The sequence below is a fragment of the Chitinophaga horti genome (genome assembly GCF_022867795.2).
GTDB lineage: Bacteria > Bacteroidota > Bacteroidia > Chitinophagales > Chitinophagaceae > Chitinophaga > Chitinophaga horti.
Window position 1 is genome coordinate 4,728,259 of the sequence record NZ_CP107006.1, and the last position, 57,671, is coordinate 4,785,929.

The 57,671-nt window shown below is 44.2% G+C and carries 54 protein-coding genes and 2 tRNA genes (1 of these 56 running past the window's edge); 36 read left to right on the forward strand and 20 right to left on the reverse strand.

Translation table 11 applies throughout. The features are described from left to right. The 13 genes from MKQ68_RS18965 to MKQ68_RS19020 all read left to right on the forward strand — a co-directional run. A protein-coding gene (locus tag MKQ68_RS18965; RefSeq protein WP_264280478.1) for an IS110 family RNA-guided transposase crosses the window boundary here: on the forward strand, window positions 1-631 show its 3' portion. Its footprint begins 551 nt before the window's first position; 631 of the gene's 1,182 nt are visible here — the last part of the coding sequence; its start codon lies beyond the left edge, outside the window; it ends in the stop codon at window positions 629-631. A 508-nt stretch (window positions 632-1,139) separates the two neighbouring features. Further along, window positions 1,140-1,418 (forward strand): hypothetical protein, encoded by a 279-nt coding sequence (locus tag MKQ68_RS25960; RefSeq protein ID WP_432803749.1) that lies wholly within the window; start codon window positions 1,140-1,142, stop codon window positions 1,416-1,418. Between the two features lie 55 nt (window positions 1,419-1,473). Beyond that, entirely contained in the window at window positions 1,474-3,654 is a 2,181-nt protein-coding gene (locus tag MKQ68_RS18970; RefSeq protein WP_264280479.1) for a TonB-dependent receptor, read from the forward strand. An 18-nt stretch (window positions 3,655-3,672) separates the two neighbouring features. Next, window positions 3,673-5,616, forward strand: coding sequence for a heavy metal translocating P-type ATPase (locus MKQ68_RS18975; protein ID WP_264280480.1), 1,944 nt, complete (start codon window positions 3,673-3,675; stop codon window positions 5,614-5,616). A 260-nt stretch (window positions 5,617-5,876) separates the two neighbouring features. Then, window positions 5,877-6,209: an ArsR/SmtB family transcription factor gene (locus MKQ68_RS18980; protein ID WP_244844137.1), complete on the forward strand. Its 333-nt coding sequence runs from the start codon at window positions 5,877-5,879 to the stop codon at window positions 6,207-6,209. 60 nt (window positions 6,210-6,269) lie between these two features. After that, on the forward strand, window positions 6,270-7,109 hold the full coding sequence (locus tag MKQ68_RS18985) for an arsenite methyltransferase (RefSeq protein WP_264280481.1): 840 nt from the start codon (window positions 6,270-6,272) through the stop codon (window positions 7,107-7,109). Further along, window positions 7,060-8,211 carry an ACR3 family arsenite efflux transporter gene (gene arsB, locus MKQ68_RS18990; protein WP_285892318.1) on the forward strand — a complete coding sequence of 384 codons (1,152 nt, stop codon included), beginning with the start codon at window positions 7,060-7,062 and terminating at the stop codon, window positions 8,209-8,211. Before MKQ68_RS18985 ends, arsB begins: the two co-directional genes overlap by 50 nt. 2 nt (window positions 8,212-8,213) lie before the next feature. Further along, window positions 8,214-8,987, forward strand: coding sequence for a metallophosphoesterase family protein (locus MKQ68_RS18995; RefSeq protein WP_264280482.1), 774 nt, complete (start codon window positions 8,214-8,216; stop codon window positions 8,985-8,987). A 12-nt stretch (window positions 8,988-8,999) separates the two neighbouring features. Then, window positions 9,000-9,374 carry a glycine cleavage system protein GcvH gene (gene gcvH, locus MKQ68_RS19000; protein ID WP_244844143.1) on the forward strand — a complete coding sequence of 125 codons (375 nt, stop codon included), beginning with the start codon at window positions 9,000-9,002 and terminating at the stop codon, window positions 9,372-9,374. A 572-nt stretch (window positions 9,375-9,946) separates the two neighbouring features. After that, window positions 9,947-10,342: a single-stranded DNA-binding protein gene (locus MKQ68_RS19005; RefSeq protein ID WP_244844145.1), complete on the forward strand. Its 396-nt coding sequence runs from the start codon at window positions 9,947-9,949 to the stop codon at window positions 10,340-10,342. A 69-nt stretch (window positions 10,343-10,411) separates the two neighbouring features. Beyond that, window positions 10,412-11,470 (forward strand): DUF932 domain-containing protein, encoded by a 1,059-nt coding sequence (locus MKQ68_RS19010; protein WP_264280483.1) that lies wholly within the window; start codon window positions 10,412-10,414, stop codon window positions 11,468-11,470. Window positions 11,471-11,492: 22 nt separating this feature from the next. Next, window positions 11,493-11,813, forward strand: coding sequence for a hypothetical protein (locus MKQ68_RS19015; RefSeq protein ID WP_264280484.1), 321 nt, complete (start codon window positions 11,493-11,495; stop codon window positions 11,811-11,813). A gap of 938 nt (window positions 11,814-12,751) precedes the next feature. Next, complete coding sequence (locus tag MKQ68_RS19020) at window positions 12,752-13,342, forward strand: hypothetical protein (protein WP_264280485.1); 591 nt, start codon at window positions 12,752-12,754, stop codon at window positions 13,340-13,342. A 114-nt stretch (window positions 13,343-13,456) separates the two neighbouring features. Here MKQ68_RS19020 and MKQ68_RS19025 read toward each other — a convergent pair whose 3' ends face one another. The 3 genes from MKQ68_RS19025 to MKQ68_RS19035 all read right to left on the reverse strand — a co-directional run bounded on the left by MKQ68_RS19025 (window position 13,457) and on the right by MKQ68_RS19035 (window position 16,580). Continuing rightward, a complete protein-coding gene (locus tag MKQ68_RS19025) occupies window positions 13,457-13,732 on the reverse strand; it encodes a hypothetical protein (RefSeq protein WP_244844158.1) in 276 nt (91 codons plus the stop codon). A gap of 161 nt (window positions 13,733-13,893) precedes the next feature. Further along, a complete protein-coding gene (locus MKQ68_RS19030; RefSeq protein ID WP_264280486.1) occupies window positions 13,894-14,433 on the reverse strand; it encodes a hypothetical protein in 540 nt (179 codons plus the stop codon). Between the two features lie 158 nt (window positions 14,434-14,591). Beyond that, window positions 14,592-16,580 (reverse strand): metallophosphoesterase, encoded by a 1,989-nt coding sequence (locus MKQ68_RS19035; RefSeq protein ID WP_264280487.1) that lies wholly within the window; start codon window positions 16,578-16,580, stop codon window positions 14,592-14,594. Window positions 16,581-16,747: 167 nt separating this feature from the next. On the opposite strand from MKQ68_RS19035, the gene MKQ68_RS19040 reads away from it, so the two are divergent. From MKQ68_RS19040 to MKQ68_RS19065, 6 genes are all read left to right on the forward strand, one after another. Then, window positions 16,748-17,653 (forward strand): DUF8464 domain-containing protein, encoded by a 906-nt coding sequence (locus MKQ68_RS19040; RefSeq protein WP_264280488.1) that lies wholly within the window; start codon window positions 16,748-16,750, stop codon window positions 17,651-17,653. A gap of 223 nt (window positions 17,654-17,876) precedes the next feature. Beyond that, window positions 17,877-18,263 carry a plasmid mobilization protein gene (locus tag MKQ68_RS19045; protein ID WP_264280489.1) on the forward strand — a complete coding sequence of 129 codons (387 nt, stop codon included), beginning with the start codon at window positions 17,877-17,879 and terminating at the stop codon, window positions 18,261-18,263. Further along, window positions 18,251-19,540, forward strand: coding sequence for a relaxase/mobilization nuclease domain-containing protein (locus tag MKQ68_RS19050; protein WP_264280490.1), 1,290 nt, complete (start codon window positions 18,251-18,253; stop codon window positions 19,538-19,540). The genes MKQ68_RS19045 and MKQ68_RS19050 overlap by 13 nt, the downstream gene beginning before the upstream one ends. A 12-nt stretch (window positions 19,541-19,552) precedes the next feature. Next, the gene (gene mobC, locus MKQ68_RS19055) at window positions 19,553-21,556 is read left to right on the forward strand and encodes a conjugal transfer protein MobC (RefSeq protein WP_264280491.1); all 2,004 of its coding nucleotides are present in this window, start codon (window positions 19,553-19,555) and stop codon (window positions 21,554-21,556) included. Window positions 21,557-21,566: 10 nt separating this feature from the next. Then, window positions 21,567-21,845 (forward strand): hypothetical protein, encoded by a 279-nt coding sequence (locus MKQ68_RS19060; RefSeq protein ID WP_264280492.1) that lies wholly within the window; start codon window positions 21,567-21,569, stop codon window positions 21,843-21,845. A 4-nt stretch (window positions 21,846-21,849) separates the two neighbouring features. Next, window positions 21,850-22,752: a zeta toxin family protein gene (locus MKQ68_RS19065; RefSeq protein ID WP_264280493.1), complete on the forward strand. Its 903-nt coding sequence runs from the start codon at window positions 21,850-21,852 to the stop codon at window positions 22,750-22,752. 47 nt (window positions 22,753-22,799) lie between these two features. Here the strand turns inward: MKQ68_RS19065 and MKQ68_RS19070 are convergent, their stop codons facing one another. Then, the gene (locus tag MKQ68_RS19070; protein ID WP_244844192.1) at window positions 22,800-23,147 is read right to left on the reverse strand and encodes a DUF2511 domain-containing protein; all 348 of its coding nucleotides are present in this window, start codon (window positions 23,145-23,147) and stop codon (window positions 22,800-22,802) included. Window positions 23,148-23,447: 300 nt separating this feature from the next. Next, a complete protein-coding gene (locus MKQ68_RS19075) occupies window positions 23,448-23,969 on the reverse strand; it encodes a hypothetical protein (protein ID WP_264280494.1) in 522 nt (173 codons plus the stop codon). Between the two features lie 206 nt (window positions 23,970-24,175). Here MKQ68_RS19075 and MKQ68_RS19080 point away from each other — a divergent pair, with 206 nt between their 5' ends. Then, on the forward strand, window positions 24,176-24,457 hold the full coding sequence (locus MKQ68_RS19080; protein ID WP_264280495.1) for an AraC family transcriptional regulator: 282 nt from the start codon (window positions 24,176-24,178) through the stop codon (window positions 24,455-24,457). Between the two features lie 332 nt (window positions 24,458-24,789). Next, window positions 24,790-25,926 (forward strand): hypothetical protein, encoded by a 1,137-nt coding sequence (locus tag MKQ68_RS19085; protein WP_264280496.1) that lies wholly within the window; start codon window positions 24,790-24,792, stop codon window positions 25,924-25,926. A 49-nt stretch (window positions 25,927-25,975) separates the two neighbouring features. Here the strand turns inward: MKQ68_RS19085 and MKQ68_RS19090 are convergent, their stop codons facing one another. The 6 genes from MKQ68_RS19090 to MKQ68_RS19115 all read right to left on the reverse strand — a co-directional run bounded on the left by MKQ68_RS19090 (window position 25,976) and on the right by MKQ68_RS19115 (window position 30,199). After that, entirely contained in the window at window positions 25,976-26,536 is a 561-nt protein-coding gene (locus tag MKQ68_RS19090; protein WP_264280497.1) for an HNH endonuclease family protein, read from the reverse strand. A gap of 180 nt (window positions 26,537-26,716) precedes the next feature. After that, window positions 26,717-27,895, reverse strand: coding sequence for an AAA family ATPase (locus tag MKQ68_RS19095; RefSeq protein ID WP_264280498.1), 1,179 nt, complete (start codon window positions 27,893-27,895; stop codon window positions 26,717-26,719). A gap of 77 nt (window positions 27,896-27,972) precedes the next feature. Continuing rightward, a complete protein-coding gene (locus tag MKQ68_RS19100; protein WP_264280499.1) occupies window positions 27,973-28,320 on the reverse strand; it encodes a YebY family protein in 348 nt (115 codons plus the stop codon). Window positions 28,321-28,387: 67 nt separating this feature from the next. Further along, a complete protein-coding gene (locus MKQ68_RS19105; RefSeq protein ID WP_244844231.1) occupies window positions 28,388-29,497 on the reverse strand; it encodes an HNH endonuclease in 1,110 nt (369 codons plus the stop codon). 42 nt (window positions 29,498-29,539) lie between these two features. Further along, the gene (locus tag MKQ68_RS19110) at window positions 29,540-29,968 is read right to left on the reverse strand and encodes a hypothetical protein (RefSeq protein WP_244844233.1); all 429 of its coding nucleotides are present in this window, start codon (window positions 29,966-29,968) and stop codon (window positions 29,540-29,542) included. Between the two features lie 9 nt (window positions 29,969-29,977). Then, window positions 29,978-30,199, reverse strand: coding sequence for a hypothetical protein (locus tag MKQ68_RS19115; RefSeq protein WP_264280500.1), 222 nt, complete (start codon window positions 30,197-30,199; stop codon window positions 29,978-29,980). Between the two features lie 235 nt (window positions 30,200-30,434). On the opposite strand from MKQ68_RS19115, the gene MKQ68_RS19120 reads away from it, so the two are divergent. The 6 genes from MKQ68_RS19120 to MKQ68_RS19135 all read left to right on the forward strand — a co-directional run bounded on the left by MKQ68_RS19120 (window position 30,435) and on the right by MKQ68_RS19135 (window position 35,114). Continuing rightward, window positions 30,435-30,779, forward strand: a complete 345-nt coding sequence (locus MKQ68_RS19120; protein WP_264280501.1) for a helix-turn-helix domain-containing protein — start codon at window positions 30,435-30,437, stop codon at window positions 30,777-30,779. A 163-nt stretch (window positions 30,780-30,942) separates the two neighbouring features. Next, window positions 30,943-31,284: a helix-turn-helix domain-containing protein gene (locus MKQ68_RS25965; protein ID WP_432803727.1), complete on the forward strand. Its 342-nt coding sequence runs from the start codon at window positions 30,943-30,945 to the stop codon at window positions 31,282-31,284. Window positions 31,285-31,816: 532 nt separating this feature from the next. Further along, complete coding sequence (locus tag MKQ68_RS25970) at window positions 31,817-32,272, forward strand: MauE/DoxX family redox-associated membrane protein (protein ID WP_432803728.1); 456 nt, start codon at window positions 31,817-31,819, stop codon at window positions 32,270-32,272. Between the two features lie 12 nt (window positions 32,273-32,284). Then, window positions 32,285-32,590 (forward strand): hypothetical protein, encoded by a 306-nt coding sequence (locus MKQ68_RS19125; protein WP_264280502.1) that lies wholly within the window; start codon window positions 32,285-32,287, stop codon window positions 32,588-32,590. Window positions 32,591-34,068: 1,478 nt separating this feature from the next. Further along, window positions 34,069-34,359, forward strand: a complete 291-nt coding sequence (locus MKQ68_RS19130) for a hypothetical protein (RefSeq protein ID WP_264280503.1) — start codon at window positions 34,069-34,071, stop codon at window positions 34,357-34,359. A 389-nt stretch (window positions 34,360-34,748) separates the two neighbouring features. Continuing rightward, window positions 34,749-35,114 (forward strand): hypothetical protein, encoded by a 366-nt coding sequence (locus MKQ68_RS19135; RefSeq protein ID WP_264280504.1) that lies wholly within the window; start codon window positions 34,749-34,751, stop codon window positions 35,112-35,114. A gap of 23 nt (window positions 35,115-35,137) precedes the next feature. Here the strand turns inward: MKQ68_RS19135 and MKQ68_RS19140 are convergent, their stop codons facing one another. From MKQ68_RS19140 to MKQ68_RS19160, 5 genes are all read right to left on the reverse strand, one after another. Then, window positions 35,138-36,652: a TlpA family protein disulfide reductase gene (locus tag MKQ68_RS19140; protein WP_264280505.1), complete on the reverse strand. Its 1,515-nt coding sequence runs from the start codon at window positions 36,650-36,652 to the stop codon at window positions 35,138-35,140. Between the two features lie 2 nt (window positions 36,653-36,654). Next, the gene (locus MKQ68_RS19145) at window positions 36,655-38,049 is read right to left on the reverse strand and encodes a RagB/SusD family nutrient uptake outer membrane protein (RefSeq protein WP_244844237.1); all 1,395 of its coding nucleotides are present in this window, start codon (window positions 38,047-38,049) and stop codon (window positions 36,655-36,657) included. Between the two features lie 10 nt (window positions 38,050-38,059). Beyond that, window positions 38,060-41,515 carry a SusC/RagA family TonB-linked outer membrane protein gene (locus MKQ68_RS19150; RefSeq protein ID WP_244844246.1) on the reverse strand — a complete coding sequence of 1,152 codons (3,456 nt, stop codon included), beginning with the start codon at window positions 41,513-41,515 and terminating at the stop codon, window positions 38,060-38,062. A gap of 285 nt (window positions 41,516-41,800) precedes the next feature. After that, window positions 41,801-42,931, reverse strand: a complete 1,131-nt coding sequence (locus MKQ68_RS19155) for a FecR family protein (protein ID WP_244844248.1) — start codon at window positions 42,929-42,931, stop codon at window positions 41,801-41,803. A gap of 176 nt (window positions 42,932-43,107) precedes the next feature. Further along, on the reverse strand, window positions 43,108-43,677 hold the full coding sequence (locus MKQ68_RS19160; RefSeq protein ID WP_264280506.1) for an RNA polymerase sigma factor: 570 nt from the start codon (window positions 43,675-43,677) through the stop codon (window positions 43,108-43,110). 519 nt (window positions 43,678-44,196) lie between these two features. Here MKQ68_RS19160 and MKQ68_RS25975 point away from each other — a divergent pair. Next, on the forward strand, window positions 44,197-44,691 hold the full coding sequence (locus MKQ68_RS25975; protein ID WP_432803729.1) for an SH3 domain-containing protein: 495 nt from the start codon (window positions 44,197-44,199) through the stop codon (window positions 44,689-44,691). 102 nt (window positions 44,692-44,793) lie between these two features. Next, entirely contained in the window at window positions 44,794-46,251 is a 1,458-nt protein-coding gene (locus MKQ68_RS19165; protein WP_264280507.1) for a KAP family NTPase, read from the forward strand. Between the two features lie 37 nt (window positions 46,252-46,288). On the opposite strand, the gene MKQ68_RS19170 is transcribed toward MKQ68_RS19165, so the two are convergent. The 4 genes from MKQ68_RS19170 to dnaA form a co-directional block, all read right to left on the reverse strand. Next, window positions 46,289-47,545: a site-specific integrase gene (locus MKQ68_RS19170; protein ID WP_264280508.1), complete on the reverse strand. Its 1,257-nt coding sequence runs from the start codon at window positions 47,543-47,545 to the stop codon at window positions 46,289-46,291. A 300-nt stretch (window positions 47,546-47,845) separates the two neighbouring features. After that, window positions 47,846-47,920 (reverse strand) — tRNA-Pro (locus MKQ68_RS19175). Window positions 47,921-47,940: 20 nt separating this feature from the next. Beyond that, a tRNA-Ser gene (locus MKQ68_RS19180) sits at window positions 47,941-48,029 on the reverse strand. A 134-nt stretch (window positions 48,030-48,163) separates the two neighbouring features. After that, window positions 48,164-49,597: a chromosomal replication initiator protein DnaA gene (gene dnaA / locus MKQ68_RS19185; protein ID WP_264280509.1), complete on the reverse strand. Its 1,434-nt coding sequence runs from the start codon at window positions 49,595-49,597 to the stop codon at window positions 48,164-48,166. A gap of 555 nt (window positions 49,598-50,152) precedes the next feature. On the opposite strand from dnaA, the gene MKQ68_RS19190 reads away from it, so the two are divergent. From MKQ68_RS19190 to MKQ68_RS19220, 7 genes are all read left to right on the forward strand, one after another. Beyond that, window positions 50,153-50,545, forward strand: a complete 393-nt coding sequence (locus MKQ68_RS19190) for a DUF3127 domain-containing protein (protein ID WP_255861663.1) — start codon at window positions 50,153-50,155, stop codon at window positions 50,543-50,545. A gap of 152 nt (window positions 50,546-50,697) precedes the next feature. Continuing rightward, window positions 50,698-52,269 carry an NAD(P)/FAD-dependent oxidoreductase gene (locus MKQ68_RS19195; protein ID WP_264280510.1) on the forward strand — a complete coding sequence of 524 codons (1,572 nt, stop codon included), beginning with the start codon at window positions 50,698-50,700 and terminating at the stop codon, window positions 52,267-52,269. 81 nt (window positions 52,270-52,350) lie between these two features. After that, window positions 52,351-53,274, forward strand: coding sequence for an ABC transporter ATP-binding protein (locus tag MKQ68_RS19200; protein ID WP_264280511.1), 924 nt, complete (start codon window positions 52,351-52,353; stop codon window positions 53,272-53,274). A 12-nt stretch (window positions 53,275-53,286) separates the two neighbouring features. After that, entirely contained in the window at window positions 53,287-54,585 is a 1,299-nt protein-coding gene (locus MKQ68_RS19205; RefSeq protein ID WP_264280512.1) for an ABC transporter permease, read from the forward strand. A gap of 214 nt (window positions 54,586-54,799) precedes the next feature. Continuing rightward, window positions 54,800-55,639 carry a hypothetical protein gene (locus MKQ68_RS19210; protein ID WP_244844270.1) on the forward strand — a complete coding sequence of 280 codons (840 nt, stop codon included), beginning with the start codon at window positions 54,800-54,802 and terminating at the stop codon, window positions 55,637-55,639. A gap of 215 nt (window positions 55,640-55,854) precedes the next feature. Then, window positions 55,855-56,718, forward strand: a complete 864-nt coding sequence (locus tag MKQ68_RS19215) for a hypothetical protein (RefSeq protein ID WP_264280513.1) — start codon at window positions 55,855-55,857, stop codon at window positions 56,716-56,718. 28 nt (window positions 56,719-56,746) lie between these two features. Further along, a complete protein-coding gene (locus MKQ68_RS19220; protein WP_264280514.1) occupies window positions 56,747-57,589 on the forward strand; it encodes a hypothetical protein in 843 nt (280 codons plus the stop codon). Window positions 57,590-57,671 lie beyond the last annotated feature (82 nt).

The window sequence follows — 57,671 nt, forward strand, 5'->3', positions numbered from 1 at the left end:
CTGTACCAGGAGGCACCAGGCATTAAACGAATTGCATACGATCACCAACAACCAGCTTCATGCCATACAACACAGCCAGTTTCAAAGCCCGCTTGTAGTCAAACAACTCAAAGGAACCCTAGCGCTGATTAAAAAGCAGCTCAAAGAAATGGAGAAGGCAATGACAGATCTTATATCATCAGATCCCATCCTGGATCAGCACCACAAAAACATCACCCGTATCAAAGGACTGAGCACACTTTCTTTTGCCGTGATTGTAGCAGAAACCAATGGTTTTGCATTGTTCAAAAAGGTAGGTGCCTTGATCAGCTATGCCGGATATGATGTGATAGAGAACCAATCAGGCGCACATATCGGAAAAACGAAGATTTCTAAAAAGGGTAATTCCAGGATTCGTAGAGTGCTGCACATGCCTGCTCTTTGTGCTGTCCGTGAAGATCAGCCGCAATTCCGAAACCTATACATCAGGGTTTATGAACGTACCCGGATTAAAATGAAAGGATACGTGGCTGTACAGAAGAAACTATTAAGCATGGTATACTTTCTTTGGAAGAAGCATTGTGCGTACGATCCGATATTTATGGTTGCAGATTGCTACACGCAGGACAGTCAACGCGTTCAAATAACTTAAAAGGTATTCTGAGCGTATTTTTCAGAAAAATTTGGATGCCCCAAATCACTATCGCAATATAAGTAACGATTACAATGGGCGCAACCCAGACAACATTATTTACCAAAAAGCAGAACGATATGGTAACGATGGCTACGCTATAGCCCATCCGCCCGCATTACCATACTGCAATACTTGGTGAAGAAGAAAGCCTGTGTCTGTGGTAATCTGGCAGAAAAGATGAGATTGCTTCAGGCCACTAAATTCTGCATTGAAGGGAAGTCTTGGGCTACTCAGCGATGATCCTTGTGGAGTCGGGTGGCTCAAAAAATGCAGTTTAGAAGGTAACTTGAACAGGAATGATTGGAAAGCCTAACTGTACATAATCCCGCGGACACTCCTTAAGCTGATTGCCCTACTGAATAGCACGGACTAATATCTGTTGGCAAATGATTCATGAAATGATTAACTTTGTGATGTGAGATTTTTTGCACTTATACTTTCCATCATGGTACTGACACTTTCAGTAATGCCATGCTGTGCAATAGAATCAGCGTTTACAACCGAGCACCAACAAAATCAAGGTGTTTCTGAAAAATCCGGACATCATGAGCAGGGGGACGACTGTTGCGGTCATTGTTCTCCTTTCTATACTTGTGGGACCTGTGTGGGCTTTGTATTGGCTGCGCCCCTGGTGTATCCTTCCGGTTACCTCGCCTGTGAGCCATCTGAACAATTTAGCCTTTATCTTCAGTCTGCACTTCAGGGACTTCCTGCATCAATCTGGCAACCGCCCAGGATAGGTTAAACACTTTACGGCCATACGTGGCCTATTTTATGTTTAACTTAAATTAATCTTTATAATGAAAAAATTGACTGTGCTGCTGGCAGCACTGCTTTATACTGCTATTGCATATTCCCAGAACAATACTTTTAAGGCCACCATTAAAGATGGCAAAACAAACAGCCCTTTACCCGGCGCTTCAGTTCAGGTATTGGGAACGGCCATCGGGGCCTCTGCTGATACTACCGGAACTGTTGTCCTCAATAATATACCATCCGGGAAACAGGTCATCGAATTCCGTTTTATGGGTTATGCCAGTCGCAGGGATACCCTCGTTTTTCCACTTAGCCTAGTAAGCCCGCTAGCGGTTACTCTTGAAGCCGAAGAGGATGAGGACCTGGAGGAAGTGGTTATTTCTTCCACCCGAAGCAGCCGAACCATTGCCAATATTCCAACTCGTGTGGAAGTAATCGCCGGTGAAGAACTTGACGAGAAGGGCAACATGAAGCCGGGGGACATCCGCATGATGCTCGCTGAAAGTACGGGCATCCAGACCCAGCAGACCTCTGCCACCAGCGGAAACTCTGCTATCCGTATCCAGGGCCTTGACGGTAAATACACCCAGGTGATCCGGGACGGCTTCCCCTTATATTCCGGTTTCTCCGGTGGGTTGGGCCTTTTACAAATCGCTCCATTGGACTTACAGCAGGTGGAGGTAATCAAAGGTTCTTCTTCCACCCTCTATGGTGGTGGAGCCATCGCTGGCCTGGTGAATCTGGTATCTAAAAAACCTACTGAGCAGCGTCAGCTAAACTTCCTGCTCAATGGTACTTCTGCTTTGGGACTGGACGCCAGCGGCTTCTATGCCCAGAAATTTAAAAGGGTAGGAACCACCGTCTATGCTGCCTACAATCACGGTACTGCCTACGATCCGGCAGACATTGGCCTGACCGCTATTCCTAAGTTTGACCGTTTCACGCTGAACCCTAAGCTGTTCCTGTATTTCAATGACAACACCACACTGATCGCCGGTATCAACGCAACCGTAGAAAAACGTATCGGGGGTGACCTGGAATACATCAAAGGCAACGGAAGCTCAGATCATTCTTATTTTGAGGAAAACAAAACTGGCCGTTACAGTAGCCAGCTAGACCTAGAGCACAAGCTCGGTGATCAGTCAAAACTGGTGTTTAAGAATAGTGTCAGCTATTATGACCGTACCATCGCCCTGCCTTCCTATCAGTTTGCAGGTAAGCAGGTATCCACTTACACCGAAGCCAACTACTCCCGCAACGGAGAAAAGGCCGACTGGGTAATTGGTGCCAATTTGCTGACCGATAAATTTACAGAGGACAAGTTAACGGGTACTGCTGCACGGGATTACAATTACACGACTGTCGGTGCCTTTGCATTAAGCACCTGGAATGCCACAGAGAAAATCAGCATTGAATCGGGCATCAGGGGAGATTACCACAATGAGTTCGGGTTCTTCTTTCTGCCCAGGATCTCTGCCTTATGGAAGATCAACCAGCATTTTTCTACCCGCCTGGGTGGCGGCCTGGGTTATAAAGCACCTACTGTATTTACCGAAGATGCTGAACGTATTCAGTTCCGTGGTGTGTTGCCACTGGATGTAGCAGGTACCAGGGCAGAACGGTCTTATGGTGCAAATTATGACATCAATTACCGCACCTCCCTGTTTGACGATAAGGTTGGCTTTAGTATCAACCATATGTTCTTTTATACCCGGATCAACAATCCGGTACTGCTTACTCAGGCTCCGGGTGGCAATTACCAATACCTCCAGCCAAATGGGAATTTCGACACTAAAGGGATGGAAACCAATGTCAAGCTGACCTATGGTGATTTCAAGTTGTTTGTGGGTTATACCTATGCGGATGTTAACCAGCATACCGGCAGTACGACAACGACTTATCCGCTAGTGTCCAAACACAGGCTCAACAATGTGCTTATGTATGAGATCGAAGAACAATGGAAAGTGGGTGCCGAAGCCTATTATTTCAGCCCTCAGCAACTCAACGATGGCAGCACCGGTAAAAGCTATTGGACAGCTGGTTTGATGGCAGAGCGCATATGGGAAAGGTTCTCTGTTTTCGTCAACTTTGAAAACTATACCAATACCCGTCAGACCAAATTCAGCCCGATCTATTCGGGACCCATTACCAGCCCCGTATTTAGGGATATTTATGCCCCTGTGGATGGTTTTGTAGTGAATGGCGGAATCAAGCTAAAGTTTTAACCTTTTAAACTGTAAATGATGAGTGAGGCATGTTGCGGTCCAGACAGCGGAAACAAAGTTCCTGCTGCCCCGCAGAAAGATAAGCAAGAGGATCAGGATAACAATGAAGGCTGGCTCAGTCATTGGCCGCTGCTTTCAGCATTGCTGATCTTACTTGGAATGCTGGTACTTGAATTTGGTTTCAGTTACCAGCCGCCATTCCCATTTAACCTGACAATTTATGCCATTGCCTATCTGCTGGCCGGATACAATGTGCTCGCTATGGCCTTTCGCAAAGCAATGCGGCTGGATTTCTTCAATGAATTCTTCCTAATGAGCGTAGCTACTATTGGTGCTTTTTGTATCGGCTCCTACAGCGAAGGCGTGGCGGTAATGGTCTTCTATTCAATAGGCGAATGGTTCCAGGATGCAGCGGTAAACAGGGCCAAACGAAGTATCAAGGCACTGCTGGACATCAGGCCGGACGAGGTGACCATATTACGGGAAGGCGTTACACAGGTGATCGATCCAAGGCAGGCCGCCATCGGTGATGTAATTCGGTTAAAGGCCGGGGAGAAAGTGGCCCTCGATGGGAAGTTGCTGTCCGAAACCTCGGTATTCAATACTGCCGCGCTTACCGGGGAAAGCAAGCCGGATACCAAAAGAAAAGGTGAAATTGTATTGGCCGGCATGATCAACCTGGATCACGTGTCGGAAATAGAGGTGAGATCATTGTTTACCGACAGTAAGCTGAGTAAAATACTGGAAATGGTACAGGATGCGACCGCACGTAAATCCCAGACACAGCTTTTCATCAGCCGATTTGCGAAAGTCTATACCCCGATTGTCTTTGCTCTTGCTGTACTGGTCTGCTTCGCTCCCTATTTCTTTACAGTGGATTATAACTTTCAGCAATGGTTCTACCGTGCCCTGGTCTTTCTGGTGATCAGTTGCCCCTGCGCCCTGGTGGTGTCTATTCCCTTGGGTTATTTTGGCGGCATTGGTTTGGCTTCCCGAAATGGCATCCTGTTTAAAGGTTCCAATTTTCTGGACGTGATGACTGGCATCGATACGGTGGTAATGGACAAAACAGGCACCTTAACAAAGGGCGTTTTTAAGGTGCAGCAGATTGTGACCGCTGGTTTAGAGCAGCGGGAACTGATCAGGTTTGCAGCAGCAATGGAAACAAATTCCAGCCATCCCATCGCCAAAGCAATAGTAGCATACGCCGGGGATCAGGCTCAGGAACTGAAAGCAACCGATGTGCAGGAAATTGCAGGTAATGGGCTAAAAGGGACCGTAGAAGGCAAAACAATGCTGGCAGGAAATGTAAAGCTGCTGAATAAGTTCGGTATCACCTATCCCGCTGAAATTGATGAGCTGGTGGATACCGTTGTGCTGATCGCTATACAAGGCAAATATGCCGGATATATCACGATTGCCGATGAGCTTAAGGAAGATGCGAAACAGGCAATACAGCAACTGCATCAGCAGCACATTCAGACCGTCATGCTTTCCGGCGATAAAAGTGCTGTAGTGAATAAAGTAGCAGGGCTGTTGGGCATCGATAAAGCCTTCGGTGATTTGTTGCCTGAAGGCAAGGTAGAACAGGTGCAAAAGCTGAAAGATGAAGGCCGCCGTATCGCCTTTGTTGGTGATGGTGTAAATGATGCCCCAGTGATTGCGCTGGCCGATGTCGGTATCGCAATGGGTGGACTGGGAAGTGATGCGACCATTGAAACGGCTGAAGTGGTCATTCAGAATGACCAGCCCTCTAAGATCACAACAGCTATACGGGTGGGCAGGATTACCAAACAGATAGTCTGGCAGAACATCATACTGGCAATGGTCGTAAAGGTAATTGTACTTTCCCTTGGTGCTGGTGGTATTGCCAACCTTTGGGAAGCGGTGATTGCAGACGTGGGTGTTGCACTACTGGCAATACTCAATGCGGTGCGCATACAAAGAATGAAATGGAGTTAATACGGGAGCCGGGTTTTATGCCCGGCTTTTTTTACATCATGGCGTGTTCCGGCTGGACCGCCTATTGGTGCAGACGTTTCAAAAAAAGAGATCGTCTGCTGTTTATCTACCAAGCAATGCCTGTATGATCCGGCTTTCTTGTTACCGGATTGCTATACACAAGCCCATGATCGCCTTAAGGCCGTTCCATTTGCTTTTTTCTCAAAAATTTGGATACCCCAAATCATTATCGTAATATTGCGATATAAATAACAGCAACGATGGGCGCAACCAAGACTACATTATTTACCAAAGAACAGAACGATATGGCAGCGATGGCTAAAGCAATAGCGCATCCAGCACGTATCGCCATCCTGCAATATTTGGTGAAGAAGAACGCCTGTGTCTGTGGTGATCTGGTAGAAGAGCTGGGATTGGCTCAGGCCACTACCTCACAACACTTAAAGGAACTAAAGAATGCAGGCATCATTCAGGGTAACATTGAAGGGGTGAGTGTATGTTACTGCATTGATCCTAAAGTCTGGAACCAATACCACAGCCTGTTCAGCAGCTTCTTTAAAGAAGTAGACCTGGAAGGGGCTAAATGCTGCTGATCTATTTTTTTGCCATAATCAATCGCAATATTGCAAAAGTACGATAAAACAACAAACGTTATGCAAACCGAAGAACAACTCAAAGAACTGGTAAAACAGAAGTACAGCGAGATCGCTTTACAGGACAAGGATACCAATGCGGCCTCTTGTTGTGGCGCTGGTGGATGTTCCACCGAAGTATATAACATCATGAGTGATGATTATACAAAGATGGAAGGTTACAACGCAGATGCTGATTTAGGCTTAGGTTGCGGCCTGCCTACTCAATTTGCGGCTATCAAAAAAGGCGATGTAGTGATTGACCTGGGCAGCGGTGCCGGTAATGATGCCTTTATTGCCCGCGCAGAAACCGGGGAAACGGGTAAGGTGATCGGTATTGACTTTACTCCGGCCATGATCGAGAAAGCCCGTATGAATGCGGAAAAGCTGGCTTTTCACAATGTAGAGTTTCGCCAGGGAGATATTGAACACATGCCCGTTACCGCGAATGTGGCCGATGTGATCGTTAGCAATTGTGTATTGAACCTGGTGCCCAATAAGGATGCGGTCATTAAAGAAATATTCCGTGTATTGAAGCCCGGCGGTCATTTCAGTATTTCTGATGTGGTATTGGTTGGCGAATTGCCGGAGGCGCTGCGTTCAGCCGCTGAAATGTATGCCGGTTGCGTAGCTGGTGCGATTCAGAAAGACGAGTACCTGCGCCTGATCGAAGCCAATGGTTTTAATGGGATGATGGTACAGAAGGAAAAAGCCATCATCATACCTGACGATATTTTAAAGAACTATTTGAATGAGCAGGGTATTGCTGATTTCAAAACTGGAAGTACGGGTATATTCAGCGTGACAGTTTATGCTGAAAAGCCTGCGGAGTCTTGTTGCCCTCCGGGATGTTGCAGTTAATCCTCATTTACAGAAAGAATATATGTCAGCAAACAACTGCGCTCCGGCGCACGAGCGAAAAAAGCTCAGCTTTTTAGACCGTTACCTCACCCTATGGATCTTCCTGGCGATGGCTATCGGGGTCGGTATCGGTTATTTCGTCCCTTCATCCGCTGGTTTTATCAATAGTTTTTCCAGCGGCACGACCAACGTGCCACTAGCAGTCGGTCTGATCCTGATGATGTACCCACCACTGGCGAAAGTCAGGTATGAGAAAATGGGCGAGGTATTCCGCAACACAAAAGTGTTGGGTACTTCATTGTTTTTAAACTGGATTGTTGGCCCGATACTGATGTTTGCCCTGGCCATCATTTTCATGAAGGGCTATCCTGAATACATGGTGGGCCTGATCCTTATTGGCCTTGCGCGCTGTATTGCAATGGTGGTCGTATGGAACGAACTGGCAGAAGGCAACCGGGAGTATGCAGCCGGGCTGATCGCCCTGAACAGCATTTTTCAGGTATTGCTGTATAGTGTCTACGCTTACGTTTTCATCACCGTGCTGCCGCCGCTCTTTGGCGTACAGGGACTGGATGTAAATATCACCATCGGGGAGATCGCCAAAAGTGTCGGCATCTACCTGGGCATTCCCTTCGCTGCCGGCGTGATTAGCCGCTACGCACTGACCCGCATTATGGGTGAAGATTGGTTCCAGCAGAAGTACGTTCCCTTTATTTCTCCCATTACCCTGATTGCTTTGTTATTCACCATCGTGGTCATGTTCAGCCTGAAGGGTGAACTGATCGTGCAAATACCTTTGGACGTGCTGCGCATTGCACTGCCGCTGGTCATCTACTTTGCCATCATGTTCCTGGTCAGCTTCTTTGCTGGTAAGCGCATGGGAGCCGATTATTCCAAAAGCGCATCCATTGCCTTTACAGCTGCCGGAAACAACTTTGAGCTGGCCATTGCAGTTGCCATAGGCGTGTTTGGTATCAACTCCGGGCAGGCATTCGTTGGAGTGATCGGGCCACTTGTAGAAGTACCTGCACTTATCGCCCTGGTCAACCTTGCTTTCTGGCTCCGTAAAAAATATTATCCTACAACCATAGCACAATCTTAAACATGAAAATTGCATTATTCTCTGACATTCACGCCAACCTCCCGGCCCTGGAAGCTTTCTTTGCCGATGTAGATGCACGTAAGCCCGACATGATCTATTGCCTGGGCGACCTGGTGGGTTACAACAGCTGGCCCAACGAGGTGATTGATGAAGTCCGCAGGCGTAACATTCCAACCATTGCAGGTAACTATGATTTTGGCATTGGCCGCATGAGCGATGAATGCGGTTGCGCTTACAAGACCGATACCGAGAAGGACATGGGCAAAATATCCATCTCCTATACCAACAGTTTGATGAAACCGGAGCAGCGCGCTTACCTGCGTACCCTGCCTGCGCACATTAAGGTGGAGTTCCAGCTGAACGAGGACAAGCTGAACCTGCTGCTGGTGCATGGAAGCCCGCGCAAGATCAACGAGTACCTGTTTGAAGACCGGGAGGAAAAGAGCATGATCCGTATCATGGAGCAGGCAGATGCCGACATCATGTGCTTTGGTCATACCCATAAACCTTATCATCGGGTGCTTAATTCCGGTGTAGATGGTCAGGATCATTACCGTCATGCCATCAATATCGGCTCTGTCGGTAAGCCCAAAGACGGCAATCCGCAGGGTGGTTATGTCATGCTCAGCATTAATGACAATAGCAGCATCACCGATCAAAGTAGCATTCAGGTTGAGTTCATTCGCTTTGAGTATGATGTGGAACGTGCTGCCAAAGGTGTTGAAGATAGCCCGCTTCCTAATGAGTATGCCGATATGTTACGTCGTGGTTTCTAAAATTCCATTGTTATGAACTTTCCAGATCATCTGAAATATTCCGCTGAACACACCTGGCTTTCTGTAGCCGTTAATATAGGTATCGTTGGCATAACCGACTTTGCACAAAATGAATTAGGTGAGATTGTTTTTGTTGACCTGCCCGCTGTTGGCGAGACATTCGATGCAGATGAGGTATTCGGATCTGTGGAGGCCATTAAGACCGTAAGCGATCTTTTCATGCCTGTAGCCGTTACTGTAACAGAGATCAATCCTGCATTGAAGGATAACCCTGGGCTGCTCAATGATGATCCCTTCGGTGAGGGCTGGCTCATTAAAGTACAGATAACTGGTAATACGGACTCTCTTCTTTCCTCTGGTGAATACCAAGTAAGAACAGGTTCATAAAAATACATACCCTTAGATAATCAAAGCCATGCGATCAGCGTGGCTTTTTTTATTTTATGGCGTGTGCCCTATGGCACCGCGCTTTCCATTCCAAGTCCTCGTTCCTGTGGGCTTTCCATTGCAATCGCTCACGCAGCGGGCATTTCAGCTTCTCGGCTCTTTATCGGGTTCCAGCAACTCCAATACATCGCTGCAAAAAAAGTGTAAAAATTCCTTGCATTTCAAGACAGTACCTTTCCGCTGTATCTCTCTGCGGCAGAGAGGATGCCGCTGCAATCGCTATCGCAATTAGTTAAGAGCAGTTTTTTTTCAGCCGTGTCGGGGCTTCTATACCGGTAGGGAAAAGAACACTCGAATGTACTGCACGGGCAGGACAGATGGCTCCTTAATGGCTTCTTCATTTTTGATTTTTTTTGGCGAAGCCCCCTAAAGGGACTTACCGCCACTAGTCCTGCTTCCCTGCAGTTTTCATTGAATGTCTTTTCTACCCACCAGCATACAATCCTTCCGAAAGCGGCTGATGAAGAAAAAAAGGAAAAAAATGAAACGTAAACAATTAAAACAAAAAAATCATGGACACAAGAATTGGAAGAGTAACCGCAGATGCTAAAGTAAAGCACTTCGAAAGCGGCAAAGCAGTAGTAAACTTTAGCCTCGCCGTAGATACCTCATACAGCGACAAAGAGGGCAAACAGATTAAGCGCACGCAGTTCGTAGAATGCGCCCTATGGCAACGCGAAATCATGGCGCAGTACCTCACCAAAGGCAAGCTGATTTTCATTGAAGGAGACCTGGATGTACGTGCCTACATTAAAAACGGTGAAGCCATCGGCGTAAACACCATGAACGTAACCGGAAGAATCAAATTCCTTTCCGGTTCATCTACCAGCGCATCCGACCAGCAAGACGCAGCCCCGGCAGCCGTAGCGTCCGAACCAGTACCGGCAGACGATGACCTGCCCTTTTAACTCTCATCAGGGGGCATCCAGCCTCTTGATCTTCTAAATCCCCATCACTCACCCTAAAATTTAAATATCATGGATCAGATCAATTTTAATGAAGCGACACAAACACACAGCTTCTTTTCTGTAAAACAGCCCGCATGGCACAAAAAAGGCCAAATCATCATGGACAATCCCACCAGCCGCGAGGCCATGCGGCTGGCAAACCTCGACTTTACCGTTGAAAAATTCCCCCTACTTACGCAGATACCCGCCGGGATTAATACAGATGGCGTATTTACGCAGGAACAAGTAATTAAGGTACCCGATCGCTTCGCCACCGTCCGCACCGATACATATCAGGCATTGGGCGTAGTGGGAAAAGATTACAACGTCTTTCAAAACCGCGAAGCCTTCGATTTTATGGATAGCCTTATTGCCGATGGAAGCGTAAGCTATGAAACGGCCGGCGCACTTGGAAACGGTGAACGCATTTTTGCCACCGCAACCATTCCCGGGGAAATCGTTGTTGGAAAAGATGATGAAATCAAGCTCTACCTGTTCTTAAGTACCAGCCATGACGGAAGCGGGGCAATCACCATCGGTTACACGCCGGTACGGATCGTGTGTGCCAATACCCTAAACGCGGCCATGCAGCAATCCCGCAACATCATCAAAATACAGCACTTCCCGTCGGCCAAAGCAAAACTATCCCAAGCACATCAAATCCTTAACCTGACCTCCAAACTAACGCCCCTGTATGCTGATCATTTTAACGCGATGGCTAAAGCCATCATTTGGGATGATCAGCTTAAACAGCTCATCCGGCTGGCGATGGCTCCAAGCAAAGAAACTTACCAAGCCGTCAGCCAAGGCATGCTAGACGTATGTTCTACGAACTTCCTGAATACCTGCGATGAGGTATTTGAATACGCCATGTCTGACCCTACCCAACAGACCAACACCACGCGAGGAACTGTTTTTGGTGCCTACAATGCTATCACGGGTTACTATCAGAACGTCAGGAAATTTAGAGACGAAGATGCCAAAATTAAAAACATCCTCATGGGCGGCACCGCACAACTAAGGTCACAAACAGCCTTCGACCTCTGTACCCACTTCATCAAAACCGGCCATCTGAACGCATCCAACTAATTCATCCTACAATTTAACTACCATGCACACCAAAGATTTACCCCGAATACGCGGCAGCCCGGCAGCGATCGCCCGTCTAGAAAGCAACTATCAGTATTTAACTCAATTCAGAATCATGACAGCGCACATTCTTCTCCTATCAGGAATAGCCCTCCGCCTGCTGATCGCCCGGCGCGAGTTCAACCGGCGAGGCCCTGCCGGCCTGCAGCATCATAAAAACTTTTGGATCGCCCTTTTGACCGTTATCATCGAAACCGTTCTAAAAATTGGCGCGAACCTATCGATCATTCTTGGGTTGCTGCTCGAATCGCTTAACTACATCAATCACCTTTTAACCCGGTAATATGAAAACGACACTTTTTCGGTAGTCCGCTGAAAAGAACCTGGAGCTTCAGACGACTGGGTTGGCCTGTTTAAAAAATCGGCGGGCTTCGCCCGCTGATGGCAACTGATCAGGGCGTGATTCTTGCAAAAACAAGTAAAAAAGGTTTCCAAATCTGTACGGAATAGCCATCATTTCGCACTAAAAAATAGTAATTAATCATCCATGCGCTACAAATGCAAAAACCCATTAAAACCTTTACCATGGCTTTATTACCATCCACGAAAAAACGTGCGTAAGCGCGAATTGGTTCAGTTAACAACTCATTAACCTCTTAAAAAACAGCCTTGTTTTAATTTTACTCCATCAGCAATAACAACTGATACCTAGTTTAAAAATCAATCGATAAAATAATCCTGATCTATGCGCTAGAAGCGGGCACAGATCACAATTAAGAGGATCAAAATTTGTTTAAGAAAACAGTCCCAGGGACAGATGTTCGTGTCAGGTCCGGTCAATCACCGCTTTCTTAAAACAAGCTCCCCGTCCACGTAACCTTGCAACTTCCGGCACTAAACCCGGTAATCCCCTGCGCTGGCAGAAAGGATACAAATTCAATAACCACATTATACCAACGGTAAGCTTTTTTGTCTTAAGCTAAATTGGAGAAAAGTCAGGAGCCTGATGGTCGTGTCGGGCTCCCTAATTTTTCACGCGCTTAAGCATGCTCACCGCTCTGCAAACTTTCTTGGCAGGAACTGCAATTATCGTCCGCCTGCCAAAAATTCGGTTTACAATATGACCGTTCAACTCTCACAGAACGGCGTGTTTCGATATACATCCGCCCTGATGGTCTCACCGGAGCGTTCATTTTCTCGAAACAGTTATTGCCGGACATCCGGCACAGAGATTTTTTTGTTCAACCAGTCCTGCTCCAATGGACTACATGCGCTAAGACCATGAGAAAAATAAGCCTAATATTCATTTTCATAACCTGCCAACTGGGCTGCAGCGATGATCCCATCTGGCCGTGCGGAGACTCCGGCACGCAAAAGCCTTACATGAAGGGCGGCTATGACTTAATCGGTTATTGGCAGTTCCTTCATGAACGGCAGCAAACGCTGAACAAAATCCGCACCGGCTCCAGCCTTCTATTCAACCGGGTGCGGGTGCTCGACTCACTGATCGACCAGGAGCTCGAGAAAGAGGCCGAGCTGCTTGCCCTTACGCCGGATTCGGTCGTATATAACGAAAGTGCCAAAGTAATTGGAACCGATTGTTTTGCCTACGTGACGCCGCAATACGATGCGCACAGCCGAAGAATCATGTCCCACTGGAATGTCCAGGGTGCGGTTAATTACAGCTCCAATGGACTCACTGAGCCCATGCACTGCAAGCTGCAAAAATCTTCGCATGCGTACGTCATTTATGTCCGTATGATGGTACCGTATAAAAGCGGTAACCGCAATGAACACCTGGTAATCTATGGCAATATGGGCCACAAGCAGCTAACCTGCCATGCCATGGTATACATTGACATCGACGCCTGAACATTTTCCCAAATCAATACCAACCATCACCTCCCGCTGCATGCCCGCAGCGGGATTTTTCCTGAGTCAAATAACCAATTAAAAAGCCCCGCTTTGTCAGGCGGGGCAAACATTTCATTTACTAAACGCTTTAAGCTTTTCATTCAGGTCCAGCAAGTCAACCTTCTCCAGCATTTCTCTTTTCGCCTGTTGAAGCTCTTCGATATCTTCGGCACTTAGCAGATCCAGTACCGGATCGGCAGAACCGCCTGGCGCAAGCCCTCGCTCAATCAGTCTTGATATCACAAACACGAGCTTAACGCTTTTCTTCATCTCAAACTTCACCGGTGCTTTCATTGCCGGTAACGAAAACATCATCTCAACAAATTTTCCAATCTCACTTCCCGCCATACTTCCTCCTTTGTTTTTACAATGCAAACCTAAGGAGAATTGGCACCTCAAACCTCATTAAAATATGCGGAGAAATGTCCTATTTAAATGCCGATCATTTCTGAATAGCAGAACGTCCTCAGCTACACAGCCCTGTTGCAGCTGAACCAAAATATCATCTACTAATTATTCCTGTAAAGAGAAGTTCCATGAAGCCCCAAACCGAGTATGCCTAAAAGATAAATCTTAAACTGCGCATCAGAAAAGTGAAGCATTTCCAACAAAGATCTAAATGTCTCATGCTCATAGTTCAGGAATATCTGAGAATGATTGCGTACTGATGATTTTGGCAAATTCGAAAACTTTCCGACTTGGATATCTACCTTGTGCTCTTCTCTTATCCTAGAAATGTGTCTCTGTAGCTTTTCTGGCAAAGATGTCACATCCATCTTCATATCAGCTAGCGCTTCAGGAGGAACCCTATTTATATCCAGCAATGCAATATTATAGTCAGGGAGAATTTGCTGAAGGACACCATGTAGGTTCGGCCTGCCTTCACCATCCCTAAACGTCACAATACTCGCCTGATTTTGAAACAAGAAGTAACCCTTACTAGCAAGAAATTGGACGACTATGGTTTGATAATCTGTCAAGGAACCAGCATTATAGTAAACAATAAATTTTAGAGACAGCCCCTTCATTACAAATAGTATGTCTAGCAATCTCGTTTGTTTACCCTGATAGGGCATTATTGTGTACTGGCAACATAAGGAGATCAATTCGGACTTGGAGTAAAAGTCTAGATACGTTGCCTTCATTGACGCACTATTGTTATCATAAAACTGAAGGTAATAGTGAAGGTACTTGACTACTTGCGCTATCAGTTCTTGATTCCGTGAATCCAAGGCATCTCCAAAAGCTTCTTCACTGAAACCGAAATCTCCCTTCGGAATGCTTCCGCTTTTTGCGTTGGCATAATTTTCGTTCTGGACATGTCGAAGTCAATACCTTTAGGCAAAAAGTTAACCTCTCCGCCAATGATGCTAGGAAACTTCGCTGGTAGGAGCTCCAACAGATCGGCCCCTATCAGAAAGCCACTGTTTGATGCAATAAAAGTTGTTTGCTCTTTGCCGATTCCAACTTTATAAACATACTTAACGGACTTATGCTCAAAAACAAACATTGCATTTTCAATATTCCAGCTACTAGGAACGGACATACTCTTGGAATCCAAATTGAGTTGAAGCCTCTCAATATGCCTGAGATATACCATTGCTTTATCAAATGCCTCGCGCGCTGAATAGCTGGGCTTCATGTAGACTTTAATCATTGTACCACGCAAAGTTCGGTGAAATCCATTAGTTGGATCAATGTAGTTGAAACCCTTAAATACATCATCAACCTCAAATCTCACCTGCTCATCTTCATCATTCTTTGTATCTATTATCACCTTTTCAGCCACGATATAGGTGCTCATGAAACCGATCCCAAACCTTGAAATAAGATCGAAATCTCCTGTGCTATCGTTAAACTCCTGACTGATACTTTTCCCAATCACTGAAAAGTGATGTTTAATGGTACTTTTAGTCATTCCATCCCCTTCATCAATTACCTCTAAGTAGTTTTCCGTTGTGTTGACATTAATAATAATTTTGGGCCGGCTTTGAGGGTACTTTTCAACAACACGCCTGCAAGCATCAACCGAATTTTGAATGAGCTCGCGCACGAACATATATGATTCAGGATAAAGAGATTTGCCAATAAGCAGACCTACAATTCTTTTCACATCAGCTGAATAGCTGGAAGGTAATGCATCATCGTTTTTATGCGACTGTCCGGGTTTTGCAAGTGGGGCATATGGCAAAGCGCTGGGAAGGTATCCAGATTCAGTACCTCCTTTAATCGATTCTACGTCATGATCAAAGCGGTAGCCTAAAGCCATAAACTTTCTGGCATGCAGTAGATACTCCCGCGTTGACAAATTTATATCCAAAATATTGTATCCGCCCTGGTATTTGACATTTGTTTCATTTGCATTATTGAATGCAGTTCGGGCATTTATCGAAAAGTACCCTCCAACGGATGATGAAAGAGACTTTGCAGCATGTCTATGGCTGTGGCCAAAGAAAACTATGTTGAAATTCTGAGAAGTAAGGATATTCTCAATTTCTTCTCTCTCACTTTCGTTGAACGCCATTAACGGATGATGAAAAGCCACAACATTTATTACCGTTTGATGATCTTCAAAATTCCTATGAATATTCCAAAGCTGATTGTATCCAATGTAATGGTTTTCCGGTTTCAAAGTTGATGAACAACGCCAGGAATCGTTGATTAGTCCAAATCCGACCTTCTTTTCATTCTCATAGGCAATATGTATTGACTCATTGTTGGAATAAACGTAGTTTTCATTGCTGCCATGGTACCGCCGTTCGAAATTCTTAAATGCCTGTATCCTTTCATTGACGTTTCTGAAACTTGACTTATTCTGTAGCAACTCTACCAAGATGCCCTCCTTTTCCAAAGTCGAAAGATAATTTTCAGAATATTTATCGACCTTTCCTCTTTCTATGTCATGATTACCAGGGATCATTAACACTTGATCTGACCTTATAGTAAGCGCTTCACAAATTGGCTGAATGAACTCACGCTCAAATATCTCATAGCAATTATCAGATGTTTCCTCAGGCATTTTTAATAGCGACTCTCCTCCTTTATCCACTAGATCACCGGTAAGAAGAATAATATCGATCGGGACCTTCTCGTGATATTCCTTTAAATCTTTAATTAAGGCGCTCCTGTAAAAATTTCGAAAATCGGTAATATTTGCTGCTGACAAGTGAATGTCGGAAAGCTGTACAATTCTCATGCGTAATTTTGTTTGTTAGTTAGGCTCCTTTTAAACCTGCGAAAACCGAAAATAATCAAAAAATACTTCCTTACAAAGGCGCTGCTTCAACGTATAATTTAAGGACGTTTGCATTTGCACTCCTGGTCACTTTACATTTGTAAAGATTGTAAAAGCGAAACGTGTGTATGGAAGAGAAATCAGTACCTGAGATACTTCAGGAAATTAAGGAGATGGACATCGTGGCTTATCTATCGGCCTGCGGTATTCAGCCCACAAACATAAGGGGCAAAGTATACATGTACATTTCTCCGATCAGGGATCGAGAAAACACCCCATCTTTCAAAGTCGATGCCGCAGAAAATGCCTGGTATGATCACGGAACCAAGGCTGGCGGCAACCTGGTCGACTTGATGTTGCAATTACACCAGTGGACAATAGCCGACGTACTCCGATGGTACCGTAACAATAAGCACATCGCTACACTACCCAAACGGGCGGACATTTCTCCCCGCCAGCAAGAGACCAAAGTAAAGATCATTAGGGATGAGGCAATCGTCCATCCGGCGCTGCTAAACTACCTCACTCAGCGCGCCATCGACCACGATATTGCAAAGCGGTACTGCCGCCAGGTACACTATGAAATTTATGGCAAATCTTACTTCGGAATCGGTCTCAAAAACAACTCGGGACAATGGGCCATCCGTAACGAATTTATGAAGAGCGCCAGCAGTCCGGCAGACTTTACCTCCATTGATAACGGCTCCAATACCGTACACATTTTTGAAGGAATGTTTGACTTCCTTTCCTTCGTTACCTTTCACTGGAACATGCCCGTTCTGAAGGACAACTTCTGCATCTTAAACACCACGGGGATGTTTGAAAAAGCCCGTCAGTTTATGGACAAGCATTCCTGTAAATTACTCTACCTGGACAACGGCACCGGCGGACGAAATGTCACTACAAACGCACTTAAACTGAACCTGGGGTATCAGGATAAAAGTATAATATATAAGAACCACGACGATTTAAACGATTGGCACCGTAGCCTCGCAAAACGCTATCCTCCACCAAAAAAGGGATTACGGCAGTAACCTCGCCTTCTCTCCTCATCAGCCGAACATTGGTCTACTTTATTACACCTCCCCTTCCCGCTCAGGGCAGAAACTCCCTTTGATGCTAAGAATGCCTGTGCCGTGCATTCGGCAAGATGTGTCGGGAGGGCCCTCCCGACGATCTTGCCGCCTGTTCACTCCGAAGTCGTGGGCGGAAATGCAGTCCATAAATGGCCTTTTGAAATGGCTAAACTGATACGTGATGAAAGAAAATGTGAAGAGAAACCAGTGCCTAAAAATCAGGCTCACCTCAGCAGAATCAGAAGTGATTACCAAACTATGGAAAGCGAGTACCCAGGAGAACAGGGCTAGCTATGCCCGCGAAGTACTCCTCCAAAAACCCATTACCGTCAGCTACCGCAACCGCTCGCTAGATGACACCATGGCAGAACTAATCGCCCTTAGAAAGGAACTGAATAATATCGGAAACAACTTCAACCAGGCCGTCCACAAGCTGCATATGGTGGACAACATCCCACAGCTTAAAACCTGGCTGCAGGCTTATGATCAGCAGCGCCAGATCGTCGCGCAGAAGATCAGCGAAATCCGTCAATACATCGATAAACTGGGAGACTTATGGTTACAATAATTGACAGCTCCACCCGCATCAAAGCCATCCTGAATTACAACGAAAAAAAAGTGGAAAAAGGTGTGGCGGTTTGCCTTGGAGCGATGGGCTATCCTAAGGACCTTCCCGACCTCTCCTTTACGCAGAAAATCAACCGCCTGCTTAACCAGGCAGCGCTCCGACCGTCGGTCAAAAAACCAGGTGTTCACATCAGCATAAACTTCGACCCTTCGGAAAAGTTACCCGGGGAGAAACTGTTACAGATAGCCGCCGATTACATGCAAGGCATAGGCTTTGCCGATCAGCCTTACCTGATCTACCAACACCACGATTCCGGACACCCTCACCTGCATATCGTGACCATTAATATTGACCGTAACGGGAAGCCCCTCCAAACCTCCAACATCGGCCGCGGAAAATCCGAAAAAACGCGTCTTGCCCTGGAGGAAAAGTACGGATTAGTGCGGGCGCAGGACGCAGACAAAAAACGTATCCACCAACCGAAGTCGGTCGATGTTCGGCAAGCAATTTATGGTCAAACCGACAGCCGGACAGCCATTGCTAAAGTGTTGAATGCAGTCATCAACACCTACAACTACACCTCCCTGGCTGAACTCAATGCACTGCTCCGGCAATACAATGTTTCTGCCGAACGCGGTGGTGAAGATTCACGTGTTTTTAAAACCGGCGGCCTCCTGTATCACATTATCGACCAGCAAGGAAACAAGGTTGGGAAACCCATTAAAGCCAGTCGTTTTTTTAACAACCCTACCTTAACCAGGCTCCAGGAAATATTCACTCAAAACGAACGATACAGGAAGCACCACCGTGCTGAAAAAACTAAACTCGCAAATACCCTGGGCTTATTACTACTCGACACAAAATGCAACACGCTGGAAAAACTGATTTCCTCGCTAAAAGCCGAAGGTATCGATACGGTAATCCGTCAGAATTTAGAGGGCAGGATATACGGCATAACCTTCATCGATAACCGTACCCGGCACGTCTTTAACGGCAGTCAGGTCGGCCAGGCTTATAGCGCTTCGGCGATCTTAAAACATTTTGACCAGTGCTCCTCCGCTCAGCCGAGCAACCATGTTCGTAATCTCCCCTTCCCCGATCCTCCGCTCAATTTGGTACCACCTACACCACCCGTCTCTCAGAAATCCGATCTACCGGCCCTGAACATCCTCGAAACTCTCCTCCAACCTGAATACAACGACCTGCAGCTGCCATGGCACCTCCGGATCGGCAAGAAAAAGAAAAAGCGTGGTCGCAGAGGCCAGACAAAGATTTAAAACGAAGAGACAATGGCACATCAAACTGGAGAAAATGAACAGGCAATGCGAAAGATCATTGACCTGACGAGGTTTATTGCGGTAACAATTTTAGCTATCCATTTTTATTACTTCCTCTACACTGCGTTTCGGGACTGGGGGTATACCATGGAGCTTACAGATCGTCTGCTAGGAAATATTTACAAGACGGGCCTGCTGGACAGCTTCCAGCTTTCCAAAGTATACGCACTGCTGTTCCTGTTGATCTCACTGCTTGGCACAAAGGGTAAGAAAAACGAGAAACAGAATTACAGAACTGCGTTGGCCTATCTGATTAGCGGCCTGCTGGGCTACTGGATCAGCTATCTGTTATTCTATGCGGGGCTACCGGAATCTATTACCGCGATCGCCTACATGGCCCTTACCGGCACTGGTTTCCTGCTGATCCTCACAGGCGGCACCCTTCTCAGCAGAATCCTGAAAAGTCGCTTCAATAATAAAGACATTTTCAACCAGGAGAACGAAACGTTCCCGCAGGAAGAGCGGCTGCTGATCAATGAAAATTCGATTAACCTGCCCATGACCTACCAGCTTAAAAACAAGATGCGCCAGGGTTACCTGAACATCATCGCCCCTTACCGCTCCGTACTGGTATCCGGATCAGCTGGAGCCGGTAAGACAGCGTTTGTGCTTAGACGTTTCATTGAACAGGGGCTTGCTAAGCCTGAGCCTTATACCATGCTGGTTTTTGATTTCAAGTTCCCGGACCTCTCCCTGATTGCGTACAATAATTTCCTAAAGAACAAACATAGGTACCCCGGAAAACCGGAATGCCTGTTTGTCAATTTCGAAGACCCCAGCCGTTCCCATCGTGGTAATCCACTGGAGCCTGAGAGCATGACCGACATCACCGATGCAACGGAAGCTTCGCGTACGATTCTCCTTAATCTTAATAAGGAGTGGCAGCGTAAAATCGGGGATTTCTTTGTCGAATCAAGTTGCAACTTCTTTACTGCGATCATCTGGTTTCTAAGAAAATACCGGAACGGCATTTATTGTACGCTCCCGCATGCCATTGAACTGATCCAGTTGGACTATGATAGCCTATTCACGCTCTTGCAAAGCGATTGGGCCAAAGAATGTACGGTGCTGGTTAACCCCTTCATCTCAGCCTATAAGGCGGATGTAATGGAACAATTGGAAGGGCAGATCGCCAGTGCCAAAATTGCCTTGGCCAGACTCTCCTCCCCTCAATTGTATTACGCCCTTACAGGTAACGATTTCAGCCTGGACATTAATAATCCTGAAAAGCCAAAAGTACTGTGCCTGGGCAGCAATCCGCAGAAACAGCAGGTATACGGGGCCGTACTTTCCCTCTATGCAACCCGCCTGTTAAAAGTCATTAATAAAAAAGGGAAACTAAAGTCCATGTTATTACTGGACGAATACCCGCAGTTCACCGGCGTAGACTTGGTACCGACCATCAGTACTGGAAGGTCCAACCGCATCGCTGTGGTCATGGGCGTGCAAAGCATCAACCAGCTCCGTAAAGAATACGGCAAGGAACAGGCGGATGTAATCATGTCCATTGCCGGTAATATCATCGCCGGCCAGGAAACCGGCGATAGCGCGAAACAACTGTCGGAACAGATCGGCAAGATCATGCAGGAACGCGAATCTTTGTCTATCAGTGACAGCGGCACCACCATCAGCCGAAGCAAACAATACGAGCTCGCCGTCACACCCTCCAAAATTGCCAAGCTCTCCTCCGGTCACTTCGTAGGGCTATTATCCGATGTTCCAGATCAATCGATGGAGCTAAAAGCGTTTGACTGCCAGATTCAAAATGATTTTAAATCCATCGAGCGCGAAGAAGCTGCATACAAGCCGATTCCCATCATCCGAAAAGTAGACCAGGCCATGATCGATCGAAACTATGACCAGGTACGCCAGGACATACAAAACATTGTGTCTTCAGAAATGGAAAGGCTGCTGTCCGATCCTTCCAAACGGCATTTAATCATTCGTAAACGATAAAGCAAAAAACATGAATACAGAGATCATTAACACCCGAACGCCAAGCCGGCTAGACTGGGACATCGCAATCGAGGCGACCAATACCATCCTAAACGAAATTATTGCCTGGAGCAGCCGCGAAAAGGTACTGGAATTACAAAAACCTAACCCCGACAAACGCAGGCTCAGTAAGCTGGAAACCCGGTGGTTGCAGGCCCAGCGAGACAACCATCCCGGAAACTTCAAAGAGTTGCCCCTGATGATTGCCATCATCGAAAAATACAGTGCAGTAATCAATCAAAATTTTTAAACCCATGCGCAGAGAGTTGATAGTAGAAGCGTTAGAGCGCCATTATAAAATCGATGAGAAAATTTCCGATGCGATCCTCCAGCAGATCATTGCCGACCGCACCACGGGAAAAACGGCGGTCGATCAGCCGGTCATGACCATGATTGGCGGACAACCCGGCGCGGGAAAAACAACCCTGCAAAAGCAGGTTGAGGCAGAGCGAAACGGTAACGTGGTGGTGTGCAGTGCCGATGAAATAAGGTCTTATCATCCCCATGCGCGCGCAATCCTGATGGAACATGAAAATTACTATGCAGAAATCACATCCGGGCAGGCGCGCGATTGGAATGCCCGGCTGGCAAGCCATTGTCACCACAATAAACTAAACTATGTAATCGAAGTCACCTATCGAGATCCAAACCTGATCAACAACCGCCTTAAATTGTGTAAAGAAACAGGTTTTCATTCCGACTTGCGTATCCTGGCCGTAAGTCCAACCCTGAGCCTGCTAGGCATTCATCTACGTTACGAAATGTCAAAATTATTCACCGGCTCAGGAAGGTATGTTTCACGGGCCTTTCATGACGATTGCTATAACCGTCTTCCTTCATCACTTAAAGCCATTACCCAGCAAGCCCAATACGATCAGCTTGGTCTATACGCTCGTACGGCCGTGCTGGACGTAGCCACCCTCGAAGAAGGTGCGACGTTGGTTGCCCGCAACCCACTCGATGCGCTCAAGGTCTACCAGGAAGAGGTTAACCGGGATTGGCCCGACCGCCTGAAAGCTTTCGTACTGGAAAAAGCAACTACCGTCCTGCATCTGATGCAAAAAAGACAGGCACACCGATCAGAAATAAAGGCCTTCTGCCAAAATGTGGGCCTTGAAAGCCCTAATCATCTAACCAAGAGGAAGCTAGGGTTATGATCGTGATGCTGACTGCCTGTTCGATCATCAAGTCAATCAGACGTTAATCATTTACAGTTTTCAAATGCCTTCTTTATAAACTCATCCGGTACGGGCATCTTAGAATTAGGATCACGCGGATCGGTAAGCCAGACTTGATTCACATCATCAAAAGTCTCCGCGCTCTTGCGAGTTTCAGCCATCCTGCGGGCGTCACCATTAAGTGCATAAGTCTTTTCCCCAGACCGGAAGTATATCTCACTTTTTGCAAGTCCAGCACAATAAACCTCAATCTTCTCTACAGAAAAGGGCCATTTATTACCGTAATCTTCCTTTTTAAAAACCACGCCCTCATTGACAGATGAGCAGGCGGAAAAAGATGCAGCTACGGACAGCGAGATCAGTAATCTTTTCATAGTTATAGTTTAAACTTTTAAGGTATAGTCAGATTGTATTTTGATGCGGGGCCTAATATACGCAAGGAGCCCTTTAGTCGTTCTCGTTTCAACCTGGCGAAGTTTACGGAACAAGACACCTTAATCCATAGTAGAGATGATACTCTTCGCTACCTGTTTGAGATCAGATGGAATATCTTTAATCTCACAGGCATCGTTATCCATCGGTCCAAGGTTCCTGAATGTGGCCGATGCCCTCCTGTACGTAAAATGCACTAAGAGATTTCCAAAATTAGGGATCTATGACTCAGATCCCGAAAATCACTTAAGTGCTCTTTCTCTTAATACTTTGTCCAAGGCACGCTCATCCGCCGGTGGCATCTTGGATGTCTCGCCCAAATATGATCGTACAATCTCAAACTGGTTTAAACGGATCTTTCCATCGGCATCCACCAATTGTATGTGCTCGATATCCTTTAGCACATCAAGCTCCAGATGACGGTCAATAAATCCTGGCTTCATCCGGAAAAAGCCATGGGAAAATGGAAGTACTGTAAACTCGCCATAGTGAATACCGCGTACTTCCATTTCCTGTTCGATAGTCGCCATCGCTGATTCAAGATCGAGAGCAACAATGACTGGAAAAAAAACAGCAAATTTCTCCAACATCGAAGCGAACGCGGGGTGTTCCGATCCCTGTGGCAGCACATCATAGTATGGTTTGAAAAACTCCTTCACCTGTTCAATTTTCTGATAGACCATAGGGCCGCAGGAGTTGTCATTTTCCATACAGACCAGGAAGTCGCCCCCGTTGATGCGTGAGGCTATCGCATAAACTTTCATAGCGTAAAATTTTAGTTGTAAGGATGTCTATCGCTAAATCTTACCGAGAGCTGGGAGAGAGTAACGGCTACCTCCTAGTCTTAGCCAAAAATACCCAATATTTTTGATTATTAATTGCAGTCAGATTTCAGTGTAAGGCTGTAGTTTAGTAAAAAAAAGGATAACCTTAGTTGTTCCTAGAAGGCTTTAACCCAAAATCGCAAGCTATGATACCACTATCTAACGATGACGTCCGCACCATCGATCGCATTCTTCAACACATCGTTGATAATGTTCCCAATCGGCTCAAAGTAGACCACCTAGTAGCAATGTCCGGCATGAGTAGAACACGCCTGACCCGCGGCTTCAAGTTTCTGTTCCAGCTGACTATCCATCAGTATTGGTTAGAGGTTTCCATGGACTATGCGTTGCAGAAGATGCAGCAGGCCGATGTTTCCGATGAACGTAGCATCAATGTGCGTACTGCCATCCTGAATTTGTTACCCTGAAGCAGGGAACCACGATCGTTGCGCGTAATCCGCTCGATCCCGTCCAAATCTACCGTGACGAAGTGCGTCGCAAATGGCCGGAAAGGGTGAAGAACTTTGTCAACGAGAAAGCGGCCACGGTCCTGCGCCTAATGGAAAAAGAAATGCCACTTGCTGAGGAGATGAGAGCCGTTACCCAACAGTTCGGAGTAGAGAAACTTTTACAGCGGCAAAAAATTCGAAACTTAAAATTGTAACGGTGATAGACAACACAAAAATAGGGTCGGTTCATCCCGCCTATGAACAAGTGTTATATCGGGACATATTCGTATCTTGATTGCTAAAAATTACATATGACGTTTGATTTTGTGGCCGACAATCAATTTCGCGAGCTGCTTCAGCGTGATTATAAAGAATTGAAAGCATGTCAGAGCGTCGGCGCAGCAAAATCTGTTTTAGTTCTTGCCGGCAGCATTGTGGAGGCACTGATCATCGAATACTTTTTACAGTTTTTGCCGGAAGGATTTTCCGCTGCCAGAATCAACAGACTATCCTTCGAGGATCTTTTGAATCTGGCGGAAACGCAGAACTTATTAACTAAAAGGCAGAAGAACCTTGCATGGGTAATAAAAGACTATCGTAACCTAGTGCATCCCGGTAAAGAAGTTCGGAAAGCTGAAAAATTTTCGATGGAAGATGCTGAAATATCTATTTCTCTGGTCGGGATTGTGACAAACGCCATAGAAGATAAATATAGCGCTACTTATGGTTACAAAGCGAATGAGATTCTGAATAAGCTGAGAATGGACTGGCAATATCGCTCTGTATTTTCAAAGGTGGCGATGAAAATGAACCAAACGGAACGTATAAAGTTGTTGGATAAATTAGTGTTGGAGGATGATTACCAGAAGTCATTCTGGGACCCCTTCTTGCCCGAAGGCTATATTCCCCAAAAGGATACCGTGAGAATAGAAGCCTCAAAAGAATTTGTGCAGGTGGTTAAACGCTTGGTTCCCAATGAGACTGTAATGCAGCACCTCCGACAGATGCTTCACGAAATCGAAGCTGGTGAGCAGGTGAAGGCGTTCGTTCGCTTCAATCTTTTTCATGAAGAACTCAACTACCTTCATCCCGATGAAATCGAAATTGTCGTAGTCTATATTTTCTCACTTTTCAAAAATCTTTTACTTGATGTAAACGTTTTAGCTGAAGAGCAAACTTACGCGACAATAGGTAAATATGTGGGGTCTGAGCAGACGAAATCTGTACTGTTTGACTTCGTTACTTTTTGTATTGTTAGTTTTGGTGGAGTGAATTTTAAGTTCGAAATGGAGTTATTTGATCAGGTTTATTACGCACTACCCCAGGATGTTAGAGAATACATTAACCAAGAGATACACACGTCTCTGAGCCCTTTTGATACACTTCCTCCAAAGATTCGAGACGGAATATTCAAGGAGTTTTTAAGCCGGGGAATTGTAGCTGAATGATTACTGACAACAGATTTCGATACTCCTCGGAAGGCCTATCGCTTGTATTTTAAAGCGTATCAAACTTGACCGCAGAAAGAGCATTTTCCAGATCCATGAAACTTTGGTCCCAAAGCCCGTCTTTCTGGAGCCCATCCTTTAATTCTCGATAATCGACGCACTCCATAATTATAGTTGACATGAAGGCTGAATATTCCGATTGTGGCAAAGCAAGTTCCATAATCGCTTTAAGCTGCCTCAGAATTCTATTGCGGGCTTGTGTTCGTTTTATAACCACAGCCTGAAAAGACTTAAATTCCTCCAGCAAATCCTCCAGTCTCGTATGTATACTGTATCCGATTTCAAACCGGGGAACACCTAACCGTACTTGATCATTTAAATTCAGGACGCTAATTGTCATTTCTCCAATTTCCGTCCTCGGTTTCAGGCGATAGTCTTTATAAAAAAAGTGTTCGCGGGGATCATCAACAGTAGGATTGACTATCGGCTCAACAACGGTATCGTGATCCGACTTACTGGTATTGCATCGTTTACAAGCCGGCAAAAGATTGCTCCACTCAATTACTTCATCTTGATACTTTTTCTTATGATGAAAATGCTCAACTTCCATGTATTTACTCTCCTCTTTCACATACACCTCACAAAAGCAGCATTTATCTGACGACATATCCAGTAAGGCCTTCTTAATAAAATCAACGTTCCATACTGATGTTCCCTTTGACTTAAATTCGTCAGTTTTATCTTTTTGGTATTGAAGAGTCAACTCTACGGGCTTGGGAGTTCGTGTATTCTAATCATTTTCTGGAGTTAAACCTGCCAATTGAATTTCCAGTAGTTTTCTAAGCACGTTGTTTGGGTGAAGCATTTCCTCCAAAAGTTTAAACGCATTTAAGGCTGCCTCATATCGCTCCTGCTCCATAGCATTGTTAAACGCCAAGAGCGTATCCGCGTAAATGTCTGCCCTGGTATCCTTCAGCCCCATTACATCCTCCAAAATTTCCTCGACCGTCCAGCCCTGACATCCCCACTTTTGATTCAATAAAGGGTTTAGCCTAACCTGCCCATCTCGGTCTGCCGTAAGTGCGATAATTTCCTGGGACTTAGCTGCCTGAACCATATGGGGGCTGTGCGTTGTACAGAAAAATTGAGTCCTTGGAAATACTTCTTTCAGGACTGTGTAGATTTTCGCTTGCCATGTAGGATGCAGATGTAGGTCCAACTCATCAATCATGATCACACCTTCAAAATCTCCGGCGTAAATGGGTTTGCTTTGGCTGCGCCCCTCAATCTCTTTAATAATGCCCAAGAGTATTGCTAAAGTTGATTTAAATCCAGCAGACAAGTACTCAAAGTATATGACGCCTTTTGGAGAGTTCAGGAAAATTTCATAAGTCGGCTTTACAGTATAAAACGTGATCGAATCATCCAGCTTTGAAAAACATGATTTTGCCAACTCTAGATTTCGCTTCTGATATTCTCCAAGGCCTTCGTTCAAGGCCGAAAAAAGAGAACTTCGTATAAACCAGCTTTTTATTTCCCCGGGCACGATTCCTGTGTAGACTCGATGGGCGAAGGCACTTTGATCATAATGTGCCTCTCCTTCGAGATGTTTAAGTTTTTTATAAGGGATGTCACGAAGCAGTTTAATGTTAATGAAACTATTACTCCCTATGCTATTTTGACCTGAAATTGAAAAATCGCTCTGGCCAGCATCGAAACTCCGATTATCTATTTTAATGATTCGCTGCACACCGTCCTGATCATATTTTAACGTCCCAGAACCAGATTCGACGTTTGCTGATCTCTTGAGGAGTAAATTATGAGAAAAAAATTGTCCGATAAAATCCAATATTGTCGTTTTCCCAACTCCATTTTTACCGCAAATCATATTGAACGTCGAATCTACTTTCAGTGACAAATTACTGATCGGGCCTATATTTTCGATGCTAACTTCTAGTATCCTAAGCATGCATTATTTGTTTTGACATTAAGCCTAATTATTCTAATATAAGATGGATATCCAACCCTAAACCGCTCATACGTTAATCATTTGCAGTTTTCAAATGCCTTCTTTATAAGCTCATCTGGCACGGGCATCTTAGAATTGGGATCACGCAGATCGGTGAGCAACACTTCACTCACATCATCAAAAGTTTCTGCGCTTTTGCGGGTTTCAGCCATCCTGCGGGCGTCGCCATTAAGTGCGTAAGTCTTTTCGCCAGACCGGAAGTAAATCTCACTTTTTGCTAGTCCAGCACAATAAACCTCGATTTCCTCTACCGAAAATGGCCACTTGGCACCATAATCCTCCTTTTTAAAAACAACTCCCTGAGAATCTTCCGAACATGCAGCAAATGTTATCACGGCTAAAATTGGGAATACTGCTTTTTTCATAGCTATAGATTATAAACGTTTAGGGTAATAAGGTTTATTAAATTTTTGAACATGATGAAATGTCCGACTAGGACACATCTTCAGCGCCATCCTCTGTTTTTCCAGGTTCATTTGGGTAGTTTATACGCTGGTCTTCTTTGGAAATGACGATCTTAGCGATCTGCGTTGGATCAAACGGAATGTCCTTCAGTTCTCCAGTTGCCGGGTCGATAACTACAAGATTCTTCAGCCTTTCCGGGTTGATTGTAAAACCCAATCCCGAAGCCTCCTGCATCGTGTCGGCACCTGACATGTCCCGCACTCGCCAGGGTATGTTAACGTCCTCCGCGTGATCGCCATCGAAATGCCCGGGGGGTAAGTACAACGCGCCAAACTCAGAAGAATAATTTTCAGTGTCGTTCTTCTGAAAAGGCATCGCTAGCTGAATCATTGTGTCTCCTGTAAAAACGTGAAGGGCATGAAGGGGAAATAATCCCGGCTGGATGCGGCGGTACAAGATTGCAAATGTATCGTGCTTACGCGGCAGTGCCGCAAATGCTACATTGAATATAGGATGTCCTACACACTTGACATCCTTTTTATGCGACAACATTAACTCCTCAATACATCTTCTATATCCGAGGAGATCATCATTATTCATCATGCAGAATCCGATATGCGCGAGTGCCTTAAAAACAGATATAGGCCTGTACCCCGGTTGCCGGAAAGATAGCTTATGCTCACCCGTTTCCATATTCACTGAAAGATTCTTCCCAACTTCTATCTCCACAACATCCTCTAACCCAAGAATGTCTTTCACCGAAGCTTTAACTTCATTACCTGGAGCATCGAATGTCGGATAGCCTTTCTTTCCCTTAACTTTATTAAGCGTTCGATTTATGCCTAGAAAATTGGCAAGCTGCGCCTCGTACTTTCCAAAAATCTTATTGCAGCTGTCGCATTCGAAATCAGATACAAGAGATTCATTTCCCAGTTGGTGGGGTATGATGTGAGCCTCATTTTTGAAAGTTGCCGCCGGGGTTCGTTTTCCACAAAAGCGGCAAACGCGTTCTTCGACCGGCCTTAATTCCCCTCCATCCACTACCGAGGAGATGATTTTCACGGGGGAATAATGGTCGAAAAAGATATCGGCCTCTCCATTCAGCTTACTATCATAAAGCGTATATGCTACTTGCATTAGGAATAATTCGAGTGTTATAAATTAATAGTCAATGGAAGTCTATTTACCTTTCTTTCGCTTCTTGGATTCCTCTATTGCTTCTTTTAACTGTAACTTTTCGAGTTCTGCATGAAATTTATGTCCCAATTCCGATGTTCTGTAGACAATTTCACGTATGTGTGGAAGGTGCTGATTGGGCGTTTCTGTAGCAGTAATAAGCCCATAGCCGAGCAATTTGGGAGATAATATACTGTATCCATAGGCACCGTCTTGCCGGTCTTCTCCGTCCAAGCCAGCATTGTACCTCGTATAATATATCTGGAACAAATCCAGCAAACATTCACTAGGTGGCTGTTGTCCACTCAATTCCATTCCTTTGGTTGTAAAAAGAAGATTTTGGGAAATCATTTGATTGTATAGTTTCCTAAAAGTGAAATTCCCCATCGGTTGATCCCAAAACGGCTCCTTCCTTTTTACAAACAACTTCATGACTTTTCATTAAGAAGAAAAGGCGAAAGCCAGATAATAAGAGGTAGGGGGTACAGGAAAGGTTAGAAGTCTTAAAACAAACCCATAAATATCTCCCCAGCTTTGTTGGGTTATTTTTGCCCAAGCAAAAATAACTGCTGTAATAATACCCGTGGAAATCAACTTGCTCCAAACTGGATCTCGCCACACATTTTGCATCCCGGGCCATACTTTCTCTTTGAAGAAGGCCATAGCGAAAATTTGACTTCAAATATAAGGTTTATACTGTATAAAGCAGGTCACTAAATAAATGGCAACAGGCCTCTAACCCCGGAGAACTTCCGAGACTATTCGTTTAGCCAGATGGTATACTGCAATCGTTTCGCACAAATAATCAATAAATTCAAGTTGCGATTTTTAAAGTTTTCATTTTTATGGAGAAGCCTCGCATCCGCGGGGCTTATTCATAGCCTTAAATCTACCGTATATGCATTTAAGCAATGAAGATGTACGCATCATCAACGAAGTCCGTTCCTACCTGGACAAAAACATTCCTGCCCGATTAAAAATAGCTGAGCTTGTCAACCTGTCCCGACTTTCGCGAACGAAACTCACCCGGGGGTTTAACTTCTTATTTCAAACTCCTATTCATCAATACTGGCTGGATTTAGCGATGAGCTACGCAAAGCAACAGCTTGAACGAGGCACAACAAAAAAAGCCGTCGCCCAGTCACTTGGCTATGCGAACGTAAAAGTCTTCTCCCGTGCATACGCGCTTCACCACGGTATTACCCCAGCGCAAGAAGCGATAAGCGATATGAAGTGTGCCTAGCTTAGTCACCCACTATATGCTAAAAATTCAAATTGATGACCCGTTCATGATTCACACTGGAAATCATATTTCAGTACCTGATCTTAATTTGAAGTGTAAATCGTGTAAAGAATTTTCAAACAAAGGCAGGCAGCCGCTTCGCCCGCCAGTAGAATATTAAACAATGAACCTTAGCTCCGAGGATATCTCACGCATTCAGCAAGTCTATGATCTCATTAAAGCGCAGCCTGAACGAAAGCATGACCAGAACACGCTTTCCAGGCTAGCAGGCATGGGACACACGAAGCTTCACGAGAGCTTTAAGTTTCTATATCAAATCTCAATCGCGAGATTCAAACTGGAACATAGCATGCGAAAAGCGAAGGCTATGTTAGCGGATGGACGTATGATTAAAGAAGTATCAGTTGCCCTTGGATACAATACTGTAGCGAATTTCAGTCGCGCATTTTTCAAATGTTTTGGCGAGCGACCAGCTGATTATCGCGCGCGAAAATATCGCGGTTAAAAACGTACAAAATGACAACAGAAAAATTTGTTGAATAACGAAGATGATTTTAAATTGCATGAAGAAAGTAACAATAAACCTTAACCCTTAGCCAAGAGAGTATGAGGCCACGTTTATAAATACACTTTAATCTTGTATTGCCCGGAACCTTGATTTTTAGAATAGCTTAAGAACAATTGTTAATCTCTGGAGTAATACCAAAAATTATCAAGATTTAGTGTTTGATGAAACCCTCTTCATGCCGCAGGCATTGCGGGAGGGTACCTACTCAACCCATGCCTTCTTTTTCATAATAACAGCAGTTAGAAGAGCCGAACTGGAGAAAGTGTGCACAGGCTGCGCGCGCCTGCTACATATTTTATATTGAGAGTACGAAGCGTTCCTTTGCTGTGTATCTGATAAAAATTACCGGTACGAAACCAAATGTTTTCAGCTTTGGCGCTGGCTAACTATCGTGTATTTCTGTGTTTTTATTATGCAACCGCCGCTATTGGTTTCGCGACTAACACGTTCACCAGAAACATTCAATTCTATGAGCTTTCTAGCAGTAAACAGACAAGTGAAAACAAACGGAAAATACGCTAGTCTTTTCGTCTACTTGATCGTATTTATTCTATCCGTACTATTCTTATATACGGCTTTAGATAAATTTCAGACAATTCAAAAATTTACTGATATCATGGGCCGAATTTACCTGCCAGCTTTTTTGGTACCAATCGTGGCATGGGGAATACCAATTGTGGAAGTGATAATCGTGACTGCATTACTACTACCAAAATTCAGACATTGGGGTTTACTCGCCTCTGCGATACTGCTAGCCATCTTCACCATATATATTACAGTTCTAAAGTTAACCGGATTAAAACTACCCTGTAACTGCGGCGGAATAATTAGTTCGCTCTCATGGTGGAACCATATAATACTTAACACCGTACTCCTGATTGCAGCATCAATCGCATATAAGATTGAAGCAAAAAGGGGATACTAAAAGATATCAAAAATGAAAAACAAAATATTAGCGTTTTTCGTAGTCGTTCTTGCAACAGGTCTACAATTTGTAAAAGCCGATCAAAAAAAATCATCTGGACCGGGGACCGTGTATGCACAAACGAGTCCTGGAGTATATGAAGCCTTATTTTGGCCTTATTATCCAGAATTATTTTGTACGGAATCGTACCCTTTTCCCTGCGCATTTACGCAGCCATCAGGTGACTACTCGATATATCCAAATACAATTACCTACGCGACAGCGGTTAGCAACTTTTTCTATGCTTCCGAATACAATGGATTGTATTATGGCGAATAGTTCGCATACTAGGAAGCTATAATGCATTCGCAACAGACATCGTTTAAAGTTTTAAACATGAGTAACGCATTTTTGGTTACAGCCGTGCTTTTTGCAACATTCGTTGTAACTAGAGCTACAAAACTTAAAAAAGTATCTGAAAGAATATATGTCCATGTTAGTCCGGGTGTCTACCAAAGGTTGATTCAACTTTACGCACCATCAATCCGTTGTTTCGAAGACAGTAACCCATGCGCATATATACAGCCATCTGACGATCATAAAATCTACCATGCGGTTTCACAGGATTTCGCGGAAAGAAATGGATGGATTAAGGAACATAATGGGATTTATGAGTTTGATTGATAAAGGATATCCATTATCAGCGCCACGAAAAAGTCGATCTATGTAATTGCATACAAAAATGCACTACTCACTGACGCTAAATTAGCCTTACATGAAAGAGGGTATATTAACATTAACAGCAATATCATTAGCCATGGGAGCATCGGCAGTATTAAACCGGATTTACGTTGCCCCGGGGGACAGGTATATTCAAGTTAGTATGGGTACGTACGAACTACTAACTGCACCATACTATCCGTCTCTTTATTGCGACTATGGACAGAACCCATGCTCTTTTATTGTGCCACCCGGAGATAATAATGCATATGGATCACAAATTTCCCTGCAAACGGCCTTGGATAACGACTTTATACCAAGTGATGAGGGAATTTATGAACCTCCGGGTGATTGAGGAACGACCTCGTATTTCAATAATATTCAAGCTCTAAAAAATGAAAAACATATTACTTGCATTATCTGTGTTTTGCAGTGCATTGACGGCTAAATCAATAACTAAACCTGTAGCAACTGTCCCTGGAAACGTTTATACTTAGATAGAGGCTGGAATTTACGGAAGAAGTATTGGGCCATATGATCCCTCACTATGCGAAGAGGGTCCAAATCCCTGCAGCTTCACTGTTCCCGCAGGAGACCACACAGTATATCCAAAATAGGCTTTCATTAAGCCAAGCTATTCTGTCGGGGCTAATCCCAGGTGATTTAGGCATATGTAGAAATATGTAAACTTCAACTATTGACTAAAAATTTTGATACAATGAAAAATTTATTTCTCGTTTTAGCTGTGGCGTGCACCGCTTTTACAGCTACTGCAATATCCAAATCGTATATGACTCCTGGTGACCTCTATGTGCAAACTAGTCCAGGAGTGTATACACTCTTTACAGGCCCATACCAGCCATCTCTTTACTGTCGTGAGGACTTAAATCCTTGTTCATTTACGGTTCCTCCTGGAGACAATACAACCTATGGCTCCATGATAACGATGCAAACTGCTATAAGTAATCACTTAATCCCATCTGAAGGAGAAGGTCTCTACGAAGCACCTTGATCTATAAAACGCTTTTATTAAGCTAACAAAATCCAGACGCAAAATCTACAAAAGCAAACCATTCAATTCAAATTAAAAATAGCATATGAAAAATATAATTCTGGTGATGGCTGTGATTTGCACAAGTTTCGCTGCTACCGCAATAACTAAATCAATCGTAGCTCCTGGTGACCGTTATGTGCAGACTAGTCCAAGTGTCTACACACTGCTTACAATACCATATTCTCCTTCTATGTACTGTGATGAAGGCGAAAACCCGTGCTCGTATAAAGTACCTAATGGTGACAATACTATCTACGGCTCCACAATATCGATTCAGACAGCTATCAATAATGCCTTTATACCAGATGCGGATGGCATTTATGTCATGAACTAATTGCATCATATCATCATAAACATTTAAATAAGAGATCTTCACACGTGCGATGACAGGCTAAAAGCTATGTCCCTTAAAAATCTAGCGATTATTCTTAAACTAAAAAAGATGCAAAATGAAAAACGTACTTTTTTCATTAGCTGGCCCCTGGTGACCGTTATATTCAGGTTAGCCAGTTGAATATAACCCAGCTGACCGGACCTTATGAGCAATCACTTTACTGTAATAATCAGCAAATCCATGTTATTATGCAGCGCCCGTTGGTGACAATATAGCATATGGAAATTAAGTTACCCTACACAGCCCAGAGCAGGTGCTTCATTGCCCATGCAGAAGGAATTTACGATTTGCCTTAATCTTCGATTTACCACGAAGTCAAAATAATTCACATGTGTAATAACAGGTTAAAAGCCGCGTCCTGCGAAAATGTGGCGACTATTTCTAAAAAACAAAAAAAGCAAAAAATGAAAAACGTATTATTTGCTCTGGCTGTAGTTTGCACTGGTGTTGCTGCTACCGCAATGACTAAATCAAATGTCGCTCCCGGTGACCGTTATGTTCAGACTAGCCCAGGTGTATATACCCTGCTGACTGGACCTTATCAGCCATCTCTCTACTGCAATGAGCAGGAAAATCCTTGTTCGTTTGTAGTTCCTGCTGGCGATAACACTGTTTATGGCAATCAAATTTCTATTCAGACTGCCACAACCAAAAATTTCATCCCAGCTGATGAAGGTCTTTATATACAGCCTTAATCAGAAATTGAAAAAAAGGGCTGCTATGGCAGCCCTTTTTTCATCATTTCATTTATTGCCTGATCAATGACAGCATTAAGTTTCATCAAATCGAACAAAGGAGGTGCAGATTCATACATTTGACCTTCCTTAACGATCATAACGGTTGGAAATGAAGTGATTCCATATGCATTGATTAGCGGATGGCGGCCATTCTCGCCAGTCGCCTGAGGACTCGCTAAGAGATTTAAGGATTTAGCCGTTGTATATAAACCAGACTTGATACTTTTCAACCACTTCTGCTTATCCCGATCGATAGATACGGTCACAAAAACGACATTTGAGTCTTTTTCATACCTTTTGTGAAATGGTTCAAGATATTTCTTCAAAGAGGCGCAATTCGAGCAGCCAGTATACCAGAAATCAATAAACAATACTTTCTTTCGAAGATTATCAAGAGTAACAATATTTCCCTTATCATCCTCCAGACTGAATGGAAAAAATGGCTGTCCACGATTCAATTTGAAAATTGCCTTCTCGATTAAGTCTCTGTACGAAGCATTTTGAATCAATTGTCTAGATTCTTTTGCATAAGACAAAACACCCGGAACCTGAGAGTAATTTAACACAAAAAGTGCAAATAGCTTATCTCTAATTAACCCGTTGTAATTTAACTTGATATCATTAAATATGGGTTGCAGATACGCTCCAACATTCAAATCCCCCATTGCATTCCGTAACGATATCATTCGGAATAGAAAATCCGTATAGATAGGTGCACCGACTAATATGCTTTCATCAAACTTCGGTAAACTATACTCTAGATTTCTAAAAACTGTCCTCTGAACAAATGCTTGAATCGCATCCGTGGGATAAATTGTAGTAATCATCGATCTAAACTGTAGAAAATACCTTGAACCATAACAGTTTGCAACCAGTGTGTCTGCGAACATTCGGCCAATTACTTTAACATACTTTTTTACGACTAGGAGCCGCAAATTCAAAATAGAATCCTCCTTTTCATCTCTGAACTCAAATAAACTATCCCATTTTCCTTCAGAAGCCAACTTTGTAAGCTTATCATTATCGTCGGTCGTGTTGTACTCAATCCTGTGCACGTCATCTTGGCACTGTAGCCGATGAAATTGTGATCCTGAAAATACTATTTTATTTTCAAATATTTTCATATCTATAACTGTGCGACCATCAACTTGAACAATATACACTTTATCAATGAAAGTCCAGACCTTATTTGCCGCGTCAGCGGTACAACCATAGGTTAGATAGACAATTCCCTTCTTATGCGGTATTACAACCTCAAAATCTTCATTGTATTTGAGTTCTACTGTATATTTCGGAGGATTCGCAGTGAGTCGGTTTGCCGCTAGACTTGAAACATAAAAACGCAATTCAAATTTTTGATTTGGATTATTCGCCAACGATGGTTCTACAACTTTTCCTTTAAGTATAAGTTCCGCTTGCGAAGTATCGAGATTGCTCAGTTTTCCATAGGCTAGTAGCTGGCTTAAAACCAACAACAGCATTATAATTAATCTCATATCTACCGGATATTTTGGTTGATCTTACTTAAAACGATTTCGTTGTCTGGAATTGGAAAAACAAACTTAGGATCGTTAGCATCGAGTATATAAGTCTTTCCATCAATAATTCTTTTGAGTGACATGATCCCTCCTGCGCTATTTAAACGCTTTACATCCTGCCACCTCGCTCCTCGCCAGACAAGTTCCTTTCGCCTCTCCAAAAGAATCATATTCAAAGCTTCATCTCTCGTCTGAGCTGACATGTCAATATACGGGGCTGCTGGATTTGTTGCACCAGGATTCCAGCGGTTAATGAGCAGCTGGTTCAAATAAGACATTGCGGTGGAAATATTTCCGTTTCGTGCCGCGCTTTCGGCTTTTATAAGATATACTTCATCCATCGCTAATCCAGTGAAGGGTACTAGCCCTGGTCCGCCATACCCCCTTTTGAAATCATAGGTTCCATCACTTTGTCGTAAGAAAAATATGTTCAACCGAAGATCATTGGGACCATATAATGCGATTAATTCTGGACTGACTTTAATGTTCGCATTGTTACTGGAAGTAGAATACGTCCCGTTTCCAACCGCCTGGCTATGATAGATCTGCTCGCCATGATTTAAAGCAAACGGAGCATTAGAGGTCTTTGAAAGACTGTTGTAGTTGAGCAACCTGTTATTTAGTTGCAAACAACTATCTGCGTATAGCTCTGCAAGTTTATAATGCTCCATTGTTAAATAAACTTTCGCCAATAACGCGTATGCAGCGTACTTCGAAGGTCGTGTTTTAGTTGCTGCTACTTCGACGTTCAGCGACGGGATTGCCGCATTCAAATCATTTATGATTTGACTATAAGTTTGTTCAACCGATGATCGTGGAAGCACTTCGTCTATCGACGGCTTAACGCGCAAAGGAATACCCAAATCCGAAGCTGCTGTTGATTTTGAATAGGATTTAGAGAAGTTCGACACGAGATCAAAATAGGCATAAGCTCGAACAAATAGCGCCCATCCGTTGGTATACTTCCAGTTCAATTCACTCTGAGGAGTTGTGACGATTGTTTGAAGACCGGCCAGTACATTGTTCGCATAAAATATAGCGGTGTATGGGAGGTTCCAATTATCTGAGTTTTCCCCTTCGAACAGATCAGCTGCCCAAATGTAGGAGTTTCTTGAAACAGTTGGAGCGGCTTTCCAAGTATCATTATTTGAAAACTCGTACTCATCGCCTCCAAGAATACCTAATCCCGAAGTAGCATTGATTGCCGAATTATTATCCAGCAATTTCTGAAATTCGTCCAAAGTTCTGGGTTGTACAATTTCAGAACTTGGTTTTTCCTCCAAAAAGTCCTTCCCACATCCCGTGAGCATAATACAGCTAAAAACGCAGGCTAAAACTATATGTATCTTTTTCATGTTTTCTGAATTAAAATGTTGCTTTGAAACCGACTGCAAACGTAGTTGGCATTGGATATCCGGTCTGCACTTCAGGATCTAAAATATCATTGCTCTTCCTCCAAATAACTCCTACGTTGCTTACATATCCGTAAACATTAATATCTCGAACAAGAAGCTTAGGAAATTGATTCTTAGAGATAGTATAGTTAGCTTGTATGTCTTGTATACGGACATGGTCGCCACGTTCAATCAAATGATCTGAATAGGTGTAAAAGTTAGTTCTTCCGATATTATTTGGATAAATTAATGCAGGTACATTCGTCGTCAATTCATCTCCAGGCTTTTGCCATCTGTTTTCATAGTCGGGTTGCTTGAACACGATTGTAGAGCCATAGATAGAACCATTATTTAAAGAGTTACGACGAAAATAATAATTCATTTTATAGATCAAGTTCACCGATACCTCCAATCCCTTAAAAGAAAAGGTATTTCTTAAGCTCCCGAATGTTATGGGAGTTCCTGAACCAACGAAATTCAAATCAGAGCGATTACTCGAGTTCCGAATCGCTGTATAATCCTTGACGATTGCATTGGCAAGATACCCTTGTGGACTTCCGGTCCCATCCAAGCCCGCCCAGCGGTAGCCGAAAAGGGCATTAATTGGATATCCCTTAAGTGGTGTTAATGAACCGAGCGTGCTTGTAACAACGGTATTATTTGTACCCGTTTCTACTTTATAATCGGTGATTTCATCTTTAACTTGATTGAAAATGAAAGTAGTTGACCACCTTATTGCGCGATCTATATTTAAAGATGTCAATTGAACATCAATGCCGCGAGTTCTTGTGTCAGCTGTATTACCTATAAATTGAGACACGCCAGTCTGCGGGGCAATAGGACTGGTACCTATCAAATCAGTGCCATCCTTGGCGAAAAACTCAATGCTTCCGGAAATAACGTCATTCTTTGTAGAGAAGTTTAAACCCACATTTTTATTTTTCACTCTCTCCCACCGCAAAAAATCATTAGGAGGATTAATAATGTTGTAATACAATGTATTGGTATAAGGGTTAATAAGGGAGGGAGCAGCCGTCAAATATGCCGAAACGGAATTATTGATGTTTCCATTATAGCCGTAGGTTGCCCTTAACTTTAATAAATTTAACCACGGCAGACTCACGAATTTTTCATTTAGTACACTCCAGGACAGACCAATTGACCAAAGCGGCACCCCTTTTTGGTTCGCCTTAACGCCAAAAAGGTTCGACTCGTCTTTTCTGAAGCTTCCAGATATTGTATACCGGCGGTCATAAGTGTACAATCCGTTGGCATAATAAGATATGTATTTGTCCGTGGTCTTGTACTGCCTATTTCCGGAAGGAATTTGAGCTACTGCTCCATTGTAGTAATTCGGAAATAAAGTTACGTAGTCAACTGGCACATTCGTCTCAGTCGAGAAATTGTATCCATACAGAGTATTCGTCCTAACTTCTTTATAAGAATCATCCCTTGCTTCATATCCGGCAAGAAAATTAATCATATGGATGCGATCAAACTCCTCATTGAAATTCAATTGAACCCTCCCATAATTTGATTCACGTAATGAAGATGACGGTACAACAATACCACCTAAAGGCACAGGACGAACTATAGCACTCCCTCCTATTGAAGTGTATGAATTTATGAGGTTCCTTACGTAAAAAGAATTTTCGCTATAACTATCCTGAGCGGTACGGCTAGCATTATAATATTGATAGTTTGCACTCAGGTTTAACGACTTTATGATCTGGTAATTTGCACCGACATTTATACGATAGTCAACTAAAGTGGCGTTTGACTGAGCATATTTATTTGTAAAATCATCCAGCGGCCGATAGTTCCAATCCAGAAGCCGCCCTCTTCCGGCTGTATCGGTATACGAAGATCTCAAACCACCTGCAATTACAATGGACCGATGCCCACCGTCAGAATTAGTGAGTTCTTCATAGGGTAAGTTGCCAATTCGGCTGTTTAAATCGTTGTTTGTAAAATTTGACTTTGAAAATGTTATGTCAGGATTAATAGTTATTTTTTTGCTGAGCAAATAATGACTACTGTTAGCCTTAAGGGTGATTCTTTCGTCTGACTGAGCAACAAGATTAGGCCTGTTACGATCATAGCCCGCAGAGAAGTAATAAGATTGATTGGCGCCTCCCCCGGTAATGTCGAAAATGTAATGTTCCCTCACTGACTTTCGATAATAATAATCTGACTGGTCATCCCGGTAATCGACTGCTCTAAGACGATCAATTTCACGCATCCCTTGATCTTTATAAGAAGGTTCTGTTTTAATCCTCTGCAAAATTGAAACGACTGGAGAAAGAGCTCCGTACTCATTGTCGATCGTACTAGTGTAAGCACCGTTGTTGAAGAGGTATGTTTCAACATCTATAAATTCGCTGGACGACAATTGTGGTTCGTACCACAGGTCTGGCTTTCCTGCGATTGTCAGATCGCTCTTTATGGAAACCGTTGGTTTCAAGTTTAGTTTCCCCTTTTTGGTTGTTATGACGATCACGCCATTGCCGGCTCTAACACCCCAGATGGCTGCGGCGCCAGCATCTTTTAGTACAGTAACACTTTCAATCATATCGGGATTGATCGTATTTAAATCACCTTCGAAGGGGAAATTATCTACGACGATCAACGGCTTCGTACTTGAAAAAATTGTACTCCTTCCGCGAACGCTGATGCCTAAACTGTTACCTGTTTGATTGCTGACAAGCAGGCCATTTGTCACGCCATTTAAGCGCGATAAAATATCTGCGGATACAGTCCTATTCAGTAATTTATTATCAACCAACGTTACGGACCCCGTAGCTCGTTCTGGGGACAAATTCTGGTAACCCGTTGAAATTTCGACGCCTTTAATTTCTATGACAGATGGCTTGATGATGGCATTGTAAGTGGTGGTATTGGATGCATCGAGAATATAGGTTTCATAACCTACTGAAGAAATCGAGATTTTAACATTTTTTGATGGGATGTTCAATTCATAGATACCCTGGGCGTTCGTATAAGTCCCAATCTTCGTACCAATGACACGTACGGACGCACCATCCACTGGCTTACCGTCGAGGTCTTCTACTTTTCCCCTGATCTTTATAGGTGAGGTATCCAGCATCACGGGTGCAAGTGGTTTAGCTGCTTTATATTCGCTGATCACGACATACTTATCATTTACCTGATAAGTCAGTGGTAATCCTTTCAGGCCGTTGGATAAGGCGGTTTGTATGGTTACATCAACTAAATTGACGCTCGTTCTGAAGCTCCTTCCAATATCGCTTTTGTAACTAAAGACATATCCGGTCTGTCGCTCGATATCTTCAAACAATTTTTCCAGGGTAACATTATTGGCCTTCAGCGTGATCCGCTGGGCGTTTGCATTTCCAAATGCATGGATGCAGATCATAAACATAAGTAAAGAGAATACCTGTAATCGCATAATGATCTTGGTTATTTGCCGATTTTTAAAAAAATACAGCTTCGTCTCTTTCCTTGCAGGACAAAGGAAAGTACATGTAAAAATTTTCATACTTTTACGTCAGTTTGGTTGTTTTAAATTAGGTTCCTTGCTGGGACATTTTTTAAAGGCCAAATGCATTATGCCGAAGAGCGGGTGAGATCGCTTTTCGGCTTTTATATTCAGCCTGGTCGTGTTTCAATGACAATCTGTTTCTGTTTTCGAACTCCTTTCTTCTTAGTATATGGTCGTGTTTTATCTATGTATTTACTGATAGCCGATAACTGTTAAAGTCTTTTCTCCATTATTTTTTTCGGTAAGCTTAAAATCTATATCTAAGTCACCTAATGCTTTCAAAAATTGAGTCAATGGTACCGAGCGGGGGATCGCAAACGTGATCTGCCTGCTACTGATGCTTCCACTATAAACTACGTCCAGATCGTACCAACGCCCGGCTTCTCTCAATATCTCCTTTAGCTGAGCATCTTTGAATCTGATGATGCCCTTCCTCCAGGAGGCGGAATGGGTCGGAGCTTCGCCGATGGTAAACTCTTCGGCAGATAGAAAGGCCTGCTGTCCAGGTTTTAGCAATTGCTTCGCACGGCCATTCCCAATTCTTACGCTCCCTTCCAATAGCACGGTCTTTATACCAGGTTCATCGGAATAAGCATTAACATTGAACTTAGTGCCAAGCACTTCGATCACCTGGCCAGCTGATTTTACAATAAAAGGTTTATGCGACATCCGGGTCACTTCAAAATAACATTCTCCGGTGGTAGTAACTTCTCGTATCCCTGAATTGAATTTTACAGGGAATGAGATAGATGATGCAGCATTCAGCCACACTTTAGTGCCATCAGATAATGTGACTTGATAGCTTCCTCCCCGCGGCGTTTCCACGGTGTTTATAGTGCGCGTATTGGCACTGGCAGACTCAACATCAGCCATATCGTAAACAAGCGTACCTGATGAATCCTTGTAGATTTTAACACCGGCTTCGGTGGCAATTTTGCTTCCGTTAGTCGTATCCAAGTATACCTTTTTCCCATTCGATAAAACGAGAAAAGCCTGGTTTTTTCCAGGAGCAACATTTGTGATAATGATTGGTTCTGTAGGTGAAATTCGATGGTTGGATTTAAAGACAAATACTGCAAAAACTAAAACTGCAGCAGCCGATGAATAGTACGCAATGCGGCGAACGCGTCTTAACATCGTTTGCTTCCGAATCGCCGCATTTAGAACTGTCCACACTTCCGTTTCGGCATACGCTTCACCTTCGGTTTGAGCTTTGGGATTTCCATCAGGGCCAAACAAGGTCATTTCGACAAACTCGACTTGATCGGGAGTGCATTCACCCCGAGCGTATAGTTCCAGTAATTTTCTTATCTCTTTATCCATGTAGGTTCAATTGCAACAGCCCTATATTATATTATACATCTGAGGAGACGTTGGGATGTAAAAAAATTAAAAAAATAACGTTGACGAATAAACGACGCAACGCCGAAAAGCAGACCAGTCGGCCTGCGTGATTTATATGTGATGTCTAAGCTTTCGTGGAATTGTTTTGAGCTAGATTAGAAAAAGCAACGTAATCCTACTCCCATTATTTTTAAACGTTGAAGTGCTTTTCTTATATTATCTCTCACGGTATTGTAGGGTATATTGTTTTCTTGACTAATAACCGAATGGGACTTGTCTTCAAAACGGCTTTGAATAAAAACGTCCCTAACTTTAGGTTTCATTTTCTGAAGCGCACTCGCAATTGATTCCTCCAGCTCCTGAAGTAATATCCTATTCTCCGTATCATTATGTCCTTCAGAAAATGTGGCTTTCAGATGATCAAAATAATTATGATCATTGCTCGTCTTTAATGTGATCCGTGTCGATTTATGAAATATCAACCTGTACAGATAAGCCAACAACTTACCATCATGTATATCGATGGTCTTCCGCTTTTCCCATAAGTGCATGTATACGTCCTGAGTCAAATCCCTAGCATGCTCTTCATCACTGGTAAGTCTCAATGCACGTCGATATAAAAGCACGTTGTGGCGATTATACAATTCGGCATAAGCCTGCTGATCAGCATTTTCTTTCAAAAGCTGAAATAATTGCGAATCAGTAAGTTTATCAATTGAACTCATACACGCTATCCTGAAGGCGCATTCACACGATTAATTAAACATATCAAATATATGTTTAATGTAAAACATTTGCAAGGATAAGTGTCACATAGTAAATCGGAGATCGGGGGCAAACCAGGTTGAAATAGTTGGTTGTTGGTACTATTACTAATATACAAAGAGCAATAATACCGCAGGCCGAAAGATATTAACTGTTAAATTGACATCAAAACAAACAGCAAATTTTTAGATTATTTTTAAATATATCATAGTCTGCTGGCGACTCGCATGAGGATTTCTCAGTCAAGTCAACCGAAATTTAACATTTGTCAAATTTCAATCTACTGCGATACGATCGCGCTTTCATAGGTGTTTTACTAAAATTACGCCCGAAAAGATTGTTAGCAGGCTGTTAATCCATCACAAGTAGCACATCAGTATCGATCCAGAAGAATGTCGAAAAGCATTACATTGCGGTAATAACTGTTACAAAAAACATCCCAGCAATCGATAAGATTCTTCTCACTAAAATTTCACCCAATGAAATCCATATTGCTATTAGTTTCCTGGATATTTTTATTTAAGGTTGATGGTGCTCGCGCTGTTGACGAATGTTGCGGCAAATGCACCGGCTCCGCTTATTGCACAGCCTGCAGAAATTGCAGCCGATGCGCGCATTGTAACAGTGGCGGCAGTTGCGGCGTTTGCAGTAACGATCTGCCTACCTACAAACCGTCGCGCAGCGTCCGCTATCCATCCTCATCACCATCTTCTACCATTAAACCCTCACGCCCCTCGTCATTAAAATTAACTACCGTACAATATTATGTAAACACTTCCCTGTTAAACGTCCGATCCGGCCCGGGAACCAGCTTTCCAGTTATTACCAAGGTTTCAGTAAGTACAAACGTTAAAATAGAAAATGAGTTTAACAACGGATGGTGCGAAATATCATTTATAAACACAAACTACCTACAGGTAAAAGGCTACGTAGTGAAAAAGTACCTGGCTTATTATACCAAGGCGATTGATTAACCCTTCAAACATTGAAATCCGAAAGGGTTTACTCCGGAGCCCATTCAAGCACTTCCAAAATTCCTGATATTTTCTCCCATGAAATAATAACTTTAGCTAAAAATGATCGACGATCCTTTATATTTTCAAGTCATCACCGAATATCCCGTACCTGCATTCCAGAAGCATATCGATGATGAACGGAATCAACATATATTCTTTTCAGGAAAATACGGCTCGGGGAAGTCAACTTTCCTGGAGGATTTTTTTCGACAGCGGACGGATAAGTATAATGTTTTCAAGGTTTCTCCTATCAACTACTCGATTTCCACGAACGAAGACATCATCCGATATATAAAGTACGACCTCCTTTTATGTTTACTCGAAATAGGCGCGCTTGATGACAGCGGCCGCAAAACACCAACATTTACAGAGACCAGTATAAAATTTGCGAAACGAGAATTTAAACCATTTGTTAAGCAATTAGTAAAAATGATACCGGAAGTTGGCAAGAGTTTGGTTGACGCATATGAATACATTGAAGATTTCGATAAAAGATTCTACTCGCTATATGACGAATTATCCATAAGTAAGTTTGAAAAGTTGGAATCGTTTATGGGTGATGTCGAAAGCGCAGGAAGATTATATGAAAATGACATCATCACAACAATGATCAATTCATTGACAGGTAAGCAGAATCCCGACGCAGAGCAAAGAAGCGTATTAATTATTGATGATCTTGACCGGCTTGACCCTGACCATACTTTTAGAATACTAAACGTTTTCGCAAGCCAACTACACTCAAAGAGAATTGACAGAGGCACTCAACTATTATTTGACAAAGTTATAGTGGTTGCAGACATTGAAAATATTCGAAATATGTATGAGCACCGCTATGGATCGAAAACAGATTTTACGGGCTTCATTGATAAATTCTACAGTTCTGATGTGTTTCATTTCGATAATGGCCCTGCGTTTAAAAAAGAAGTTCTTAAGCTATTAGACACCTTCACGGTTCCTGGTAGTGATCGCGGGTTGAACAGGCTTTATCTATCTGATCCACTAATAGTCGATATTATTGTTTTCTTAGTCGAGAAACGACAATTAACGCTAAGAGCGCTTAAGAATGTGGCCGGCAAGCAAATTGACTATCATAATGAAGATGTGGATATGGGATTTGAAAATGTAGTTAAGGCCATACATCTCCCGCTAGTAGCAAAACTGAAATTTCTTGTAACGGTTATAGGGGGAGCCTTTGAACTAGAAAGGCATATCGATAAGTTTAAATATAACAAGGTTAAGTTTTCAAATATGCTGATTGGGGACTTGATGTATCTTTTACATTTCGAAAGAAAATTTGCAGGGCAAGAAAAAGTGACTTTGCAAATAGGCACCGATAAATATGTATTGCAATCTTCAGTGGATGGGGGTGGAAGAGATAACCTCTATAGCTATTCAACAGTAAAACAGCCCACACAGCCTGGCGAAGACCCTCAGAATTTTACTGGTTCCCCATCTGAGTATTGGGAGAAATTTGGCGAGGTTTTTTCGATGTTGCGACAACATGGATATATAAAGTAAGGAGGCAGTATTCCCGCCTCCTTTATGGAAGAAAGGATTATGCAGTGTAGACCGGCTGCCGTTCAGGATTATTCTCTAGCTTTCTTTTCAATAAATTCATCTCTTCGGCAATCCTGCCCCCCACGATCTTACCATAATGCTGCGTTTGCGCTAAACGTTTATGACCCAGCATCGCAGACACGCTTTCTAAACTCAGTCCGTTCGCTAACGTTACGGTAGTCGCAAACGTATGGCGGGCAATATGGAACGTCAAGTGCTTTGTAATTTTAGTAAGGTCCGCTATCTCCTTTAAGTAAGCATTCAACTTCTGGTTACTCATCCTTGGCAAAACGCCTTTCCGACTTCGGTAATGCAACTGGCATCCGTATTTATAAATGATTCCCCTTGCCGTTGGCAACAGCGGAATCCGACTCAGCGTAGTGGTTTTCTTTCTCGCTATAATGATCCAACGATCGCCGGACGGCATGCGTGAGATATGCTCCCAGGCCAAACGGCTAATGTCCGCGTAAGCCAGGCCGGTATAACACGAGAAGATGAACAGGTCCCTTACAACGTTCAGCCGTTCGCAGGAGAACTGCTTATTCTGTATACGCGAGAGTTCCATTTCGTTTAGTGGAACAACATCTATCTCCTTCTTCCGCAGCTTAAACTCTGAAAAAGGATCAGAAGCAATCCATTTACGCTTGACCGCATCGATGACTACAGACTTAAACGTCTGAAAATACTTTACTGTCGTATTGTTCGAAAGTCCTCTTATTGCCTTCAGCCAGGTAGTCAAGTCCTTAGCAAAGGCAAAGTCCAGTGAGGATAGCGGGATGTCATTTTTTCCGTATTTGTATAGTATGAAATCCCCTATACATCTTCTTATTCTATCCAGCCGCTGCCAGGTCACTACTGCATAATCTTCACCGATTAAGGATTTCACGACCTCCAGATAATCAGCATACACCTCCATCAACATGTAAACTTTTCTCTTCGAAATGTTGCCCTTCAGAAAATCAATAAGAAGAGGTGCTGTCAATACCTTTCCCTGTTCTAATAAATCAAGTTTGGCTCTTGTGACTTGACTGGTAAGTGCATCCAGGTACGCATTCAAGGTTCGGGCATTTTCTTTGCTCCCCTCTGCCCTACCAAAATTTTGATTCCATCGATCAACATTCCACGTTCGCTTGGTTGAAAATTCCTTCGAAACACCATCTACAGTAACCCTTAAGTAGATGTACTTTACAGGGCCCTTCTTTTTCCTTTTTGACTGCTTTAAAAAAAACAGCACACCGACACTTTGTTCTAACATAACAATCTGTTTTTAAGTGAATAAAAATCAGATTGATGCGATAAGAAATCAAGATGTTTAAGACTTGAACAAGTTGATTTACAATCATTTAAATGCAAATTCGTGGCACTTTTTTCGCGCTTTAAAAAGTGCCACGATTTACGCACATTAATTTCATGCGAATCCGTAAATTTTACTTGTTCTAAGTCAGCGCAAAAAAAACGCCTGCAATTTCTTGCAGGCGTTTCTTATGAATTATTTGATGAGATAAATGCAAACAAAAAGGGCTTTCGATCTGTGATCAAAAGCCCTTTTGCTTAGTCGGGATGGCAAGATTCGAACTTGCGACCTCCTGCTCCCAAAGCAGGCGCGATAACCGGACTACGCTACATCCCGAACTATTTGCCGGAGTTTCGCGGTGAGGGAGGGATTCGAACCCTCGGTACAGTTTGACCCGTACGCCGGTTTAGCAAACCGGTCCTTTCGGCCACTCAGGCACCTCACCGTACCGTTTGAATGGGATGCAAAAATAGGAATATTTTGTTAATCTCCAAAAGCTAGTTCACTTTTTTGAAAAAAAAGTGCCGGAAACTTTTCCGGCACTTCAAATGTCTTGTTTTCTCAGAGGTATAAATCGGTCTACATGGCCGCCAGCTGCACTTTTTGCTGCAATTCAACAACGCTGTCTCTAAATGTATTATCGGTATCCATCAAATCTTTCACTGTCTGACAAGAGTGAATTACGGTGGTGTGATCGCGGCCGCCAAAGTGCTCTCCGATCGTTTTAAGCGAGTTCTTTGTAAATGATTTTGCGAGGTACATCGTAATCTGACGAGCCTGTACAATCTCACGTTTGCGCGTTTTCTGCAGCAGTTTGTCGTAAGGCACATCAAAGTATTCGCATACCATTTTCTGAATACTCTCGATGGTAATTTCTTTGGAAGATGTTTTTACGAAAGACTTCAGTACGCGCTTAGCCAGCTCCAGGTCAATCTCCTTACGGTTCAATGACGATTGTGCCAGCAGGGAGATCAATGCACCTTCCAGTTCACGAACGTTGCTCTGGATATTATAGGCTACGTATTTAATTACTTCCTTCGGCATTTCCAGTCCGTCGTTGCGCATTTTCATCTCGAGGATTTCCATACGTGTTTCGAAGTCGGGCAGTTGAATGTCGGCGCTTAGCCCCCAACGGAAGCGGCTGAGCAAACGCTCCTGCACGCCGTCGAGATCTTTAGGCGGTTTGTCGGAAGTAAGGATCAGTTGTTTGCCGGATTGATGCAGGTGGTTAAAGATGGCGAAAAACGCATCCTGTGATTTCTCTGCACGGGCAAAAAACTGGATGTCATCTACGATCAGCACATCAATGAGCTGGTAGAAGTGAATGAAGTCATTGATAATATTGTTCTTCGAGTGATCGATGAACTGGTTGATAAACTTTTCTGCGCTCACGTACAGCACCGCCTTATTGGGGGCCTGACGCTTTACCTCGTTACCGATCGCCTGTGCAAGGTGTGTTTTACCTAAACCTACGCCACCATATATTACCAGTGGATTAAAAGAGGTACCACCCGGCTTGTCGCTCACTGTTTTACCAGCACGGCGGGCAACACGGTTAGAGTCACCTTCGATGAACATTTCGAAAGTGTAGTTTGGATTCAGTTGTGAATCGATCTGTACCCTCTTAATACCAGGGATGACAAATGGATTTTTAACCGGATTCTGGATCGTCAGCGGAAAATCTACTTCGCTGTCCTTTTGTGGTTTGGAGAACTGCGTTGGCATGTTCACTGTTTTGGGATGCTGGTGGGGTGTTCCATTCTCCACAACGATGCGATACTCCAGTCTCGCCTCTTTCCCTAATTCCCGCTTAATTGTTTTCCCTAACAAACCTACATAGTGCTCTTCGAGGTATTCGTAAAAAAACTGACTTGGTACCTGAATGGTTAAAACATTGTTTTCAAGCTTGATAGGTTTTATCGGTTCAAACCATGTTTTAAACGGCTGCCACTCCACTATATCCCTGATTATATTCAGACACCTTTCCCAAACTTGTTCGCAAGTTTTATTCATTTAGTAAAAAATAATTATTCGTTTATTAATTAGGGTGTTCTCGAATACAAACTTTTCAACGTAGGCTGTTGAAAAATTATTTGACAGGATGACGAATATCTGTAGAAAATGTTGAAAAAAAAATTTATCTAACCTTGTTTCTTAACCCACAATTACAGATTGTCATACTCCGCCTCACCCATATCTCCACTTCTCTCAAACTGCCATCCAGTCTATGTTTCAGCCGATTCGCCTGCTAAACCAAATGCTAAATAAATGCCTTTGCTTTCATCATCATACCCATACATTAGTCACGCTATTTAATATATTAACAAGCATAACCGGTAAAATAACATTGCCCTTCCCTGGCACCGCTTCAGCTCCCTCCCGAACCACTTAATAAAGGTCCATTTTAGAGGGTTATCACCATACCTCGGTTTACCGGGGCGGCAAAGGTCGTGCAAATTTTGAAGGATGCAAGCGATTTTGCTAATAACTTGTGGAAAAATTTATTTTCTCCTGACGGAAGTGAATGACTTATCTTTGGCCCACTGAACATTTTAAATCTATTTTGCTATGAGTTTTGAAATTACCGGAAAGCTGGTTGTAAAGTATAATACGATGCAACGCAGCGAAACGTTTAAGACGAGAGAATTTGTGATCGAGAAATCCGATGACATCAATGGCCGTATCATCACCAACTATATAAAGTTCCAGGCAGTTCAGGACAGAACAGCAATAGTTGACCGTTTTAACGAAGGCGAAACTGTAAAAGTATACTTTAACATCAGGGGTACCCGGTGGGAAAAAGACGGTAAAGTGAACTACATCACCAACCTCGACGCATGGCGCATGGAAGCAATGATGCAGGACGCAGCCGGTGGCGGCGATCGTATGCCGGACTACAACGCTCCGCAGGCACCTTCCTTTAATGGTGGCGCTGCAGGTGGCGACGACCTTCCTTTCTAATCGAAGCATATCCTCTCTATACAGCCGCACTCTACAGGGTGCGGCTTTTTTTATACAGACAGGTCAGCTTGTCAGCCACACTGCCACATGGCAGTTTTATCTGTTCTCCGTATCTTTGCCTCGTTTTAGGATAAATACCTAACCAGCTCAATATGATACAACAAGTCTCTCTTAAGGTACTTCCTGCGGAAGCATTTTCCGATACTGCACTTACAAAACTTGCAGCCACCTCTCTCGGCGTAAAGCCCAAAGACATTACCGGTTTTAATTTACTGAAACGTTCTATAGACGCACGCTCGCGTCAACAGGTATATTATGTATTAACCATGCAGGTGTTCGTGAACGAACCCTTCCAGGACCGGCCACACCTGCGCTTTCAATACGACGCACTGCCGGCCAACGCGCCGCAGGCTGTTATAATAGGAGCCGGTCCTGCCGGACTGTTTGCCGCCCTGCGTCTCATAGAACTCGGCGTAAAACCCATCGTACTCGAAAGAGGAAAGGATGTGCGCAGCCGCCGCCGCGACCTGGCAGCGCTGAACAAAACAGGCATCGTAAACCCGGACTCCAACTATTGCTTCGGCGAAGGCGGTGCAGGCACGTATTCCGACGGAAAGTTGTATACGCGCTCCAACAAACGCGGCGACATCAACCGTATTCTTCATATCTTTTGTCACTTCGGTGCCACAGAAAAGATCATCTACGATGCACACCCGCACATCGGCACCAACAAACTGCCGCATATCATTACGGCCATGCGCGAACAGATCGAAGCCTGTGGCGGCGAAGTGCACTTTGAACAGAAGGTAAACGACCTTTTAATCAGCGATAACAACATTACAGGCGTTACCACGACTGCCGGCGCCAGCTTTCATGCATCGCATGTGGTACTGGCTACCGGCCACTCGGCCCGTGATATCTTTACGATGCTTCACCAACGTAATGTATTAATAGAAGCCAAACCTTTTGCACTGGGGGTGCGTGTAGAACATCCGCAATGGCTGATCGATATGGCGCAGTACCACTGTACACATCGTGGCGACTTTTTGCCACCGGCCAGCTATAGCCTGGTGGAACAGGTAGAAGGCCGTGGGGTATTTTCATTTTGTATGTGCCCGGGAGGCATCATCGCTCCTGCCGCAACCGATCCGGGAGAACTGGTGGTCAATGGCTGGTCGCCTTCGAAACGTGACAATCCATTTGCCAACTCGGGTATGGTGGTTACAGTAGATGAATCAGACTTTGCCCCTTTTGCCAAACACGGCCCGCTGGCTGCCATGTACTTCCAGCAGCAGGTGGAACGTAATGCCTTTAAAGCAGGTGGCGGCAACTTCGTAGCGCCCGCACAACGCATGAGCGACTTTGTAGAGAAACGTATATCCAGTTCTTTACCGGAATGCTCTTACATCCCCGGCGTAAACAGCGCCGATCTTCGTACCGTGCTTCCGGCCTCCGTACACAAACGATTAGGCGCAGCCTTCAAAGCTTTCGGCAAAAAGATGAAGAACTATTATACATCGGAAGCCATACTCGTAGCAACCGAATCGCGTACCTCGTCCCCGGTACGCATACCCCGCGACAATAATACGCTCATGCATCCGCAGGTAAAAGGACTGTACCCCTGCGGTGAGGGCGCAGGATATGCAGGGGGAATCGTATCCGCCGCGATGGACGGTGAGCGCATTGCAGAAGTGATCGCTGCTACCGTCGGCAAAGCCCATTAATACTGACAAAAAACGGGTTGGTGTAACAAATGCTTGTAACGCCCGCAATAATCCCTTAATTTAAGGTGATTAATTATTGCTATGAACCTACTCGACATCCAGCACCTGAAAAAGCACTACGCTACGCACAAAGCGGTCGACGACATCAGCTTTTCCATTCCGCAGGGCAGCATATTTGGATTACTAGGCCCCAACGGCGCCGGTAAAACCACGCTACTACGCATGATTACCGGCATTTTTTACCCGGATGAAGGACAAATCCTTTTCGACGGCAGAAAGTTTGATCCGGGCAATGACATCCGCCACATCGGTTATATGCCGGAGGAACGCGGCCTGTACAAAAAGATGAAGGTAGGCGAACAGGTGAAATACCTCGGCCGCCTCAAAGGCCTGTCCGAAAAGGAAGTAAAGGAAAAGATCGATTATTGGTTTACGAAGTTTGAGATCACTTCCTGGTATAATAAAAAGATAGAAGAACTAAGTAAGGGCATGAGCCAGAAGGTACAGTTCATCTCCACCATCCTGCACGAACCCAAATTGCTGATCCTGGACGAACCTTTCTCCGGCTTAGATCCCATCAACTCAAAACTGATACAGGACGAGATCTTTGAACTGAGCCGCAAAGGAACAACGATCATCTTTTCCACACACCGCATGGAGCAGGTAGAGGAAATTTGCGACCATATCGTATTGGTAAATAAAGGAAAGAAGGTTCTCGACGGACCGGTAAAGCAGATCAAACAAGACTTTAAGAAGCATGAATATAAGGTGGGAGTGGGACAAATGCCCAACCCGGCGCAAATGGCGACTTATCACTTTACGATCGTGAAGCAGCACGACCATGCTTACACGGTAAAGATCAATGAAGACAGTAAAACGAACGACATCCTCTCCCACTTCATCCGGCACGACATTCCGATTACTTACTTCGAAGAGCTGCTTCCTACGATCAATGAAGTATTTATTCAACAAGTAAGTGTTACCGGCGAAACTGTCCAACAATAAAACCTGACTGCTATGAACAAAATCTGGCTCATCATAAAAAGAGAATACCTTACACGCGTAAGGAAAAAAGCATTTTTGATCACGACCCTGCTCGTTCCGATCTTCTTCGCGGCGACGATTGTAATACCCGTGCTGATCGCGAAATCCGGCAACTCTACGCAAAAAGTAGCGGTGGTAGACGATAGCAAACTGTTCGACCAGCGGCTGGCCGACTCCGACAACGTACACTTCAAATTCCTGGAGGCCAATGCAGATACGCTGAAGAAGTCTTACCAGTCATTGGGATATAATGGACTGCTGCATATTCCGAAACTCGATCTGAATCGTCCGTCGGGCATTGTATATTATAGCGAAGGCCAGATGAACGTGGGCGTGAAGAGCCAACTTGAAAGAAGGCTGAACGAACTGATCGAAGAGCGTCGCATGGAAGTGGCTGGCATCGACAAAGAAAAACTGAAAGACATTCGTTCCGACGTAGACATTGTCAATAAAACAGGTAAAGATGAGCGCGAAGGCAGTTCTAAACTCGCATTTGCGGTGGGATATGGCTGCGGTTTCATTATATATATTATCCTGCTCGTATTCGGCATGTCGGTACTGCGTGGCGTAACGGAAGAGAAAGTAAACCGCATTGCAGAAGTTGTCGTATCCAGCGTAAAACCATTTCAGTTAATGATGGGTAAGATATTCGGTATCGCGGCTGTAGGACTTACCCAGTTCATCATCTGGATTATCCTGATATTTGGTTTGTATACCGCTATTCTGCTGATGGTTTCGCCCGCTGAAATCCAAAGTGCACAGTCCATGCAGGGTAGCATGAATAACGAGGCGGCCGAAGAAATTGCGCGCAGCCTGGCTTATGTAGGCGCCAATGCAGACTGGCTGATGATTATCATTTGCTTCATCTTTTACTTCCTGGGCGGATACCTGTTTTACGCATCGCTGTTCGCCGCGGTAGGCAGCCTGGTAAACGAAGATCCAAACGACATTCAGGGCCTCACCTTCCCTATTACCGTACCTTTAATTATCGCGATCGTGATCATGATGGGCGCTGTATCGGACCCGACCAGTAAACTCGCCGTGTGGGCGAGCATTATTCCATTTACATCGCCGATCGTGATGATGGCCCGTATACCGTATGGCGTACCAGGCACGGTGCCGGTCTGGCAACTGGCGCTGTCAATGGTTATGCTGATCGGCGGCTTTATTCTCACCACCTGGATGGCAGGGAAAATTTACCGGACGGGCATCCTGATGTACGGTAAAAAAATAACACTCAAAGAAGCGATTAAATGGATCGTTAAAAAATAAACATAACGACGCTATATGAAAATCCCCTGTCATCAACGGCAGGGGATTTTTTTATTCGCTTCGCGGGATGCGTTGATCAGTTTAAACAGATGCACCGGCAGTTAAAACAAGCCTACGTAGTTACCCCTAAAACAAGCGATAGGCTTTGTATTACATTGCAGCCGCTATTAACCGAAGCACCCGTTCTTTTTAAACCCAAAAACATCCAAACCCCATGAAACATTTTATGAGGACAGGCTGCATTTTACTGCTCGCCTTCACGTCGTGCCAAAAAGAAAAAAACAATGCGTCAACAAAGTCCCTGGTCGCCAGCCAGCTGGAATCCGTTTACACCTTCGACACCACGCGGGTGAACGGCGTTATGCTCAGCGCGCGACTGTATGCGTACTACCCGGATGGACTGCTCAAAACCATGACGCACTGGTTTGGCACAAACGGTTATCGCGACAACTATCATTTTTATTATGACACGTTGGGGCGCATCGATTCGGCGCAGGAAGTGCCGCCTTCACAAACAGGTGCGCCGCGACGGCAATTTAAATATAAGTATGAGTGGACCGGCCGCCTGTCCGCCATACACCGCGTACCTCAACCCCGCACCGCCGCCGACACACTACATATCGTCTATGAACCCAAAATCCCGGGCTGGGAATCATTTCCATGGCTGCAAACAGGCTCGGGCAACCCGCGGCGTAACCACTACTATTTCGCCAGCCAGAATGGGCAAACCGACAGCATATATGCAGGCACGTTTCCGGTGTTCACTAATACCTACGTATTCACCAATACAACCATACCTAATCCGGAGTATCCCGTCTGCCTGGCGACAAGATTGAGCGACTTACAATTCATCAACTGGGCGAATTACGCGCCGCTACCAGTAACGGCATCCGGCGCAACGATTTACAGTGCGCTGCGGTACGGCGGCACCGGGGAAAAACAAATCGAATTTCAATATGATGTGGTGCTGGACGAACAGGGACGGGTGAGCGAAGTATATTATCTCACGAACGGGCAGCGCCGCCGGGCAAGCGCCTATTTCTATCGTAACTAACAGTTGTCTGTTACTAAGGTTAGGGCATCGCCCCTACCCCCCTAAAATATTTTCTCAAAAAAAGTCGCTTCATTAATAGCTACGAGCAGTTCAACTATTCTCTATTACAATTCGTTTTCCGCATAAGTAGTAACCCCTAAATACCTGCTGTTCCTTTGATTTAACTTGCGCGCATTCAATGTAAAAACAGTTTATCAAACCCCACAATCAATTCAATGATGCGACAAAGAACCATGTTGTTGGCGGCCTGCTGCCTGGCAGTATTCACCGCCGTTTCCTGCAAAAAAACAATCGAACCCGAAACGGTGGACAAGACTGCGATGGGCGCCACTTACATTCCAACGCGGCTGTTCAAAGTGAGTTATTACGACACTACCAACGGAGAACTGTACCGGTATGTTCGTTATGAGTATAATGACCGCAAACAAGTATCAGCGCTCTATGCACGAAATGTGGCGTTACCGCATTCAGAAGTTTTCCATATCAAATATGACCCTAGTGGTAAAGTAGATATGGTATTTACCGATTCCGTGTACATGCCGCAGTCGTGGAAATATGAGTACGATGTGCATGGCAACATCACACAAACACTTGTTTCACCGCAGGATGGCGGCGGGATGTTCTCCCGCGACACCATGCTGCACGATGCTAAACCTGCGCCCTACCCGGGATGGGAAAATCAGCCGACCTACCGCGTGTATAATAAAGAAGGATTTTACAACCACTTCTATACGTACACCCAAACAGATGAACTGATTGAATACAGCCTTGCCACACATTACACATTCCGCGATTTACGCCTGCTGTTTACCAACACGCATTATCGCAACCCCGAATACCAGTATTACAAAACGCTGCGCCTGCAGGACCTCGTAGCGCAATCATATGCGCAGCCGCCGCATTCCGCAGAGTTATCCGGCGCTACTGTGTTTGATAAAGCAACGTACATTTTGTACGGCGAATACGAGCATCGTTTTAATTATGAAATAGAAGCAGACATGCAGCAACGTGTACGCTACGTGTACTACATTAACGGAAACGGCCAGCGTATACTGGAAAGGGCGTACGAATACTTGTAATTTTTCAAACCCTCAAATACAATCTATTATGTTTTCCCGAATCAAATTAGCGATCGCTGTATCAGGCGTATTACTGTTATCTGCCTGCGAAAAATGGCCAACGCCGGGCGAAGGACCGTCGTTAGGCTATCGGCTTAAAGCCATCCAGCTCGGCTCCGACACCGTTAGCCCCAATTTCTGGAAGTTCGATTACAACCAGCAGGGCAAGGTGACAAGAATCACATTAACGGGAACAAGTCAGCCCGCACCTTATGATACGATGATCAACCTGAAGATCCGGTACAACGCACAGGGTCGCGTCAGCCTTGTAATTCCGCCTGCCGTCAGCGAGTTTCCGCCGCAACCGTTCCAATATCATTACGATGGTTATGGAAGACTTAAACAACTCATCCAACATAAAGATGGACAAACGACCGACACCGCCACGTTCTTTTATAAGCCCAATGCGGGCTGGGAAGAAAATCCTGACATCGCCTTACACAGATCGTGGTACATGGACCGTTCACATTTCTACTTCCTCGACAACAAACGTAATTACAAGGAAATCAGCTATGGAACAGGTTACCATGCCGTGTTGTTACGTTACTTTTTCACCTACACCAACATCATCAATCCTGAGTTTGATGTGCTGGGTGATTTAAGACTAACGGATCTGCGCATACTTGCAGATGACAGTCAGATTTTCATTATGCAGCAGGGCTATATGCTTAGCCGTTTTATGCCGAAAAGCTCCACCACCTGGTATTCAAACGAAACCACCGCCGGTCCGTCATGGGAATACACAAAGGATGCGCAGGGAAGAGTTTCTGAAGTATTTGAGATTACGCCGGAAGGGCAGCGCTCTCGCATCAAAAAGTACATCTACGAATAAACAGCTGACACCTGTAATCAGAGAGGGGTAGGAACGAATGGTTTCCTGCCCCTTGCTATGTTATGATATGTGCATCAATTGC

What these genes read in the sequence shown, in the direction of transcription:
- MKQ68_RS25960 (WP_432803749.1), top strand. Translation starts at nt 1,140, where the DNA reads ATGCCATGCTGTGCAATAGAATCAGCGTTTACAACCGAGCACCAACAA.
- MKQ68_RS18970 (WP_264280479.1), top strand. Translation starts at nt 1,474, where the DNA reads ATGAAAAAATTGACTGTGCTGCTGGCAGCACTGCTTTATACTGCTATT.
- MKQ68_RS18975 (WP_264280480.1), top strand. Translation starts at nt 3,673, where the DNA reads ATGAGTGAGGCATGTTGCGGTCCAGACAGCGGAAACAAAGTTCCTGCT.
- MKQ68_RS18980 (WP_244844137.1), top strand. Translation starts at nt 5,877, where the DNA reads ATGGGCGCAACCAAGACTACATTATTTACCAAAGAACAGAACGATATG.
- MKQ68_RS18985 (WP_264280481.1), top strand. Translation starts at nt 6,270, where the DNA reads ATGCAAACCGAAGAACAACTCAAAGAACTGGTAAAACAGAAGTACAGC.
- arsB (WP_285892318.1), top strand. Translation starts at nt 7,060, where the DNA reads ATGCTGAAAAGCCTGCGGAGTCTTGTTGCCCTCCGGGATGTTGCAGTT.
- MKQ68_RS18995 (WP_264280482.1), top strand. Translation starts at nt 8,214, where the DNA reads ATGAAAATTGCATTATTCTCTGACATTCACGCCAACCTCCCGGCCCTG.
- gcvH (WP_244844143.1), top strand. Translation starts at nt 9,000, where the DNA reads ATGAACTTTCCAGATCATCTGAAATATTCCGCTGAACACACCTGGCTT.
- MKQ68_RS19005 (WP_244844145.1), top strand. Translation starts at nt 9,947, where the DNA reads ATGGACACAAGAATTGGAAGAGTAACCGCAGATGCTAAAGTAAAGCAC.
- MKQ68_RS19010 (WP_264280483.1), top strand. Translation starts at nt 10,412, where the DNA reads ATGGATCAGATCAATTTTAATGAAGCGACACAAACACACAGCTTCTTT.
- MKQ68_RS19015 (WP_264280484.1), top strand. Translation starts at nt 11,493, where the DNA reads ATGCACACCAAAGATTTACCCCGAATACGCGGCAGCCCGGCAGCGATC.
- MKQ68_RS19020 (WP_264280485.1), top strand. Translation starts at nt 12,752, where the DNA reads ATGAGAAAAATAAGCCTAATATTCATTTTCATAACCTGCCAACTGGGC.
- MKQ68_RS19025 (WP_244844158.1), bottom strand. Translation starts at nt 13,732, where the DNA reads ATGGCGGGAAGTGAGATTGGAAAATTTGTTGAGATGATGTTTTCGTTA.
- MKQ68_RS19035 (WP_264280487.1), bottom strand. Translation starts at nt 16,580, where the DNA reads ATGAGAATTGTACAGCTTTCCGACATTCACTTGTCAGCAGCAAATATT.
- MKQ68_RS19040 (WP_264280488.1), top strand. Translation starts at nt 16,748, where the DNA reads ATGGAAGAGAAATCAGTACCTGAGATACTTCAGGAAATTAAGGAGATG.
- MKQ68_RS19045 (WP_264280489.1), top strand. Translation starts at nt 17,877, where the DNA reads ATGAAAGAAAATGTGAAGAGAAACCAGTGCCTAAAAATCAGGCTCACC.
- MKQ68_RS19050 (WP_264280490.1), top strand. Translation starts at nt 18,251, where the DNA reads ATGGTTACAATAATTGACAGCTCCACCCGCATCAAAGCCATCCTGAAT.
- mobC (WP_264280491.1), top strand. Translation starts at nt 19,553, where the DNA reads ATGGCACATCAAACTGGAGAAAATGAACAGGCAATGCGAAAGATCATT.
- MKQ68_RS19060 (WP_264280492.1), top strand. Translation starts at nt 21,567, where the DNA reads ATGAATACAGAGATCATTAACACCCGAACGCCAAGCCGGCTAGACTGG.
- MKQ68_RS19065 (WP_264280493.1), top strand. Translation starts at nt 21,850, where the DNA reads ATGCGCAGAGAGTTGATAGTAGAAGCGTTAGAGCGCCATTATAAAATC.
- MKQ68_RS19070 (WP_244844192.1), bottom strand. Translation starts at nt 23,147, where the DNA reads ATGAAAAGATTACTGATCTCGCTGTCCGTAGCTGCATCTTTTTCCGCC.
- MKQ68_RS19075 (WP_264280494.1), bottom strand. Translation starts at nt 23,969, where the DNA reads ATGAAAGTTTATGCGATAGCCTCACGCATCAACGGGGGCGACTTCCTG.
- MKQ68_RS19080 (WP_264280495.1), top strand. Translation starts at nt 24,176, where the DNA reads ATGATACCACTATCTAACGATGACGTCCGCACCATCGATCGCATTCTT.
- MKQ68_RS19085 (WP_264280496.1), top strand. Translation starts at nt 24,790, where the DNA reads ATGACGTTTGATTTTGTGGCCGACAATCAATTTCGCGAGCTGCTTCAG.
- MKQ68_RS19090 (WP_264280497.1), bottom strand. Translation starts at nt 26,536, where the DNA reads ATGGAAGTTGAGCATTTTCATCATAAGAAAAAGTATCAAGATGAAGTA.
- MKQ68_RS19095 (WP_264280498.1), bottom strand. Translation starts at nt 27,895, where the DNA reads ATGCTTAGGATACTAGAAGTTAGCATCGAAAATATAGGCCCGATCAGT.
- MKQ68_RS19100 (WP_264280499.1), bottom strand. Translation starts at nt 28,320, where the DNA reads ATGAAAAAAGCAGTATTCCCAATTTTAGCCGTGATAACATTTGCTGCA.
- MKQ68_RS19105 (WP_244844231.1), bottom strand. Translation starts at nt 29,497, where the DNA reads ATGCAAGTAGCATATACGCTTTATGATAGTAAGCTGAATGGAGAGGCC.
- MKQ68_RS19110 (WP_244844233.1), bottom strand. Translation starts at nt 29,968, where the DNA reads ATGAAGTTGTTTGTAAAAAGGAAGGAGCCGTTTTGGGATCAACCGATG.
- MKQ68_RS19115 (WP_264280500.1), bottom strand. Translation starts at nt 30,199, where the DNA reads ATGGCCTTCTTCAAAGAGAAAGTATGGCCCGGGATGCAAAATGTGTGG.
- MKQ68_RS19120 (WP_264280501.1), top strand. Translation starts at nt 30,435, where the DNA reads ATGCATTTAAGCAATGAAGATGTACGCATCATCAACGAAGTCCGTTCC.
- MKQ68_RS25965 (WP_432803727.1), top strand. Translation starts at nt 30,943, where the DNA reads ATGAACCTTAGCTCCGAGGATATCTCACGCATTCAGCAAGTCTATGAT.
- MKQ68_RS25970 (WP_432803728.1), top strand. Translation starts at nt 31,817, where the DNA reads ATGAGCTTTCTAGCAGTAAACAGACAAGTGAAAACAAACGGAAAATAC.
- MKQ68_RS19125 (WP_264280502.1), top strand. Translation starts at nt 32,285, where the DNA reads ATGAAAAACAAAATATTAGCGTTTTTCGTAGTCGTTCTTGCAACAGGT.
- MKQ68_RS19130 (WP_264280503.1), top strand. Translation starts at nt 34,069, where the DNA reads ATGAAAAATATAATTCTGGTGATGGCTGTGATTTGCACAAGTTTCGCT.
- MKQ68_RS19135 (WP_264280504.1), top strand. Translation starts at nt 34,749, where the DNA reads ATGTGTAATAACAGGTTAAAAGCCGCGTCCTGCGAAAATGTGGCGACT.
- MKQ68_RS19140 (WP_264280505.1), bottom strand. Translation starts at nt 36,652, where the DNA reads ATGAGATTAATTATAATGCTGTTGTTGGTTTTAAGCCAGCTACTAGCC.
- MKQ68_RS19145 (WP_244844237.1), bottom strand. Translation starts at nt 38,049, where the DNA reads ATGAAAAAGATACATATAGTTTTAGCCTGCGTTTTTAGCTGTATTATG.
- MKQ68_RS19150 (WP_244844246.1), bottom strand. Translation starts at nt 41,515, where the DNA reads ATGCGATTACAGGTATTCTCTTTACTTATGTTTATGATCTGCATCCAT.
- MKQ68_RS19155 (WP_244844248.1), bottom strand. Translation starts at nt 42,931, where the DNA reads ATGGATAAAGAGATAAGAAAATTACTGGAACTATACGCTCGGGGTGAA.
- MKQ68_RS19160 (WP_264280506.1), bottom strand. Translation starts at nt 43,677, where the DNA reads ATGAGTTCAATTGATAAACTTACTGATTCGCAATTATTTCAGCTTTTG.
- MKQ68_RS25975 (WP_432803729.1), top strand. Translation starts at nt 44,197, where the DNA reads ATGAAATCCATATTGCTATTAGTTTCCTGGATATTTTTATTTAAGGTT.
- MKQ68_RS19165 (WP_264280507.1), top strand. Translation starts at nt 44,794, where the DNA reads ATGATCGACGATCCTTTATATTTTCAAGTCATCACCGAATATCCCGTA.
- MKQ68_RS19170 (WP_264280508.1), bottom strand. Translation starts at nt 47,545, where the DNA reads ATGTTAGAACAAAGTGTCGGTGTGCTGTTTTTTTTAAAGCAGTCAAAA.
- dnaA (WP_264280509.1), bottom strand. Translation starts at nt 49,597, where the DNA reads ATGAATAAAACTTGCGAACAAGTTTGGGAAAGGTGTCTGAATATAATC.
- MKQ68_RS19190 (WP_255861663.1), top strand. Translation starts at nt 50,153, where the DNA reads ATGAGTTTTGAAATTACCGGAAAGCTGGTTGTAAAGTATAATACGATG.
- MKQ68_RS19195 (WP_264280510.1), top strand. Translation starts at nt 50,698, where the DNA reads ATGATACAACAAGTCTCTCTTAAGGTACTTCCTGCGGAAGCATTTTCC.
- MKQ68_RS19200 (WP_264280511.1), top strand. Translation starts at nt 52,351, where the DNA reads ATGAACCTACTCGACATCCAGCACCTGAAAAAGCACTACGCTACGCAC.
- MKQ68_RS19205 (WP_264280512.1), top strand. Translation starts at nt 53,287, where the DNA reads ATGAACAAAATCTGGCTCATCATAAAAAGAGAATACCTTACACGCGTA.
- MKQ68_RS19210 (WP_244844270.1), top strand. Translation starts at nt 54,800, where the DNA reads ATGAAACATTTTATGAGGACAGGCTGCATTTTACTGCTCGCCTTCACG.
- MKQ68_RS19215 (WP_264280513.1), top strand. Translation starts at nt 55,855, where the DNA reads ATGATGCGACAAAGAACCATGTTGTTGGCGGCCTGCTGCCTGGCAGTA.
- MKQ68_RS19220 (WP_264280514.1), top strand. Translation starts at nt 56,747, where the DNA reads ATGTTTTCCCGAATCAAATTAGCGATCGCTGTATCAGGCGTATTACTG.